Source organism: Vibrio minamisatsumaniensis (assembly GCF_050337445.1).
GTDB classification, from domain to species: Bacteria; Pseudomonadota; Gammaproteobacteria; order Enterobacterales; family Vibrionaceae; genus Vibrio; species Vibrio artabrorum.
In genome coordinates this window covers 1-42222 of the sequence record NZ_JAKJSY010000037.1, presented here as the reverse complement: position 1 = coordinate 42222, position 42222 = coordinate 1, and the positions used below count along the sequence as shown (strand labels likewise).

General features: G+C 44.6%; 36 protein-coding genes and 1 pseudogene. 27 read left to right on the top strand and 10 right to left on the bottom strand.

Translation table 11 applies throughout. From position 1 onward, the window contains the following. Window positions 1-245: 245 nt before the first annotated feature. From L4B77_RS10040 to L4B77_RS10000, 9 genes are read left to right on the top strand one after another with little or no spacing between them, the layout of a single operon-like run. Window positions 246-647: an ATP synthase subunit I gene (locus tag L4B77_RS10040; RefSeq protein WP_261839872.1), complete on the top strand. Its 402-nt coding sequence runs from the start codon at window positions 246-248 to the stop codon at window positions 645-647. Between the two features lies 1 nt (window position 648). Next, window positions 649-1419 (top strand): F0F1 ATP synthase subunit A, encoded by a 771-nt coding sequence (gene atpB, locus L4B77_RS10035; protein WP_261839871.1) that lies wholly within the window; start codon window positions 649-651, stop codon window positions 1417-1419. Window positions 1420-1469: 50 nt separating this feature from the next. Then, complete coding sequence (gene atpE, locus L4B77_RS10030; protein WP_004730405.1) at window positions 1470-1706, top strand: F0F1 ATP synthase subunit C; 237 nt, start codon at window positions 1470-1472, stop codon at window positions 1704-1706. A gap of 55 nt (window positions 1707-1761) precedes the next feature. Continuing rightward, a complete protein-coding gene (locus tag L4B77_RS10025) occupies window positions 1762-2232 on the top strand; it encodes a F0F1 ATP synthase subunit B (protein ID WP_261839870.1) in 471 nt (156 codons plus the stop codon). A gap of 11 nt (window positions 2233-2243) precedes the next feature. Beyond that, window positions 2244-2795 carry a F0F1 ATP synthase subunit delta gene (locus L4B77_RS10020; RefSeq protein WP_261839869.1) on the top strand — a complete coding sequence of 184 codons (552 nt, stop codon included), beginning with the start codon at window positions 2244-2246 and terminating at the stop codon, window positions 2793-2795. A 9-nt stretch (window positions 2796-2804) separates the two neighbouring features. Then, window positions 2805-4346, top strand: a complete 1542-nt coding sequence (atpA, locus tag L4B77_RS10015; RefSeq protein ID WP_261839868.1) for a F0F1 ATP synthase subunit alpha — start codon at window positions 2805-2807, stop codon at window positions 4344-4346. 46 nt (window positions 4347-4392) lie between these two features. Then, window positions 4393-5262, top strand: coding sequence for a F0F1 ATP synthase subunit gamma (atpG, locus tag L4B77_RS10010; protein ID WP_372039565.1), 870 nt, complete (start codon window positions 4393-4395; stop codon window positions 5260-5262). 29 nt (window positions 5263-5291) lie between these two features. Next, window positions 5292-6677 (top strand): F0F1 ATP synthase subunit beta, encoded by a 1386-nt coding sequence (atpD, locus tag L4B77_RS10005; protein ID WP_261839866.1) that lies wholly within the window; start codon window positions 5292-5294, stop codon window positions 6675-6677. A gap of 15 nt (window positions 6678-6692) precedes the next feature. Continuing rightward, window positions 6693-7136 (top strand): F0F1 ATP synthase subunit epsilon, encoded by a 444-nt coding sequence (locus tag L4B77_RS10000; RefSeq protein ID WP_261839865.1) that lies wholly within the window; start codon window positions 6693-6695, stop codon window positions 7134-7136. Window positions 7137-7560: 424 nt separating this feature from the next. Here L4B77_RS10000 and L4B77_RS09995 read toward each other — a convergent pair whose 3' ends face one another. The 5 genes from L4B77_RS09995 to L4B77_RS09975 all read right to left on the bottom strand — a co-directional run bounded on the left by L4B77_RS09995 (window position 7561) and on the right by L4B77_RS09975 (window position 13927). Beyond that, window positions 7561-8097 (bottom strand): RNA-binding S4 domain-containing protein, encoded by a 537-nt coding sequence (locus tag L4B77_RS09995; RefSeq protein ID WP_429750185.1) that lies wholly within the window; start codon window positions 8095-8097, stop codon window positions 7561-7563. 117 nt (window positions 8098-8214) lie between these two features. Beyond that, on the bottom strand, window positions 8215-9867 hold the full coding sequence (gene yejF, locus L4B77_RS09990) for a microcin C ABC transporter ATP-binding protein YejF (RefSeq protein WP_429750183.1): 1653 nt from the start codon (window positions 9865-9867) through the stop codon (window positions 8215-8217). 9 nt (window positions 9868-9876) lie between these two features. Next, window positions 9877-10899 carry an ABC transporter permease gene (locus L4B77_RS09985; RefSeq protein ID WP_429750181.1) on the bottom strand — a complete coding sequence of 341 codons (1023 nt, stop codon included), beginning with the start codon at window positions 10897-10899 and terminating at the stop codon, window positions 9877-9879. A gap of 31 nt (window positions 10900-10930) precedes the next feature. Continuing rightward, window positions 10931-12019, bottom strand: coding sequence for a microcin C ABC transporter permease YejB (locus tag L4B77_RS09980; RefSeq protein WP_429750179.1), 1089 nt, complete (start codon window positions 12017-12019; stop codon window positions 10931-10933). A 12-nt stretch (window positions 12020-12031) separates the two neighbouring features. Continuing rightward, complete coding sequence (locus tag L4B77_RS09975) at window positions 12032-13927, bottom strand: extracellular solute-binding protein (protein ID WP_429750177.1); 1896 nt, start codon at window positions 13925-13927, stop codon at window positions 12032-12034. 333 nt (window positions 13928-14260) lie between these two features. On the opposite strand from L4B77_RS09975, the gene L4B77_RS09970 reads away from it, so the two are divergent. The 7 genes from L4B77_RS09970 to L4B77_RS09940 all read left to right on the top strand — a co-directional run bounded on the left by L4B77_RS09970 (window position 14261) and on the right by L4B77_RS09940 (window position 21894). Next, window positions 14261-15304: an endonuclease/exonuclease/phosphatase family protein gene (locus L4B77_RS09970; RefSeq protein WP_429750175.1), complete on the top strand. Its 1044-nt coding sequence runs from the start codon at window positions 14261-14263 to the stop codon at window positions 15302-15304. A gap of 231 nt (window positions 15305-15535) precedes the next feature. Next, complete coding sequence (rbsD, locus tag L4B77_RS09965; RefSeq protein ID WP_017060853.1) at window positions 15536-15955, top strand: D-ribose pyranase; 420 nt, start codon at window positions 15536-15538, stop codon at window positions 15953-15955. Window positions 15956-16057: 102 nt separating this feature from the next. Further along, on the top strand, window positions 16058-17563 hold the full coding sequence (gene rbsA / locus L4B77_RS09960) for a ribose ABC transporter ATP-binding protein RbsA (RefSeq protein ID WP_261839857.1): 1506 nt from the start codon (window positions 16058-16060) through the stop codon (window positions 17561-17563). Continuing rightward, the gene (gene rbsC, locus L4B77_RS09955; RefSeq protein WP_429750172.1) at window positions 17560-18546 is read left to right on the top strand and encodes a ribose ABC transporter permease; all 987 of its coding nucleotides are present in this window, start codon (window positions 17560-17562) and stop codon (window positions 18544-18546) included. Before rbsA ends, rbsC begins: the two co-directional genes overlap by 4 nt. Window positions 18547-18695: 149 nt before the next feature. Next, window positions 18696-19574, top strand: coding sequence for a ribose ABC transporter substrate-binding protein RbsB (gene rbsB, locus L4B77_RS09950; RefSeq protein ID WP_261839856.1), 879 nt, complete (start codon window positions 18696-18698; stop codon window positions 19572-19574). A 222-nt stretch (window positions 19575-19796) separates the two neighbouring features. Further along, complete coding sequence (gene rbsK, locus L4B77_RS09945; RefSeq protein ID WP_429750170.1) at window positions 19797-20741, top strand: ribokinase; 945 nt, start codon at window positions 19797-19799, stop codon at window positions 20739-20741. A 151-nt stretch (window positions 20742-20892) separates the two neighbouring features. Beyond that, window positions 20893-21894, top strand: a complete 1002-nt coding sequence (locus L4B77_RS09940) for a substrate-binding domain-containing protein (RefSeq protein WP_429750168.1) — start codon at window positions 20893-20895, stop codon at window positions 21892-21894. A gap of 134 nt (window positions 21895-22028) precedes the next feature. On the opposite strand, the gene cra is transcribed toward L4B77_RS09940, so the two are convergent. Beyond that, window positions 22029-23033, bottom strand: coding sequence for a catabolite repressor/activator (cra, locus tag L4B77_RS09935; protein ID WP_429750166.1), 1005 nt, complete (start codon window positions 23031-23033; stop codon window positions 22029-22031). Between the two features lie 373 nt (window positions 23034-23406). Here cra and fruB point away from each other — a divergent pair, with 373 nt between their 5' ends. From fruB to fruA, 3 genes are read left to right on the top strand one after another with little or no spacing between them, the layout of a single operon-like run. Next, a complete protein-coding gene (gene fruB / locus L4B77_RS09930) occupies window positions 23407-24540 on the top strand; it encodes a fused PTS fructose transporter subunit IIA/HPr protein (RefSeq protein WP_429750164.1) in 1134 nt (377 codons plus the stop codon). Between the two features lie 9 nt (window positions 24541-24549). Continuing rightward, on the top strand, window positions 24550-25527 hold the full coding sequence (pfkB, locus tag L4B77_RS09925; RefSeq protein WP_429750162.1) for a 1-phosphofructokinase: 978 nt from the start codon (window positions 24550-24552) through the stop codon (window positions 25525-25527). Window positions 25528-25542: 15 nt separating this feature from the next. Beyond that, a complete protein-coding gene (gene fruA / locus L4B77_RS09920) occupies window positions 25543-27303 on the top strand; it encodes a PTS fructose transporter subunit IIBC (RefSeq protein ID WP_429750160.1) in 1761 nt (586 codons plus the stop codon). Window positions 27304-27416: 113 nt separating this feature from the next. Here the strand turns inward: fruA and L4B77_RS09915 are convergent, their stop codons facing one another. Both L4B77_RS09915 and yghU read right to left on the bottom strand, forming a co-directional pair. After that, window positions 27417-27740, bottom strand: a complete 324-nt coding sequence (locus tag L4B77_RS09915; RefSeq protein ID WP_372039554.1) for a DOPA 4,5-dioxygenase family protein — start codon at window positions 27738-27740, stop codon at window positions 27417-27419. A gap of 188 nt (window positions 27741-27928) precedes the next feature. Then, the gene (yghU, locus tag L4B77_RS09910) at window positions 27929-28786 is read right to left on the bottom strand and encodes a glutathione-dependent disulfide-bond oxidoreductase (protein ID WP_261839848.1); all 858 of its coding nucleotides are present in this window, start codon (window positions 28784-28786) and stop codon (window positions 27929-27931) included. A gap of 263 nt (window positions 28787-29049) precedes the next feature. Here yghU and L4B77_RS09905 point away from each other — a divergent pair, with 263 nt between their 5' ends. Beyond that, complete coding sequence (locus tag L4B77_RS09905) at window positions 29050-29394, top strand: YajD family HNH nuclease (protein WP_429750158.1); 345 nt, start codon at window positions 29050-29052, stop codon at window positions 29392-29394. A gap of 149 nt (window positions 29395-29543) precedes the next feature. Here L4B77_RS09905 and L4B77_RS09900 read toward each other — a convergent pair whose 3' ends face one another. Next, window positions 29544-29924: an NADH:ubiquinone oxidoreductase gene (locus tag L4B77_RS09900; RefSeq protein ID WP_261839847.1), complete on the bottom strand. Its 381-nt coding sequence runs from the start codon at window positions 29922-29924 to the stop codon at window positions 29544-29546. Between the two features lie 585 nt (window positions 29925-30509). On the opposite strand from L4B77_RS09900, the gene L4B77_RS09895 reads away from it, so the two are divergent. Together L4B77_RS09895 and L4B77_RS09890 are read left to right on the top strand one after the other, a co-directional pair. Beyond that, window positions 30510-31748, top strand: coding sequence for an L-lactate MFS transporter (locus tag L4B77_RS09895; RefSeq protein WP_429750156.1), 1239 nt, complete (start codon window positions 30510-30512; stop codon window positions 31746-31748). A gap of 189 nt (window positions 31749-31937) precedes the next feature. Then, entirely contained in the window at window positions 31938-34292 is a 2355-nt protein-coding gene (locus L4B77_RS09890; RefSeq protein WP_429750154.1) for a fatty acid cis/trans isomerase, read from the top strand. 163 nt (window positions 34293-34455) lie between these two features. Here the strand turns inward: L4B77_RS09890 and torS are convergent, their stop codons facing one another. Next, window positions 34456-37461: a TMAO reductase system sensor histidine kinase/response regulator TorS gene (gene torS, locus L4B77_RS09885; RefSeq protein ID WP_429750152.1), complete on the bottom strand. Its 3006-nt coding sequence runs from the start codon at window positions 37459-37461 to the stop codon at window positions 34456-34458. 92 nt (window positions 37462-37553) lie between these two features. Between torS and torT the strand changes: the two genes are divergently transcribed. From torT to L4B77_RS09860, 5 genes and pseudogenes are all read left to right on the top strand, one after another. Next, the gene (gene torT, locus L4B77_RS09880; protein WP_261839843.1) at window positions 37554-38582 is read left to right on the top strand and encodes a TMAO reductase system periplasmic protein TorT; all 1029 of its coding nucleotides are present in this window, start codon (window positions 37554-37556) and stop codon (window positions 38580-38582) included. A gap of 62 nt (window positions 38583-38644) precedes the next feature. After that, on the top strand, window positions 38645-39100 hold the full coding sequence (locus tag L4B77_RS09875) for a methylglyoxal synthase (RefSeq protein ID WP_261839842.1): 456 nt from the start codon (window positions 38645-38647) through the stop codon (window positions 39098-39100). Window positions 39101-39780: 680 nt separating this feature from the next. Then, window positions 39781-41007 (top strand): DUF819 family protein, encoded by a 1227-nt coding sequence (locus L4B77_RS09870; RefSeq protein ID WP_429750149.1) that lies wholly within the window; start codon window positions 39781-39783, stop codon window positions 41005-41007. A gap of 159 nt (window positions 41008-41166) precedes the next feature. Further along, window positions 41167-41927: pseudogene (locus tag L4B77_RS09865) on the top strand (helix-turn-helix domain-containing protein); the annotation flags it as partial. A 60-nt stretch (window positions 41928-41987) separates the two neighbouring features. After that, window positions 41988-42222 (top strand): transposase (locus L4B77_RS09860; protein ID WP_429750147.1); only part of this gene is annotated, 235 nt, incomplete at its 3' end.

Here is a 42222-nt window from a genome sequence, read left to right as displayed (position 1 = left end):
GTTATAGACACATAATTGTCATAAATGAAAATCGACTTTTCCAAAAATGGAATTATTGATATCGATATTTGTCGTTTAGATCACAGAAGTTTAAGCGTAATTTATACCATGTCGAAACGGTTGTGATTTATGTCACTTCGCTTCGTCAGGGGGTATGAAAAATAGCCAATATTTAGCTTTTAAAAACAAGTTAAATGGAGTCTGTTTTTTGTATTAAGTTACACTGCTTAATTGAAGGTTTTTTTATGAGGCTTGATGGGATCACTAGCGACATTCTTGTTGCTGCTAAAACAGTCGTTCTTTGCCAAGTAATATTAGCCATCGGTGTAGTTTTATTTGAAGTGTTTTTTGGTAATAAATTAGATATGGAATCTTCAGTTTTGGGTATCGTCATGGCGATAATTCCACCACTGCTTGGTTTTATATATGCAAGCCTAAAGGTACGGAAAAATCCTAATTATAGCTTGCGCGACTTAATGCAAATGAGTCGTGTAGTTAAAATAATATATACGTTTTTAATGTTTATTTTGGTATTTAAGTTTTTAAAACTTGATAACCCAGTAATATTATATGCGTATATCTTCACTATGGTTGGATACTTCTTGACACCATTTATTACCACTTCTAATAGATCGGAGTACGCGTAGTATGGATCAAATCACTACCGCTCACGAATATATAGAGCATCACTTAACATTTTTAACTTCAGGTGATGGTTTCTGGGCGTTTAACATTGACTCAATGTTGGTATCTTGGATTACAGGCTTACTGTTCATTGGTGCTTTTCGATATGTAGTCACCAAGGGCACAAGCGGTGTTCCAGGTCGCTTCCAATGTTTTATCGAGGTTATCTTTGAGTTTGTTAATAATCTAGTTAAAGAAATTTTTCAAGCGGAGGACAAATTAATTGGACCACTGGCATTAACCACTTTTGTTTGGGTGTTGTTAATGAATGCAGTTGACCTATTACCTATCGATTTAATACCAGTATTGACTCGTTTAATGGGGCTTGGCCACTTTAGAGACCTGCCAACGGCAGACGTAAATATACCAATGTCGATGGCATTGGGTGTGTTTATTCTACTGTTAACCTATACATTTAAAAATAAAGGCTTAAAAGGCTTTATCAAAGAGCTAACGACTCAACCGTTTGACAACCCTCTTTTATACCCTGTTAACTTTATTCTTGAATTAATCACTCTAATTTCAAAACCAATATCACTAGGTTTACGTTTATTCGGCAACATGTATGCGGGTGAAATGATATTCATTCTTATCGCATTAATGCCTTGGTGGATGCAATGGGCACTAAGTGTTCCATGGGCTTTATTCCACATACTAATCGTATTCCTACAAGCATTTATATTTATGGTACTCACCGTTGTTTATCTTGCGATGGCAACAGAAGAACACCACTAATCAATAAAAAAATTTAAAATTTAACCAACAATTATTTATCGGAGATACAAATGGATATCGTAAGCGCAGTTTTATATGTAGCAGGTGCATTACTGATCGGTTTAGGTGCAGCGGGTGCAGCATCTGGTATTGGTAACTTAGCAGGTAAGTACCTTGAAGGCGTTGCGCGTCAACCGGATCTTACTCCAATGCTTCGTACTCAATTCTTCATCATGATGGGTCTTGTTGATGCTGTACCGATGATTGGTGTTGGTATCGGTCTATACATCATCTTCGCCGTAGCTTAATTAAAAAGCTTTTAAAAGATCGATTTGTAAATAATCAAGATTTAGCGAGGAAGGTATGAACTTAAATGCAAGCATGTTCGGTCAAGCAATCTCATTCGTGATTTTTGTTTGGCTATGCATGAAATATGTATGGCCCCCTCTCACCGCGATGTTAGACGAGCGCCAAAAAGAAATCGCTGATGGTTTACGCCACTCAGAGAATGCTGCGAAAGAGCTAGAAATGGCGAAAGCAAATGGCGCACAGCTCATCGATGATGCGAAAAGAAACGTCACTGAACTGATTGAGCAAGGCAAAAAACGCCGCAGCGAAATCATTAGCTTAGCTCAACAAGAAGCTGAGCAAGAAAAGGCACGTATCTTAGAACAAGGTAGAGCTGAGCTAGAAGGCGAACGTCAAAAGATACGCCGTGAACTTCAGGCGAGTATGGCAGACGCTGTAATTGAAAGCGCACAGAAATTGATCAACAAAAACCTCGACTCTGAAACGAACCGAGCGTTAGTTGACCAATTAATAAGCGAACTCTAAACGGAGGCAATATGTCAGATTACACCAGTATTGCTCATCCCTACGCTAAAGCTTCGTTTGACTTTGCTTTAGGTGAAAACAAGTTGCAAGAGTGGCACTCAATGCTGTCAATTCTCGTCGCTGTCACTGAAGAAGAGACTATCGCGAATGAGATTTCCTCAGCAGACGGAGCTCGCACCCAACAAACGGAAGAGCTGGCTGACCTCATCATTAGCATTTGCCAAGGACTTGTTGACGACCACGTCGTAAACCTCATCAAAGTCTTGGCTGAGAATGGCCGTCTTTCCGTTGTAAAAGAGCTGTTTAACTTGTTCAGCGAGCTAAAGGATGAACACGAACGTGTAATTCCTGTCACTGTCACAAGTTCGGAATTGCTTACACAAGATCAAGTTGCATCGCTAACAGTTGCGCTTGAGAAAAAATTAGAGCGTCAGGTTGAACTGGAGCAGGTTATCGATGACACACTGGTTGGTGGGGTCATAATCAAAGCGGGTGAGACCGTCATCGATGGCTCCTTAAATACATCAATTAGCCGATTAGCTAATCAACTTCACGCGAGATAGGTAACAAATATGCAATTAAATTCAAACGAAATTAGCGATTTAATTAAAGAGCGAATCGCGAAATTTAATGTGAGCACCGAGGCTCGCAACGAAGGTACGATAGTATCGGTTCGTGATGGTATCATCACAATTAATGGACTTGCTGACGTAATGCAAGGCGAAATGATCGAGTTACCTGGTGGCAAGTACGCTCTAGCACTTAACCTTGATCAATATTCAGTTGGCGCTGTTGTTATGGGCCCCTACACTGACCTTTCTGAAGGTATGAAAGTAAAAGGTACTGGTCGTATCTTGGAAGTACCAGTAGGTAATGGACTTTTAGGCCGTGTGGTAAACACTCTTGGTGAACCAATTGATGGTAAAGGCAGCATTAGTTTTGACCAACTTGATCCAGTAGAAGTTATTGCACCAGGTGTAATCGAACGTAAGTCAGTGGATCAACCAATTCAAACTGGTTACAAAGCCGTAGATACCATGGTGCCAATCGGTCGTGGTCAGCGTGAGCTTATCATCGGTGACCGTCAGACGGGTAAAACTGCTTTAGCAATCGACGCAATCATCAACCAAAAAGATTCAGGCATCAAATGTGTGTATGTGGCAATTGGCCAAAAAGCATCCACTATTGCGAACGTTGTTCGTAAGCTTGAAGATCACGATGCACTTAAAAACACTATCGTCGTTGTCGCTTCTGCATCAGAATCAGCAGCACTTCAATACCTTGCTCCATATGCAGGTTGTACGATGGGTGAATACTTCCGTGACCGTGGTGAAGACGCGCTGATCATCTACGATGACCTATCAAAACAAGCTGTCGCTTACCGTCAAATCTCATTGCTACTAAAACGTCCACCGGGTCGTGAAGCCTTCCCTGGTGACGTATTCTACCTCCACTCTCGCCTTCTAGAACGTGCGGCAAGAGTAAATGCAGAATATGTTGAGAAGTTCACTAAAGGTGAAGTTAAAGGTCAAACCGGTTCATTAACAGCGCTTCCAATCATTGAAACTCAAGCTGGGGATGTATCAGCGTTTGTACCAACGAACGTAATCTCTATCACCGATGGTCAGGTTTTCCTTCAAACCCAACTATTTAACTCAGGCTTGCGTCCAGCTGTCGACCCAGGTATTTCGGTATCTCGTGTTGGTGGTGCTGCACAATGTAAAATTATTAAGAAATTATCTGGTGGCATCCGTACGTCATTGGCTCAATACCGTGAGTTAGCAGCATTTGCTCAATTTTCTTCTGACTTAGATGAAACAACTCGCAAACAGCTTGACCATGGTGAGCGTGTAACAGAGTTAATGAAACAAAAGCAATACTCCCCTATGTCTGTCGCTGAACAAGCAACGGTTATCTACGCAGTAGAGAAAGGCTATTTAGCAGATGTAGAGTTGAGCAAAATCGCACGTTTTGAGGAAGAGCTTATTGCTTATGCAAAATCTCAAAGCCCAGAATTGTTCGATAAAATCAACGCTAAAGGTGACTACAACGACGAAATTGATGCTGCTCTTGGCGAGCTGTTGACTAACTTTGTCGCGTTGAAAGCTTGGTAAAAGCTCCGGTTTGTTGGCTGGAAATCTAAACAAATAGGAGCAGATAATGGCAAATACTAAAGAAATTCGCACCAAGATAAGTAGTGTTAGTAACACTCAGAAAATCACCAGTGCAATGGAAATGGTTGCGGCAAGTAAGATGCGTAAAGTTCAGGACAATATGGCGTTAACACGTCCATATGCTGAGAACATGCGTAAAGTTATCTCTCATGTCGCATCGGGTTCTCTGGAGTACCAGCACCCTTATCTTCAACAGCGTGAACCAAAGCGTGTTGCATACATCATTATTTCATCCGATCGGGGGTTATGTGGTGGCTTGAACTCAAACTTGTTCAAGAAAGTGTTAGAAGATATGGATCAGTGGCGCGCCAAAGGCGTAGAGGTAGAAACAACCTTAATTGGTTCGAAAGCTATCTCCTTTTTCCAACGCAGCGGTAATGTTATCGCACAAGTGGCTGGCCTTGGTGACACACCTAAACTCGAAGATATCTTAGGCACCGTCAATGCGATGCTAGGTCATTATGATGAAGGTAAGATTGACAGTTTGTATCTCGTTTACAACCAGTTCGTCAACACCATGGTTCAAGAACCAACGACCTTACAATTGCTCCCCCACCCTTCTGATACAGAAGCCGATGGAGAGGCAAGAAAGGCACGTCGTTGGGACTACATCTATGAACAAGCACCACGAGACCTACTCTCAGAACTGTTGCACCGATACGTTGAATCACAAGTGTATCAAGGCATCGTTGAGAGCATCGCCTGTGAACAAGCAGCCCGCATGGTAGCCATGAAAGCCGCTACCGATAACGCAGGTCAACTCATTGATGATTTGCAGTTGGTATACAACAAAGCGCGACAGGCTGCCATTACCCAAGAACTGAGTGAAATAGTCTCAGGAGCCCAGGCGGTGTAGGGTTAAAAATAGAATTTGAGGATTTAAAAATGAGTGTTGGAAAAATAGTTAAAGTTATCGGTGCGGTGGTTGACGTCGAGTTTAGTGGCGATAATAGCCCTCGCGTTTACGATGCATTGAGAGTAACTGGCGACGAAGCAGGTTCGCTGGTATTAGAAGTTCAGCAACAGCTGGGTGGCAGTATCGTTCGTTGTATCGCTATGGGTACGTCAGATGGCTTGCGTCGTGGTCTAACCGTTGAAAATACAGGTTCTCCGATCACCGTTCCTGTGGGCGAAGAGACCCTTGGACGCATCATGAACGTTCTTGGTCAGCCGATTGATGAATGTGGTGAAATCGGCGAAAAAGAAAACTATCAAATTCACCGTGAAGCACCTTCTTATGAAGAGCAAGCAAACAGCACTGAGCTTCTTGAGACAGGCGTTAAGGTTATCGACCTTATTTGTCCGTTCGCAAAAGGTGGTAAAATCGGTCTGTTCGGTGGTGCTGGTGTAGGTAAAACCGTCAACATGATGGAACTTATCAACAACATCGCTAAAGCGCACTCAGGTCTGTCTGTATTTACCGGTGTAGGTGAACGAACTCGTGAAGGTAACGACTTCTACTACGAGATGAAAGAAGCGGGTGTATTAGACAAAGTTGCGATGGTTTACGGTCAAATGAACGAGCCACCAGGAAACCGTCTACGTGTAGCACTTACTGGCCTGACTATGGCAGAGCGTTTCCGTGATGAAGGTCGTGATGTACTATTGTTCATTGATAACATCTACCGTTATACACTTGCGGGAACAGAAGTATCAGCACTGTTAGGTCGTATGCCTTCAGCGGTAGGTTACCAACCAACGCTGGCGGAAGAGATGGGTGTTCTTCAAGAACGTATCACCTCGACTAAACAAGGCTCTATCACTTCTATCCAAGCGGTATACGTACCTGCGGATGACTTGACTGACCCATCACCAGCAACAACGTTTGCCCACTTGGATGCGACCGTTGTACTATCGCGTAACATCGCTGCATTGGGTCTATACCCAGCAATTGACCCATTGGATTCAACATCTCGCCAATTGGACCCTCTTGTTGTTGGTCAAGAGCACTACGACATTGCACAAAAAGTACAAACAACGCTGCAACGCTACAAAGAACTAAAAGACATCATTGCGATTCTTGGTATGGACGAGCTGTCTACTGAAGATAAACAGACTGTATCTCGTGCTCGTAAGATTGAACGTTTCTTAACACAGCCTTATCACGTTGCTGAAGTATTTACTGGTCAGAAAGGTGTATTTGTACCGTTAAGCGAAACTCTATCAGGCTTTAAAGGTCTGTTAAGCGGTCAATATGACGATATCCCAGAGCAAGCATTCTTGTATTGTGGGTCTATCGACGAAGTGCTTAAAAAAGCAAAATCAATCTAAGAGGTAGGGTGCATCATGGCTATCGGAGTTACAGATAATACATTTCAACTTAATATCGTAAGTGCGGAAGGTACACTGTTTTCAGGCCCGGCACATGCCCTAGCCGTTTCTGGAGCTGACGGTGAGCTGGGTATTCGCCCTGGTCACTCTCCACTTCTAAGTAAAATTAAGCCAGGGGTAACCGTGTTTGTTACAGACCCTAAATCAGAGGGAGAAGTGCTGTATATCTCTGGTGGTTTGCTTGAAGTACAACCGGATGTTGTGACGGTTTTAGCGGATACTGCATTGCATGGTAAAGACATTAACCGCGCTCGAGCAGAAGAAGCAAAACGTGCTGCTCTAGAAAATATTAATAAAGGCAATGTTGACGTTAACTTTGCGCAAGCTCAACTTGAACTTGCAAAAGCCATTGCTCAGTTACGTGCTGTAGAACTTACTTCTTCTCGCACTCGTCACTGATAATAAAACGTCAATAGTTATTGATATGTAAATAGTCGACCAACTTAAAACTTATTTAAGTTGGTCGACTACATTTTCTCTGCTTTCGGTGATTCTAAGTCACATCAACACGCCCCGTGTGATCCACTCAAATAAGCGCGCCTCAGCTTCGCCTAACCTAATATCTAAACATATCCCTTATCAGAACATTCTTTTACCCACGCCATAAATGTCCATCAGGACTAGACCTTTATCCAACACTATTTGAACTCTATCCATACACCTCTAACCACAAATACAGTCCCCTCCCCCTTAACGGCTCCACTCACTATCCCACCTAATGTAATGACAAAAAAATTTAGTGACAAAAAAGGCTCACTAAATAGTGAGCCTTTTAAGAGTGGTTGAACACCAAACCGAAGTGAGGTGAAATGTTGCTTAAATCTTAGAAGAATTCAATTGAGTTACGGCCGCTTTTGTCGTCACGAGTGGGCTTTGGCGTATCCGCTTTCTTTTTCGGTTTGTTCTCTTTTTTCTCTTTCTTAGGTTCAGCCTTAGCACTCAACATTTCTGCTGTGCTTTTCTTAGATTCTTTCTTCTTAGAATCCTTTTTAGACTGACCTTTTTTCGCCTTATTATCTTTTTTAGACGCTTCTTTCTTCTTTGGCTTTTCTGATTCTTCTTGTACTGGCTGATCACATACCACTACATAGTACTCTTGGTTGAATTCAAAGAAATCACCATCGTACATTTTACGGCGCTTACGCGTTTCCAGTTCACCATTTACCGCTACGTAGCCTTCAGAGATGATGTGTTTAGCTTCACCGCCACCACTCACTAGGTTAGCAATTTTAAACACTTTGTAGAGCTCAATTGGCTGACTAGAAACATCAATACCAATGGCTTCAATTTCAATCTCTTCGCCTTCTTCACCGATCTCTTGGCCTTCGTAATCAGCGTCTTCGTAATGTTCTTGGTCCATGGTGACCTCTACCTAAATATGTACTTCTGAAATAGTGGCCGCAGTGTAATCGTAAAACGTCAAAATAACCATGTTGAATTCAACAGAACCTCATCAGTTTTAACCACAACCCCTGCATTATAGCGCCCCACCGATATTCGAAAGACTGACGAGTTGCTTGGTGTATTCATGTTGCGGATTACCAAACAAAGTCTCAGTGTCCCCCTTCTCTATAACTTCGCCAGCTTTCATCACTATGGTGTAATGACATAGAGATTTTACGACATTCAAATCATGACTGATAAACAAATAGGTCAGGCCATACTTTTCTTGAAGTGACTTCAGCAAATCCAACACTTGAGCTTGAACGGTTCTGTCGAGTGAAGATGTTGGCTCATCGAGCAAGATAAACTCGGGCTTAAGGATCAAAGCGCGTGCAATCGCGATACGTTGCCTCTGGCCGCCAGAAAACTCATTTGGATAACGGTGACGAGTTTCTGGGGCTAAGTCGACCTCTTTCATTACCTCACAGATGCGTTGATCGAGTTCATTGTCATCCAATTGTTGGTGCACTAACAAACCTTCACCAATCACCTGAGCGACCGACATTCTTGGATTCAATGCTGAGAACGGGTCTTGAAAGACCACTTGCATGCGGCTTCTAAACGGAAGCATCTGTTTGCGGTCTAAACCTTGTAACTGTTCACTCGAGTAGATAATTGACCCTTCACTATCCACCAGCTTAAGTATCGCCATACCGGTCGTCGATTTACCAGAACCACTTTCGCCAACTAAACCGATTGAGTGCCCTTTCTTCAAGGTGAACGCCATATCGGTGACAGCTTTAACATGAGAAATGGTTCGCTTGAATAAACCGCCCGTGATCGGGAACCAAACACGCAGTTGATTTACATCGAGTAGCGGTTTGCTGTCGGGTGATACAGGAACAGGCAGGCCTTTCGGGTCTGAGTTGATAAGCTTTTGCGTGTAAGGATGAGCTGGCGCATTAAACAGGGTATGACAGTCGTTGCTTTCGACTAAGCGACCGTCTTTCATTACTGCAACTCTGTCGGCAATCTTACGAACGATACTTAAATCATGAGTGATGAAAAGCATCGCCATACCCAGCTCTTGCTGCAGGTCTTTAAGAAGGTCGAGGATCTGCGCTTGTACTGACACATCCAGTGCGGTCGTCGGCTCGTCAGCAATAAGCAGCTCTGGTTCGTTGATCAATGCCATTGCGATCATCACACGTTGCCGCTCTCCACCGGATAACTCATGTGGGTAAGCGGAGATCTTTTGCTCTGGGTAGCGAATACCTACCTTTGAAAGCCATTCTATCGCCAAGGCTTGCGCTTTGTTGGTTCGCATTCCTCGGTGAATCGCAAGAGTTTCAACCAGTTGCTTACCAATTCGATGAAGCGGGTTCAGCGACACCATGGGTTCTTGGAAGATCATGCCGATGCGGCCACCACGAATCCCGCGCAATTGCCTTTCAGAACAACTCAGAATATCGGTGCCAGAGAAATTAATCTTACCGTTCAAGTAATGGGCTGAGCCTTTAGGCAGCAGTTTCAATACTGAATTAGCGGTAACCGATTTGCCTGAACCACTCTCTCCGACCAACGCGAGTGTCTCGCCTTTGTATATTTCCAAGGAGACATCGTGTGTCACCGGCTCTATTGAATCTTTTCGTCCAAACCCTACCGACAATTTATCGATGGTTAGAACTGGAGACTTGTCAGAACAATCTGTTGCTGATCTTGAAGTAGGAACTGTATTTGAAGTCATCCCCTATCCTTACTTCTGTTGATGTGGATCGAAGGCATCACGCACCGCTTCACCAACGAAAACCAGTAACGTCAACATCAGTGAAAGCACGACGAAAGCAGAAATGCCAAGCCAAGGCGCTTGCAAGTTCGCTTTACCTTGCGCCAACAGCTCACCTAATGAAGGCGAACCTGCAGGAAGACCAAAGCCTAAGAAATCTAATGAGGTTAATGTGGTGACCGAGCCTGAAAGGATAAACGGCATCATGGTTAATGAAGCCACCATCGCGTTGGGTAGCATGTGACGAAGCATAATGCGTTTGTCGTCAACACCCATCGCTTGCGCGGCACGTACATAATCAAAGTTTCGGCAGCGTAAGAACTCGGCGCGAACAATGCCAACCAGACTCATCCAACTGAACAGCACCATAATTCCGAGCAGCCACCAGAAGCTCGGCTCAATAAAACTCGATAGAATGATCAGCAAGAACAGGGTCGGCATCCCTGACCAAACTTCAATGAAGCGCTGACCAAACAGATCCACCCAACCACCGTAGTAACCTTGGGTCGCCCCAACAACCACACCAATCACGCTCGATACAATCGTCAGAATGAAACCAAACAGAACAGAGATACGAAAGCCATAAATGATGCGAGCTAACACATCGCGCCCTTTATCATCGGTTCCTAACCAGTTTACTGAATCTGGCTCCGATGGTACCGCGCCTGAAATATCGAAGTTTATCGTGTCGTAGCTGAACGGAATAATTGGCCACACCATGTATCCTTTGTCTTCAATGAGTTCGATAACATACGGGTCTTTGTAATCGGCTTCGGTTTCAAACTCGCCACCAAACTCGGTCTCGGCATACTGATTGATAATGGGTACAAACCACTGATTATCATAAGAAACCAAAAGTGGCTTATCGTTGGCAATGATCTCGGCGAACAGGCTCAATCCAAACAGAATAGTAAATATCCAAAGGGAGATAAAACCACGCTTGTTTGCTTTAAAACGTAACCAACGAGCTTCAGCTAAAGGGTTGTTAAACATTGATTATCAATACCTTTTTATTCATTCGCCATTAACGCGCTTCAAAATCAATTCGAGGATCAACCCAGGTATACGTCAGGTCGGAGATAATGCTCAGTACCAAGCCTAGTAAGGTCATGATATAGAGAGAGCTGAACACCACCGGGTAATCTCGCTGAATGGTCGACTCAAAGCCCAGCAGACCGATACCTTCGAGTGAAAACATCACTTCAATCAACATAGAACCTGTGAAGAAAATACTAATAAATGCGCTAGGGAAACCAGCAATAATGATCAACATCGCGTTACGGAAAACGTGCTTGTAGAGAATGCTGCTCTCATCCAAACCTTTCGCGCGCGCGGTCACCACATATTGCTTATTGATTTCATCAAGGAAGGAGTTTTTGGTCAGCATGCTGAGCGTGGCAAAGCCGCCGATGACCATCGCAAAAATAGGCAATGCTAAGTGCCAGAAATAGTCGCCAATTTGCTGATACCAATTGAGCTGGTCGAAGTTACTCGACACGAGTCCACGCAATGGGAACCAACTGAAGTAGTTACCGCTGGCGAACAAAATAATCAGGATAATCGCAAACAAGAACCCCGGAACGGCATAACCAACAATCACCACCGCACTCGACCAAATATCAAAGCGAGATCCGTGATGTATCGCCTTCATGATGCCTAGAGGTATCGAAATCACATAGATGATTAAGGTACTCCATAACCCTAATGAAATGGAAACAGGCAGTCGCTCGATGATCAAATCAATCACGTTACCGCCCTTAAACAGGCTTTCACCGAAGTTAAAGGTCGCGTAATTTTTCAACATATCAAAGTAGCGAACGTGAACCGGCTTATCAAAACCAAACTGCTTTTTGATCTCTGCAACCACTTCAGGATCAAGCCCGCGAGAGCCTTTATAGCCACTGGCAGACGCTTGGTCACTTTCGCTTAAATCAACTTCTTGTCCACCACCAGAAAAGCGCTCCATAATACCGGAATTGTGTCCTTCTAATTGAGCAATGGCCTGCTCTACCGGACCTCCTGGAGCAATCTGGATAATAAAAAAGTTAATGGTGATGATCGCCCACAGTGTAGGGATCACCAACAATAAGCGTCGAAATATGTACGCAGACATGTTAACTCACTCCTAGCGCCGTTTTTCAGGAAGCAAAGCTGCCTTCTCTTCTGAAATCCACCATGTATCGATGCCTAGGTCGTATTTAGGCAATACAGCCGGACGCTCAAACTTGTCCCACATCGCTACGCGGTATTCGCCCACGTGCCACTGCGGGATAGTGTAGAAATTCCACTGCAATACGCGGTCAAGTGAACGGCCGAGTGTTAGAAGCTTATCAGGATGCTGTTGGTTACGCGCAATTTCTTCTGTTAATGCATCCACCACGGGATCCATCACACCCGCTGTATTGTAAGTAGAATCAATGTAGTTTGAGTTCCAAACGATCATTAAGTTCGGGCTAGGATAAGGATTGGCAGCAAACGATGAAGAGACCATATCAAAGTCACGGTCACGAAGACGTTTGATGTACTGAGTGGTATCGACGGTACGGATTTTCATCTCAATCCCCATACGTTTCAAATTCTTTTGCAGCGGTGTTGCAATACGTTCTGTGGTTGGGCTGTAAATCAACAACTCAAATGACATCGGCTTACCGGTCTTTTCGTTGGTCATGACTTTGTTCTTCAGCACCCACCCTGCCTCTTTCAGCAATTTGAATGCTGTGCGCATCTGGCTGCGAATTCGGCCACTGCCATCGGTGACTGAGGGCTGGAATTCTTCGGTGAAAACACGCGCTGGAATTTGGTCTTTGTACTGAGACAACAACGCCACTTCAGCTTCACTCGGTAAGCCTTTCGCTTCATAGTCGGTGTTTTGGAAGTAGCTACGCGTCCGTTTATACTGACTATAGAACATGTTCTTGTTCATCCACTCAAAGTCCATCGCGTAGGTTAGCGCTTCACGCACTTTAGGATCAGAGAACACAGGAGATTGAATGTTGAAGACGAAACCTTGCGTCGTTTCTGGCTTTTCATGGTTGATCTCTTCTTTAACGATATAGCCTTTATCAAAGTTCGCGCCTGTATAAGAGTTAGCCCAGAACTTAGCCGAGTTCTCGATTCGAAGATCAAACTCTCCGGCTTTAAAAGCTTCTAGCATTACCGTATCGTCACGGTAGTAGTCATATTGCACTTGTTTAAAGTTATTGCGACCAACATTAACAGGAAGATCCGCAGCCCAATAGTTTTCATCTAAATCGTAGGTCACACTTTGACCCAATTTATAACTGATGACCTTATAAGGACCACTACCAACGGGGGGTTCACTGAGTGGATCTGAAAGCTTTCTGTCTTTCCAGAAATGTTTCGGTAATACACGTGTGCTTTGCGCAAAGCTGAACATTTTCTCGCGATTTGGACTATTCATTTCAATACGAACCAACAAATCAGAGACTGCTTTTACTGACTTGATATCTTTGTAATACACACGATACTGAGGCACCCCCTCTTTTGAAAATTTATCAAAGGTGAAAGCGACATCGTGCGCGGTGATAGGTTCGCCATCTTGGAATCTAGCGTTCGGGTTGATCTCAATTTCCATCCAAGAGAAGTCACTGGCGTAGCGTATTTTTGAAGCGATCAATGGATAATACGCATCAATCTCGTCACTCGGAGAAAACATCAAGGGATCGTAAAGTTCACCGGAATAGCTGGCTGCAACGCCGCGGGAACCGAATCGATTAAAGCTATCGTAGGTACCTATACTGCCATAGGTCACCTTGCCTTGCTTTGGCGCATCGGGATTAACGTAATCAAAGTGAGTGAAATCGGCTGGGTATTTTGCTTCACCAAAACCCACCAGTTGTGTGGTTTCAATAACGGTGGCAGCAGGCGTGGATTGGGTATCAGAGGCGTAAGTAATCAAAGGCTGCAAAGCAATAAGCGGCAACATGAAGGCACATAACTTCAAATTAAACCTGAAAAACTGAGTGCGTGGCGAGGCTTTGCGTCGGAAAACGGTTCCCATTTGACTCTCCCTTCAAATGTTATGAATTCGATATTCAATTTGATTAATCGGCTCTGAATGCATGCCGTTATATCAAGTATAGGTTCAAATCTAACATCATGTAATAACTAATAAAACCATCGACACGCTAACGCTTCCCACTTATTTACAATTAACTCGACACAGCTCGAAGTCATTAGGTGTTGTTAGCCTTGATGGCTTTAGCGTTGAAAGGATGGGGAATAGCTGAAACTCACTTTGATTTGCTTCAAAGTGAAATTTAGCCTCTAAATAATCAACAAACTATACTTTACTGGAGTATCCTTGCAGCCTAGGTCTAAATGGAATAACACATTGAACAAACCAAACCACATAACTTTCACAACGTTCAACCTTTTGAACTACCTCGAACCACCGAATGCTTATTACGATTTTGAGAACATTTACAGCTTCGAGGAGTGGCAGAAGAAGCAACACTGGATAGCTCAAGCGATTCGTTCATTAGATTGTGATGTGATTGGCTTTCAAGAGATCTTTAGCCCTGAATCTTTACAGCAACTCATGAAAGCGTTGGGCTATCCACACTTTGCGGTCGTCGATAAGGCGCACGTTGAAGATGATTATATGTATACCTCACCGGTTGTGGGTATTGCTTCCCGTTACCCGATTGAAAAGGTGCAACCTGTTACGCCAGATTCGATGTTACTGACAGCCTTCAACCTTGGCGACAATTTCTCATTCAACCGAACACCTGTTCACGCGACGATTACGTTACCCCATTTAGGTACAACCGACTGCTATGTTGTACATTTTAAGTCACAACGTCCGACAGAGCCAAAAGTGGAACTTGTCGATAAGGGTAACGCTCAGCAAGGCGAAAAACCACAAAGTGACACGCTCACCCGCTTCCACCAAGAACAACTTGGCGCTTGGCTATCAAGTGTCCAGCGCGGTCTAGAAGCTCAGATGCTGCATCAATACATCACTCATCAACGTCACCAGACTGATCAACCGGTTGTGTTGATGGGTGACTTTAACAAGCCTCTATTCCACGATGAGTTTAAAGGGCTATTAAGTTACTCAATCAACCGAGACGAAAACAGCAAGCATTGGCTTTCCCACTTCCGCTTAAAAGACAGCTGGGATCTGTACCATCAACTGCATCAAGAAGACTTGCTTCAACAACGTAAACCAACCCATTACTACGGCGCTAATGGATCGGTACTGGACTACATTTTGATGTCGAATGAGTTTGATTGTCGGAACTCATCCAGCTTAATGGAGATCTCTCGCTACACAGTACTCGACCATCACCTCATTAATCCAAGTTTTGAACACGACCAATTCAGTACGGACCATGCTGTTGTTTCTGTCACCGCACATATCCGAGAGACGTAAGATAAAATTAAAGGGCTCAATCACAAGCAACTCATTCAACCTATCAATAATCAGTGACATTGATCAACAAAATGAGCCCAATCGAAACGTTTCGATGATCATTATCACACTCTAAAGCAATCAAACGTGCAAATGATAAATCACACATTATTATCAATATCGAAACGTTTCGATGGCTTTTTCTTGAGCTGTTCTCAACCCATCAAACGTTATTTTTTGATAGGTCGTGATATGAAAAAAAGTACCCTAATAAACTCTGAACTCTCTTACCTAGTGGCGACTCTTGGTCACACAGATGAAATCACGATTTGTGACGCGGGCCTGCCTATTCCAGACCACGTAACTCGTATTGATCTTGCGTTAACTCACGGTGTCCCAAGCTTTCAGCAAACGGTAAAAACCATGCTGGATGAATCTCAAATTGAAGGTGTTGTGATTGCTGAAGAGTTTGCGAAAGTAAGCCCAGAGCACCACGCTGCGCTGATTGATTTAATCAAGACAGAAGAAGCACGTTGTGGCAAATCACTTTCGATTACTTACATCACTCATGAAGAATTCAAACAGCGAACGCATGAAAGCCGCGCAGTGATTCGCACTGGTGAATGCACACCCTACGCAAATGTTATTTTCCAAGCTGGCGTCACGTTTTAAACCTAGTTTAGCGTTTTAACTCAAGCGTAACGGCAGTCCAGCGTCATTGCTGAACAAACACAGAACAACCCAATGTAACTGGCCCCGAGTAAAGGAACCGACATGACTCAAGCCATTTTAGAACTTAGCTCAATTGAGAAAGCCTTCCCTGGTGTGAAAGCACTGGATAAGGCAAGCCTCAACGTTTATCCAGGACGCGTAATGGCGTTAATGGGTGAAAACGGTGCAGGTAAATCAACGCTCATGAAAGTGCTTACGGGTATCTATCACTTGGACGGCGGCACGATCGCCTACCAAGGAAAGCCTGCTGCATTTAAAGGGCCGCGTGATTCTCAACAAGCAGGCATTAGTATTATTCACCAAGAACTGAATCTAATTCCTGAGTTGACCATCGCCGAGAACATCTTCTTAGGTCGTGAAATCACGAGCACTATGGGTCGCATCTTGTGGAACGAGATGTACCAAGAAGCCGACAAGCTACTTAAACGCCTTAACGTGAAACACAGCTCAAAAACACCTTTAGGTCAGTTGAGCCTTGGTGAGCAGCAAATGGTAGAGATCGCGAAAGCCCTATCGTTTGAATCTAAAGTCATCATCATGGATGAACCAACCGATGCGCTCACCGATACCGAAACTGAATCTCTGTTTAAGGTGATTAACGAACTGCGCGATGAAGGCTGTGGCATTGTTTACATTTCTCACCGTTTGAAAGAGATCTTCGAGATTTGTGATGACATTACCGTGCTGCGTGACGGTAAGTTCATTGGTCAGTGTGAAGTAAAGGACACCGACGAAGATGGCCTAATCGAAATGATGGTTGGCCGTAAGCTAGACGAACAATATCCACGTATCGGCCAGAGCCACGGTGAAACTTGTCTTGAAGTGATTGGCCTGACGGGTTCTGGTGTTCACGATGTGAGCTTTACGCTAAAACGCGGTGAAATTTTGGGTGTTTCGGGCTTAATGGGTGCAGGTCGTACTGAACTGATGAAAGTGATTTACGGTGCCCTTCCAAGTGAACGCGGTGTCATCAACCTAGAAAACAAAACCATCAACCCTGTCAGCCCGAGAGACGGCTTGGCCAATGGCATTGCTTACATCTCTGAAGACCGTAAAGGTGATGGCTTAGTTCTAGGGCTTTCTGTTAAAGAAAACATGTCGTTATGTTCGCTTGACCTACTGACAAAAAGCGGTCAAATCCAACATAAAGACGAAGTGATTGCGGTTGATGACTTCATCAAACTGTTCAACATCAAAACCCCGACTCGCGAACAAATTATTGGCAACCTTTCTGGTGGTAACCAACAGAAAGTGGCTATCGCTAAGGGCTTAATGACCAAACCAAAAGTACTGATTCTCGACGAGCCAACGCGCGGTGTCGATGTCGGTGCGAAGAAAGAGATTTACCAACTCATAAATAAATTTAAAGCCGACGGCATGAGCATCATCTTAGTCTCATCTGAAATGCCAGAAGTATTAGGAATGAGTGACCGCATCATGGTGATGCATGAAGGCCGTGTAAGCGGTGAATTTGATGCTAAAGAAGCAAACCAAGAATTATTACTGGCGTGTGCGGTCGGTAAAAAGATCAACGAGGACGCAGCATGAGTACTAAAACCATGAGCAAAACAACTGAAGATCCAAAGAAAAAACCGTTAATCAGCAAAGAGTGGCTGATTGATCAAAAGTCATTAATTGCTTTGATCTTCTTGATTGTTGTCGTTTCTTTCTTAAACCCGAATTTCTTTACCGTCGACAACATCCTAAACATTCTGCGCCAAACCTCGGTTAACGCCATTATCGCTGTAGGTATGACGCTGGTTATCTTAACCGCGGGTATCGACTTGAGTGTTGGCTCTGTACTGGCACTGTGTGGGGCATTCGCAGCCAGCATGATTGGTATGGAAATCCCTGTCATGATAGCGGTGCCAACCGCTCTTGTAGCCGGTGCAGCATTAGGTGCTATCAGTGGTGTGATTATCGCCAAGGGTAAGGTTCAAGCCTTCATCGCAACGCTTGTAACTATGACTCTATTGCGCGGCGTGACCATGGTTTACACCGACGGTCGTCCTATCTCTACTGGCTTCACAGACACAGCAGACGCATTCGCTTGGTTCGGTACAGGCTACGCAATGGGCGTTCCAGTTCCAGTATGGATCATGGTCGTGGTATTCGCAGCGGTATGGTACCTGCTTAACCACACACGCTTTGGCCGTTACGTTTACGCTCTGGGTGGCAACGAATCAGCCACTCGCCTATCAGGCATCGACGTAGACAAAGTAAAAATCGGCGTTTATGCAATCTGTGGTCTGTTAGCCGCGGTTGCCGGCATCATCGTCGCATCTCGCTTGTCATCAGCTCAACCAACTGCAGGTATGGGTTATGAGCTAGACGCTATCGCCGCAGTAGTACTGGGTGGCACAAGCTTAGCCGGCGGTCGTGGTCGCATTATGGGCACATTGATTGGTGCATTGATTATCGGCTTCCTAAACAACGCCCTAAACCTATTAGACGTATCTTCTTACTACCAGATGATTGCAAAAGCAGTGGTTATTCTTCTGGCGGTATTGGTCGATAACAAAAACAAATAAAACCTATTCACACTCTAGGTTAATACAAGTAACACCCTAGTTTAATAAAAGTAACAGTTTGTTTTACCTTAAAATATTAGAATCTATAAATAATGTAACTACGATCTAGGACTCACCTTCTAGCTCACCCTACACAAAGGACTTACACCATGAAAAAATTAGCGACTCTTATTTCTGCTGCTCTTCTTTCTACAACGGTATCTGTGTCTGCACAGGCGCAAGATACAATGGCCATCGTTCTGTCTACATTGAACAACCCATTCTTCGTAACCATGAAAGATGGCGCAGAAGCGAAAGCAGAAGAGCTAGGCTACAAACTTATCGTTCTTGATTCTCAAAACGACCCAAGCAAAGAGCTGTCGAACATTGAAGATCTAACCATTCGCGGTGTTAAAGCAATCCTAATTAACCCAACGGATTCAGACGCCGTATCTAACGCAATTCGCATGGCTAACCGCTCAAACATTCCAGTCCTCACGCTAGACCGTGGTGCAAGCCGTGGTGACGTAGTGAGCCACATCGCGTCTGATAACGTAATCGGTGGTGAAATGGCTGGCCACTTCATCATGGAAAAAGTGGGCGAAAAAGCGAAAGTAATCCAGCTTGAAGGTATCGCTGGGACTTCTGCCGCTCGTGAACGTGGTGAAGGCTTCATGAACGCAGTAAACGGCAGCGATCTTGAACTCCTAGCAAGCCAACCCGCTGATTTCGACCGAACTAAAGGTCTAAACGTAATGGAAAACTTGCTTGCCGCTAACCCAGATGTACAAGCAGTATTCGCGCAAAACGATGAAATGGCACTCGGTGCACTTCGCGCCGTTCAAGCCTCAGGCAAGAAGGTAATGATCGTTGGCTTTGATGGCACTGAAGACGGCATCGCGGCGGTTAACCGAGGCCTACTGGGCGCAACGGTTGCACAACAGCCTGACCTAATCGGTTCTCTAGGTATCGAAATAGCAGACAAAGTACTAAAAGGCGAAACCGTAGACAAGTACGTACCCGTACCTCTAAAAATCATTGCTAAATAAGCTTGTTTATTACTGAGTAATCCTGTTTAGCGCTGAAATCTAATTAAGCAGGGAGTCCCCTATCTCCCTGCTCATTGGCCCATTAGCTCACTGACTCAAGACAAAAATCAAAAACCGACAGTGTATCGCTGTTTCTCATTCCGCCCTCAAGCGAGACGTGCAATTTGTACAATGAGAAAGACCCATGCATTTTCAAATACGATATATCATAAGGCTCGTATCATGACTCAACTGATCGTTTTAGGTAGTGTTAACGCTGACCACGTACTGCAAGTTCCTTCGTTCCCTCGTCCAGGTGAAACCTTGATTGGCGGTAACTATCAAGTCATCCCTGGCGGTAAAGGTGCAAACCAAGCCGTAGCGGCAGCAAGATTAAACGCAGACATTGGCTTCATCGCCTGTGTTGGTGACGACCCATTTGGCATCAACATTCGTCAAGATTTTGCTAAAGATGGCATCAATATCGACGGTGTTATCGTTGCAGACAACACGCCAACGGGCATCGCGATGATCCAAGTATCAGCAACGGGTGAAAACAGCATTTGTCTTTCTGCGGAAGCCAATAACAAGCTGACTTGTGAACAAATCGAACCACACTTAGAAAAGATTCGCACGGCTAAATACCTGCTGACTCAACTTGAAACGCCCATTGAAGGCATCGAATACGCAGCAAAAGTAGCCAAAGAGAGTGGCACACAAGTGATTCTAAACCCCGCACCTGCTCGTCCATTATCGGATTCACTGCTTGCTTGTGTTGATGTGATTACACCAAACGAAACCGAAGCAGAAGTGCTGACAGGCATTACCGTGAGGGACAACGCATCAGCTCATCAGGCGGCGTTGGCTCTGCATGCTAAAGGCATCGAGACAGTAATGATCACCCTTGGCGCTAAAGGCGTTTGGGTGAGTCATCGCGGTCAAGGTAATGAAGCCAGCGAAGGTGAATTAATCGCAGGCTTTCGTGTTGAAGCGACCGACACAACCGCTGCTGGTGACACCTTTAACGGCGCACTGGTGACAGGCTTGCTTGAAGATATGCCACTAGAGCGTACGATTAAATTTGCCCACGCTGCTGCTGCTATCTCTGTGACACGCTTTGGTGCTCAAACGTCGATTCCAAGCCGTGCTGAAACCGATGCGTTTTTGGCAGAGCAACTGTCTGCTTAGTTTGATACCTATTTGAGGCCTAACTCCTGAGCTAAACCGTGGTTAACGGATGTTAGCCTTCAAATTCAGTAATAACAAATAACAAGCATAAGCCCCTGTTTTCAGGCAGAATATCGCCCAACGTGGAAGGTTATTCCCACAAGGATTTTTTATGGCAACAATGAAAGACATCGCACGGCTCGCAAAGGTTTCGACTTCTACCGTGAGCCACGTGATCAACAAATCACGCTTTGTCAGTGAAGAAATTGCTGAGCGTGTTAACAGTGCGGCTAAAGAACTTAACTACGCGCCTTCTGCATTGGCTCGCAGCTTGAAGATGAAGCAAACCAAAACCTTGGGCATGTTAGTGACCACATCCACTAACCCTTTCTTTGGCGAAGTAGTCAAAGGTGTGGAGCGTCGTTGCTATGAAAAAGGCTACAACCTCATCCTGTGCAATACAGAAGGCGACAGTGAGCGCATGAAGTCCTCTATCGATACCTTGCTGCAAAAGCGTGTCGATGGCTTGATGCTGATGTGTTCTACCCTTGAAGGTGAACACATCGATGTGTTCGAGCGCTACCCAGAACTGCCTGTTGTAGTCATGGACTGGGGCCCGATGCTGTTTGCGAGCGATAAGATCCAAGACAACTCGCATCAAGGTGGCTATATGGCAACCAAACACCTGATCGATAATGGCCACTCTCAAATTGGTTGTATCACCGGCCCACTTCACCGAAATCAAGCGTCGTTGCGTTATCATGGTTTTAAGCAAGCAATGAAAGAAGCCGATTTAGAGATCAACCCTAAATGGATTGTTGAATCCAACTTTGAATGTGACGGTGGTTTTGACTCTTATCAAAGACTGAAAGCTCGTGGTGAAATGCCGTCAGCCTTGTTCGTCTGCAACGATATGATGGCGATGGGTGTGATTCACGCGGCGGCGCAAGATGGCACATCAATTCCGAATGATCTGTCTATTATTGGCTACGATGACATCCTCTTATCGAAATACATGACACCCGCGTTAAGCACTGTCCACCAGCCAAAACACCGTTTAGGTAAAGCCGCAGTCGATACCTTACTAAACCGATTAAAAACACCAGACGCCTACCCGCAAGTCGTTGAGCTTGAACCCACTCTTGTCGAACGAAGCAGTGTAAAAGCGCTTTAGTACTCATCACACCATTAAAAGCTATCAATGCTGCTTAAGTCGAATCCTAAGCAGCATTCAAAGTTAAAACTACCGGGGCATTACAGACGCTAATGATGAAGTCAAGCTAACCGCTAAATTCAAGTTACCCGCGTTTAGCCTCGTCTAACTAAACTTCTTGGCACTAACTCAATACCCGCCTGATAACGTTTCGCTGACGCGTTCAAAGCAAGTGCAAAAGCACTATCGGCAATCACTTCGAATTGCTGTGGCAGTGAATGGACTTTAAAAGGCAAGAAGTCGAGCAGTCGGTTATCACCAAAGGTCGCCAGTTTTACTTGATTGATCAGCTCTGGCTTTTCAACCATCACATCCAACACGCCCTCTAACAAGGTGTAAGACATCGTAACAATTGCATCGGGCACCGTGCCTTTTGCAATCCAGCCCTCAAAAATTTCACGCCCCGATTCTCGGTCAAAGTGCTCACCATAACCCACAACCATCGGCTTGTTGTCTATTCGTCCTGTTTGTTGAGTATGCGCTTTGTTCGCCGCTTCAAAACCCAACTGACGTTCACGTGAAATGTTCAGATCAGGTAATGCCCCAATCAAGCCAAGGCTATGGATGCTGTCATCAAGAATCGAATGCGTCAGTTCAAATGCAGCCTCGAAATCTTCACTGATCACACAAGCAAAATGCTCATCATCTAACGGACGGTCAATTGCGATTACCGGTGTGCCTGAATTTTGCAGCTTCAAGTAGAACTCATTGGCGTCTGGCATTGAGCTCGCCACCAGCAAAGCATCGATACGGCGACTCACCAAAGCTTCCGCTACTTTCCGTTCAGTTTCAGCATCATCATCGGAACAACCAATCAAAATCTGGTAGCCCACCTTACGGGAATTCTGCTCAATCAATTTTGCTAAACGCGCATAACTGCTGTTTTCCAGATCAGGAATAATCAAACCAAATGAACGGCTATTCCCAGCGCGCAACGACGAAGCCGCATGGTCTGGTCGGTAGTTATACTCTTCCACCACTGCCATTACTTTATGCTGCGTCTTTTCACTGATTCGGTATTTCTGCGCCTTGCCGTTGATGACATAACTGGCGGTGGTTTTCGATACACCAGCTAGTTTGGCAATTTCATCAAGTGTCATATGGGTGACCTGTATTTTGTGCGTAGGATCATATAACCAATGTTCGGATCCTAGGATTAGTTGAATTATAAGCTGAATCGATTCAGTATAAAAGCTGAAAGGATTCAGCAAAATCTGAAAAGTGACTTCAATCATTCTTTTGAATGGATTGAGCGTCATTTGTTGTGATTCAACTTCTCGTTATTAACGAAACTGAAATTACGACACGCAGCAAAACTATTTTGAAAACCAAAATCAGCTTTGCTGAATTTTTTTACCCTGAATGCTGAACCGATTCAGCAAGCACAAAGCAAAGAGTAAAGTTCACTAATTCTTGCTCTAGACTGAATCGTAGCGATACACAAATTCTCAAGCAATACGCTAAAGAGGCACCATGCTTAAATTATCAAAATCTGACATCACTCTCGGCCAAACTGCCGAAGACAAATTCAAAGCTATCCAGAACATTGCTGGCGACCTGACCGCGAAAGGCTTAGTTGACTCTGGCTACGTTGAAGGAATGCTGAACCGTGAAAACCAGAATTCTACGTTCTTAGGTAACGGCATCGCGATTCCTCACGGAACCACTGATACTCGTGGCCTAGTAAAAGAGACCGGCGTTGCGGTACACCACTTCCCTAAAGGTATTGATTGGGCAGACGGCAACCGTGTTTACGTGGCGATTGGTATTGCTGCGAAATCTGACGAGCACTTAGGCATCCTTAAGCAGCTAACAAAGGTTCTAGCGGCGGATGGTGTTGAAGAGAAATTAAAACAAGCGAAATCCGAAGACGAAATCATCGCCCTACTTAACGGCGAAGTTCAGCTTGAGGCCGACCTAGACGCTTCTTTAGTTCAGCTACTGTTCCCTGCGAGCGACATGATTCAAATGTCTGCAGTTGCGGGCGGCCTACTAAAGAACACAGGTTGCACAGACAACGCATTCGTTGCTGACCTAGTAACGAAAACACCGACTCACCTAGGCCAAGGTCTGTGGTTGTTGGGCAGCGACAAAGGCGTCACTCGCACTGGTGTATCGTTCGTTTCAACTGCAAACCATTGTGAATTTGAAGGCACACCTGTTAAAGCACTGGTGGCATTTGCTGCTTGCAACAGCGCACACCAATCTATTCTGGCAAACCTAAGCAAGATGGTTTTCGAAGGTAAACAGCAACAACTGTTAACCGCTGATGCCGCACAAGTGATTGGCCTTCTAAAAGGTGAAGCGGTATCTACAGCGTCTCAAGACGATGACAACTGTGCTGTATTCAAAATCAAAAACGCACACGGCCTCCACGCTCGTCCGGGTGCAATGCTAGTCGCTGAAGCGAAGAAGTTTGAATCCACTATCCGTGTTTTAAACCTTGATGGCGACGGAAAAGAAGTGAACGCGAAGAGCTTGATGAAAGTGATCGCTCTTGGCGTTAAACACGGCCACCAACTTCAGTTTGTTGCTGAAGGTGACGACGCAGCACAAGCACTTGAATCGATTGGCAAAGCTATCGCTTCAGGCCTTGGCGAAGGTTAAGGAGTCGATATGTCTGATAAACAAATCAAAGCCGTTACCGTAACGCTTAACCCTGCTCTAGACCTGACAGGCGCTATCGACGCACTGAACGTGGGTTCAGTGAGCCTAGTAAACAAAGGCTCTCTGCATGCAGCGGGCAAAGGCGTAAACGTAGCAAAAGTACTTTCAGAGCTTGGCGCTAAAGTGACCGTAACGGGTTTCCTTGGTCGCAATAACGAAGAAGCGTTCTGCCAATTGTTCGAACAGATGGGCGCAACTGACCGCTTCATTCGTGTCGACGGCGCGACTCGCATCAACGTAAAACTGGTAGAGAACTCAGGCCAAGTAAGCGACATCAACTTCCCAGGTGTTCCTGTTAATGCTGACGCGATTAAAGCGTTTGAAGAAACCTTATTAGAGCTTGCTGAAACGCACGATTACTTCGTCATTGCAGGCAGCTTGCCACAAGGCATCTCTCCTGAGCTTTGCGCTTCTTGGGTTCAACGCTTACACGATTTAGGTAAAAAGGTGCTATTTGATAGCAGCCGTGACGCACTTAAAGCCGGTATCAATGCACAGCCTTGGTTGATTAAGCCAAACGATGAAGAGCTGTCTCAGCTGTTCAACGCTGAACTGACCACGCGCGACCAATGCCAACACGCAGGCCAAGCCCTAAGTGAAAAAGGTATTGAGAACATCGTGGTGTCACTTGGCGCAGAAGGCGTGATGTGGCTAAACCAAGGTAAATGGTTACATGCTCAACCACCGCGTATGCAAGTGGTTAGCACGGTAGGCGCAGGCGACACCTTAGTTGCTGGCCTTTGTTGGGGTCACATGCAACAGATGCCAAAACCAGAACTTATTCAATTCGCCACCGCCCTATCTGCTCTAGCCGTTTCACAGGTAGGCGTGGGCATCACCAGCCAACAAGAGCTGGATTCAGTACTACAAAATATCCAATTACAGTCGCTTAGTGATCCAACTAGCCAGTTAGACACAAGCAAATAGGACAAAAGGTTTATTATGAATATTACCATTATCACAGCTTGCCCGAGTGGCGTAGCAAACAGCATCATCGCAGCAGGCTTGTTAGAGCAAGCGACAAAAGCACTGGGTTGGAACGCCGCTATTGAATGTCAATCAAGCGTGTTACCTGACTCAACCGTATCGCAAGACGCTATCGACAGCAGCGACGTTGTGGTTATCGCAGCTAACACAAACGTTGATAAAGCGCGCTTTGTCGGCAAGAAAGTGTACCAAGCGGCTATCTCTGAATGCACAGCGGATGCAAAAGCATTCCTAGAGAAAGCAGTCGCAGAAGCAACAGTATTAGACGCTTCACAAGTTGAAAGCGCTGTTGAAGTGACTGGTACGTCACCAAACTCTTCTACAACAGCAAGCACAGGCAGCAAAAAGATCGTTGCGATTACCGCTTGCCCTACGGGTGTTGCACATACCTTTATGGCCGCTGAAGCGCTTGAAGCAGAAGGCAAACGCCTAGGTCACCAAATCAAAGTGGAAACTCGCGGCTCTGTCGGTGCGAAAAACCAACTGACAGACCAAGAAATCGCAGACGCTGATCTGGTTATCATCGCAGCAGATATCGACGTGCCTCTGGATCGTTTTAACGGCAAAGCGCTATACAAAACGACCACGGGTCCTGCGCTTAAGAAAACAAAACAAGAGATGGAAAAAGCCTTCGCAGAAGCGAAACCATACCAACACACAGCGTCTTCAAATTCAGCACCGACTGACGAGAAGAAAGGCGTGTACAAGCACCTAATGACCGGTGTTTCTCACATGCTTCCAGTGGTCGTTTCGGGTGGTTTGATCATCGCACTCTCTTTCGTATTCGGTATCGAAGCGTTTAAAGAAGAAGGCACACTGGCAGCGGCACTGATGACAATCGGTGGTGGTTCGGCGTTCGCACTGATGATCCCTGTTCTTGCTGGTTTCATTGCATTCTCAATTGCTGACCGTCCGGGTCTGGCTCCGGGTCTGATCGGCGGTATGCTAGCGAGCTCTACGGGCGCAGGTTTCCTAGGGGGTATCGCAGCAGGTTTCATTGCCGGTTACGCAGCGAAATTCATTGCCGACAAGGTTCAACTTCCACAATCGATGGAAGCTCTCAAGCCGATTCTGATCATTCCGTTTATCGCGAGTTTGTTCACTGGTTTGGTGATGGTTTACATCGTCGGTGGCCCTGTAGCCGGTGTGATGAGCGCTATGACAGACTTCCTAAACAACATGGGAACGTCTAACGCGATTCTTCTGGGTGTGATTCTAGGCGCAATGATGTGTTTCGACCTTGGTGGCCCAGTAAACAAAGCGGCTTACACATTTGGTGTTGGTCTACTGGCTTCACAAACTTACGCACCAATGGCAGCCATCATGGCCGCAGGTATGGTGCCAGCTCTAGGTATGGGCCTTGCTACTTTCCTAGTGAAAGACAAGTTTGAAGCTGGCGAGCGTGAAGCAGGTAAAGCATCATTCGTTCTTGGTCTGTGTTTCATCTCTGAAGGCGCGATTCCATTCGCAGCGAAAGACCCAATGCGTGTTATCCCAGCTTGTATGGCGGGTGGCGCACTAACGGGGGCTCTATCAATGATGTTTGGTGCTCAACTGATGGCGCCACACGGTGGTCTATTCGTACTACTGATTCCTGGTGCTATCTCTCCAGTTCTAATGTACCTAGTGGCGATTGCAGCCGGTACAGCAGTAACAGGCTTTGGTTATGCCGCTCTTAAAAAGGCGAGCGACACTAAAGTCACAGCAGAGGCTTAATCCCCCGGAGTCGGTTAGGCTCCCATAAAGCAAAGGCTCCTCAATTGAGGAGCCTTTTTAATTCATGAACGGTTCCGTTTTGAAAGAAATCACAACAACATAAGTATATTAGCTTAGCTACTTAGCGTTTCTTCAAATACACCCAGCTCACGGCCAAGCCAAATCGCCCGAACAGTGTGGTCTAGTGTTTCTTCACCACCCGTAACAGGGTGAATCAACACCGACATATCACCGCGCTCTTGCTCAAGCCATTCAATAATACCCGACTCTTTGTCAGCAAAATGAATCTCAAACATTGGCATCTTATGTGGACCCACCAAACGCTGGACTAATGGGAAAGTCTCTAATACATCTTTACGGTCGGTTAAAATTTTCTGACGCAGCGTTTCCGCCTGCTCTGCAAACCGCAGAGGGAAATAGATATGAGCGTGGTACATAGCACCATCCTTTAGAATTCTGATGAGGCAAGTTTATACCTAAACCGCCTTTAATAGCTAAAGCTAAATAGCTGGATTTTAGACTTGCTTTCGGAAGGCTCAATGAGAAATAGAAGAGCGAGAGTCTGTTGTTCAAAGCGTTCGAAAACAGACTCAAGTAATGTATCTATAGAGAAAGCGTTATATGACTACGGACGTAACTTCAACACCGAATCAATATCTTCAGCTGAGTGACGCTCTGGTACTTGCTCCCACTCTTCACCAAATGCACGATTAACCACTCGACCACGTTGGAAACCTTCGCGTGCTGCTAACATTTTCGCCCAGCGAACTACGTTGGTATAAGCGTCTACTTGAAGGAACTCTGCCGCGTCATACAGCTTGCCCAAAACAAGGTTGCCGTACCATGGCCAAATCGCGATATCAGCAATACTCAACTCTTCACCCGCAACGAAGGTGTGGTTTGCAAGTTGCTTATCTAACACGTCGAGTTGACGCTTCGCTTCCATTGCGAAACGGTTGATTGGATACTCTTGCTTTTCATTCGCGTAAGCGTAGAAGTGACCGAAACCACCACCTAAGAAGGGAGCGGAACCTTGCGCCCAAAACAACCAGTTGATCACTTGCGTTCGTGCAGCCCCTTCTTTAGGTAAGAAATGACCAAATTTTTCCGCAAGATGCATCAAGATGGATGCAGATTCGAAAACATTAACTTCTTCGCGGCCTGATTTATCAAGCAGAGCTGGGATCTTCGAATTTGGATTTACACCAACAAAACCAGAAGAAAATTGGTCTGACTCACCAATATTGATCAAGTACGCATCATATTCAGCTTCTTTAACCCCTGCCGCTAACAGCTCTTCGAGCATGATGGTGACTTTCTGGCCATTCGGTGTGCCAAGAGAATACAGTTGCAAAGCATGGTCACCAACAGGAAGCTCTTTATCAAATCGAGCACCAGATTCAGGACTATTAATATTTGCCCACTTGTTATCACCTGCAGCATCGTTAACCCAAACTTTTGGCGGTGTGTATTGTTGTGACATGATATTTCCTTATTAATATAGGGTCTCACCCACTGATATTAGGTCACATACTCTTGGTTAAAACCCCTGAATACGATTTATTTTCAAACTGTTAAGCATGGCTTATTCCAGAAAGACATAACCGCATTACCAAATCATTCTTAGAAAAGCTATGCACTCATTCTATATCGTTAAAGTGAACGCATCATTTCGCGACAACAGACCTGCTGGTTGCGAAAAGCTGTGATAAAATCGAGAGATTACAAATTAATAAGGATTTGGCAATGTCTTCTGATTACACAGGCTCGAGTGCAGCGTATGCTCGCCAAGAGAAAGGCTACCGTGAAAAGGCACTAAAACTGTACCCATGGGTTTGTGGTAAATGTGCGCGTGAATTCGTTTATTCGAATTTAAGAGAGCTGACCGTTCACCACGTAGATCACGACCATACAAACAACCCTGAGGATGGCAGTAACTGGGATCTATTGTGTCTCTATTGCCACGATCATGAACACTCCAAATACACTGACCATGAGCGCTATGGTGTCGATGCAAAAGCGCGCCTCGATGATCATCAAACGGCAACTCATAACCCTTTTGCCGATCTTGCTAAAATGATGAAGAAGTAACACGTTTCCTGATCTAAATTTATTAGAGACTAGAGAACAATAAACCCCAGTATGGTGACATGCTGGGGTTTATTTTATCAGCCTTTACATCGCGATTAAGGTGAGATCAAAAAAGCCTTCCGAAGAAGGCTTTCTAAAATCAAATAAGGTTAGGCTGCCGCTTGTTTGCGAGATTCTTCGACCCGCTTAGCGCGTTTTTTTAAAGTCAACTTATCGCGGTATGCAAACCAAACGTAACTCACCACAATCAAGAAGAACAGATATGACAACGAGAAAATGAATGGCGATTGAATAACATCATTCGAGATACCCCAAGAAACACCAATAACCGTAACAGCGATTTTCGCAAAAAAGCCACACATTAATAGCATTAAAGCTAAAGCAGGGAAACGCGTGCTACGGAATGCAAACCAGTAACAACAACCCACAGCCAATGTCGCGATATAAAAGCCAAACAGGAAAGAGTGAATATGATCAGCGGCAGCAAAACCACCGGAAATGGACATCAATAGAATTAAAAACAGTTTCATATACTCACCTCGCCTTCAGTTGGAAATACAACCTTTTTCAAATATGCAAACTCAGTTTGCAGTTCTATTTTCCCACTTTTTTTCAACAACGCAACCCTTTAGAGCGATCAAAATGTAAGCAGAAACACTCACAAAAACCCCATTAACAACTGCTTAACATACTGTTTTTTATAACCGTACGCTACTCCTTGCCTCAAACCGTAAATGCGCTGCCTTGACCCATTTTGTTACATAAAATAAACATTAGAAAATACATGAAATTATTCGTCACTTTGTGATATCAGCACAAAACGTACACCAATTAAAGAGGTGGTCATACGAAAACACTTAAAGACAGGCCGTTAAAAGTAACAAAACAGAAAGGTAGCAAGAGCAATTCAAACACCAAACCCAAACAACTCATTAACAACAAGGATTTAATTGGCCGAAAATAGAAAAAGAGATTCCAATCACATTTTTATTGGTTATAATCCGCGATCTTTTGCGTCAACCACCGAAAACGCAAACTAATTTTTAATAAACATCACAATAACCCGTCTTCAGTTAAGTGGATTCACCTAACCGATGACAAAACTGAGAATAAAAATGAGCAAGATTGATAAAGCAACACGTATCCTGCTAGCAGGCTTCTGTATCAACCTTTGTCTTGGCATCCTGTATGCTTGGAGTGTATTTAATAAAGCGCTAGTCACTGAAGCTGGTTGGAGTGCTGCTGAAGCATCTTCACCTTACGCTATTGCTACGATCACATTCTCGGTTTGTCTTCTTGTTGCGGGCATCCTACAAGACCGTATGGGTCCACGTAAGATCCTTATCCTAGGTACAGCGCTTACCGGCTTTGGTATGATTGCTTCTGGTTTCGCTACAACACCTATGATGCTGAACATCACGTTCGGTGTGATGACAGGTGCTGGTATCGGCTTCGGTTACGCATGTCTTTCTCCATCAGCAATGAAGTGGTTCCACTCTTCTAAGAAAGGGATGGTTAACGGTCTTATCGCAGCAGGCTTCGGTCTTGCGGCTATCTACCTAGCACCCGTAACTTCTGCGCTAATCGACAGCATGGGTATCCAAACGAGCTTTATGATCCTTGGGGTTGGTGTACTTGCAATCGCAGTACCTCTAGCCGCAACAATCAACAACCCACCAGCGGATTACACGCCAGCTGAGCCTAAAGTAAAAGCAGGCCAAGCGCCTAAGGCCGTTAAGAAGACTGAAGACCTAACTTGGAAAGTCATGCTGAAGACTCCTCAGTTCTACTCTCTATGGATCATGTACGCATTCGCTGCCTCTGTTGGCCTAATGGTCATCGGTAACATCACGACAATTGCTAGCGTTCAAGCGAACCTGCCAAACGCCGTTTACCTAGCGTCTATTCTTGCAGTATTCAACTCAGGCGGTCGTGTTGCTGCGGGTATGCTTGCAGATAAAATCGGTGGTGTACGTACGCTACTTCTAGCGTTCATCCTTCAAGGCGCGAACATGGCTCTATTCGCTACGTTCAACTCTGAATTCACGCTAATCATTGGTACGGCTATCGCAGCTGTTGGTTACGGTACGCTTCTAGCTGTATTCCCAACACTGACTGCTGAATTCTACGGCCTGAAAAACTACGGTACTAACTACGGCGTGCTTTACACGGCATGGGGTATCGGCGGCGCTATCGGTGCAACAGTTGTTGGCTTCTCGATGTCAAACGGCGAAGGTTACGGCCTAGCTTACACAATCTCTGCCGTTATGATGGCAGTGTGTATTGTTCTCGCCATCATCACTAAACCAATCTCTGAAGCTAAAGTTGCTGAACTAAAAGCATCACAAGCTTAATCAATAGAAAACATTGAATGTGTTACTGAAGAGCTTAACCTTAGGGTTAGGCTCTTTTTGTATCCAGTCACTGGCTCATATTCGTCCACACATTTTGTTCTCTCGTATTTCGTGTTTAAACCGTTAGTACATGAGCATTTTCAATCATTTTCGATATAATTAGAGAAAATGCTTAATATTTAAATACGTATGAATTTGAAAAAACTCTTCATTTTAGCTTTGGTTAGTGTCTTCTCAGGTTGTGCCGTCTACGCGGGTTTAAACTTCAATGAACTGTTTGGTGAACAACAAGTCCGCGAGCGCCAAGCGCCTATTCTTTCCGCTAAAGCACAGTTCTTCATTGACGAAGTAAAACCCATCATCGATAAGCGATGCGTAGTTTGTCACGCTTGTTATGACGCTCCTTGCCAACTCAAGATGTCTTCAGTGGAAGGCATAGACCGTGGTGCGACCAAGGCTCTCGTTTATCAAGGCACCCGTTTAACGGCATCAGCCCCGACTCGGTTGTTTGAAGATGCATTCACCACACAAGGGTGGCGCGATGCGGACTTCCATCCTGTACTGAACGAGCGGGATCAGACGTCAACTGCGAACCTCGAAGCGGGTTTGATTTCTCGTCTGTTGACGCAGAAACAGAATCACCCTCTTCCAGAGCAACCCCAACTGACAGGTTTCGACTTTTCAACGGATCGCGATCAACAATGTCCAACGATTGAAGAATATGCTCAATACGAAAGAGATTACCCGACGTGGGGAATGCCTTATGGGATGCCGAATTTAGATAAAACAGAATACGCGACTCTAATGAGTTGGTTGGAAAATGGCGCGTTGATGAATGCCCACATTCCGCTAAATGAAGCAGAACAAGAGCTCGTTAATGTCTACGAAAGCTTTTTAAATAAGAGTGACAATAAAAGCCAACTTTCAGCTCGCTACATCTATGAACACCTATTTCTATCTCACGTTTATTTTTCTGATTTAGCGCAGCCACCCCGTTTCTTTACTATTGTGCGCTCTGCAACACCTCCCGGAGAAGCGGTACAACGCATCACAACGCGCCGTCCTTACGACGATCCAAATGTAGATCGTGTTTATTATCGAATCATTCCAGAGCAAGGCACTATCGTCGACAAAACGCATATGCCTTTTGCGTTAAATAAAGAACGTCTACAAAAGTGGAACACCTGGTTTGTTGATGCCAACTACGTTGTAAAACAACTTCCTAGTTACAACATTGATGTTTCGGCAAACCCAATGACATCATTTGAAGCGCTACCGGTAAACTCACGCTTTCACTTCATGTTAGACAACGCGCAAAACACCATCATGGCTTTTATCAAAGGGCCGGTGTGTCGTGGGCAATTAGCCTTGAATGTGATTAACGATCGTTTTTGGGTTTTCTTCATCGATCCCGAGAAAGCCGATGTACCGGAGATTAACGCTTTCTACGCGAGCCAAAAGAAAAACTTAAAGCTACCGAGTGAACTCAAAAGCAACACCTTACCTGTGACGAACTGGGTACGATACGCAAAACAACAAGCGCAATACCTAAATGCGAAATCAGACTTCACCAACCAGTGGTTTAAAAGTGGCGTACACCTAGACACGAGCATGATCTGGGATGGCAACGGCACAAACCCTAACGCGGCTCTCACCATATTCAGACACTTTGACAGTGCTTCCGTTGTCCAAGGACTAGTGGGCCCTCAGCCTAAAACAGCGTGGATCTTAGACTACGCATTATTAGAGCGTATTCATTATCTACTGGTCGCCGGGTTTGACGTGTACGGTAACTTCGGCCACCAGTTAATGACTCGCATGTTTATGGATTTTTTACGCTTAGAAGGTGAAAGTAATTTTTTAACATTATTGCCGAAAGATATCCGACACATAGAGCATTCGAGCTGGTATAAAAATCAGAGTGTCCAATTAAGTGACTTCCTACAACGCAACGTTGCGCCTTTCGATCAGCCAACTAACGTGGTGTATAAAACTGCTGATCCAAAGCGTGAACTGCTCGATATGATTAAAGATAAACTCGCGCCTGTGCTCGATCATCGCTTTGATATTATCGAAACCGGTTTTAGTCGAAAGAATGAAGCACTGCTGAACCAAGTGAATTTGATCAAGGGAGAAGGCCTCCGTCATGTCCCTCAATTAGTGATGATCATGATAGAGGGCGAAAACGGCGAAGAACAGCTTTTCACCATGATTCACAATAATGCGCACAGCAACATTTCTAGCTTGTTTAATGAAGAAAGTAACCGTGATTACGCCAATGATGACCTGACGCTTGTGCGAGGTGTTGTCGGTAGCTACCCTGCGGCTTACCTATCTTTAACCGAGAGCGAGATACCCACTCTGGTGAAAACGCTGCAAAACTTAAAGACAGAAGCAGACTATGTAGCGTTACTGGATCAGTTTGCAGTACGACGCAGCTCAAGCGAATTCTGGCCGTTCAGTGACCGAGTTCATCGTTGGTATCAACAAAATCAACCTATTGAATACGGCCTGTTAGATTACAACCGCTTTGAGAACCGCTAATACACTTGACATCAATACACGTATTCATCAAAAGTAGGGATTAAACCAAGCACTTTTACACAAAAACCGCCAATGTCTTCATTTAAGAACGACGACTTTGGCGGTTTTTCTATTCTAATTTAGCTCGCTCACTGGAAGGTTCTGACGCCACTTTAATCCGTGTTTAGATCTGCGCTTGCAACGCCTCGATAGACGCTTGAACCAACGCCGACAACTCGCTATCTTTCTTTTGATATTCAATGAGTGAATCGCTGCTTGCCTCTATAACTTGGCATGCATTGTAAAGTTGCAACAGACCTAAACTGCCGGCGGAACCTTTCAATTTATGAGCGAGCGATTTCACTTCACGACCATTGCCCAAATTACTCGCTTCGGCCATTTCACGTAACGTAACACGACTACTCTCTTCGAATAGTCCTACAATCTGCTTCATTTTTTCTAAACCAAGGATGGACAAGTCGCCCTTGATGACATTGGTATCAATCAATTTCACGGTCGTTTCTCCTGGATCTTCCGTTGGCGAAGCCTTAATCGCAAGATCAGAGATAACACTCGTAGTTTGCGATAAAGACAACGCGTTGCTTTTGTCCTGCTGAAGCGTACCATCTGAGCGACATATAGAGTTGTGAGGCTCGGGCTGCGGCAGGAGTAAAGTTTTGCCATCAAGTTGGGTCACGATAAGCTGAGCAAGGGCCTCTTTTTCTAACGGCTTAGGTAAAAAACCATCGAATCCAGAGGCTAAATAGCTTTCCACTTCTTCATTAAAAACATGAGCCGATACCGCAATCATCGGTGGAGCATACGGCTGTGGAATATCTAACGACATCACAACTCCCCCTTTGAGTTGCTGAATTAATTCCACACCATCACAGTCCGGTAGGTTAATATCGACCAATGCAATGTCGAAGGTTTGTTCGCTATAAATAGCTCGAGCTTCTTGGCCCGTTGTCGCGATGACCACCTCATGCCCTAGGTTATGTAAGAACCCTTCAGCAACAATGCAGTTAACCGGATTATCTTCGATTAACAGTACCTTCGCGCGAATACAGGTTTCAACAGCCACCACTTTAGTTTCCACTTTTTCACCTAATTCAAGTGGAACAGAGAACCAAAACTGACTCCCCTCGCCCTCTTCAGAATGGACACCAATGTCGCCATTCATCGCGAATACAATACTTTGGCTAATGGCTAAACCTAAGCCTGTGCCGCCCGTCTTATTGCGTCCGCTGTCTGTTTGGCTAAATGCATCAAATAAGCACTGGTGGTCACTGGCTCGGATACCAACACCTGAGTCTGACACCTCAAACATAACGCGATACTGGTCCTCGACATCTAAACTAACAAAGATATCCACTTCCCCGCTATCGGTAAACTTGATCGCATTGCCAACCAAATTATTCAATATCTGGCTAATACGTGTCACGTCACCACGCCAGTAACGATGCACATCACTCTCAATGTGGAAGTTAAACTCGAGTTGCTTTTCTGCTGCACGTCCTTCCATCAACTGATAAGTATCATGAACCATCTGATGAAGATCAAAAGAAGCAACTCGGATCTCTAGATGACCCGCTTCTATCTTCGAATAATCAAGCACGTCGTTCAAAATCGAAAGTAGGTTCTTACCACTGCGATTAATGATATCGGCGTAGCCAGACTGCAATGGATTTAACCCCGTATCTTTCAGTAATCTTGCCGTACCCAGCACCCCATTCATAGGCGTTCTGATTTCATGGCTCATCGTCGCTAAGAAAGCCGATTTTGCCCGGCTTGCTTGCTCAGCAGCACGACGGGCTTTAGCGTGATTCGTTACCTCAACGTTGAGCTTTTGGTTGGTCTGTTGCAGTTGATAAGTACGCTCAGTGATCAACTCTTCAAGATGCTCTTTGTGCTCTTCAAGCTCCCTTTTCGCTTTCGCTTCACCGACGGCAACCACTTGCAACGCTTGAGCCGTATTTCTCGCGGTAATGATGGCTTCCCCCATATGAGCCAATTCATCATTACCCTTAACCGAAATATCAATGTTCAGCCGCCCTTGCGCAATAGACATTAAGGCTGAAGAGTATTCGGTAAGACGTTTAACCACCGAAATATACACGACTCGCCACACAATAAAGGCAACAATAACAAGACCAACAATGGAGATAACCGAGAGTGACCATTGCGCCAAACTCAGCGTTGATGTCAGCTCATCGACCGCTTTCTTTGTACTCAAATTCGAGTCATCGATAAGTTGGTTGACGGTAGTGTTCAACTGAGAGAACAACTGCAACGTATTTTGCATCAAAAACTCGGACTTTTTGTTGTTCTCATATTGTTCTAAAGAAATATCGAAAACGACTTGGCGCTTTCTTAGCTCTTCAAGAAGCTGAGTCATCTGCGCTGAACGAGTAGGATCTTCGACCGCTTTCACGCGGCGCGCCATGATTCTTAGGTTCGATTCAAATTCAGATTGGATTTGATGAATACGTTCAACGTTGGTAACGGTTTGCGTTTCTTCAATTTGATTAAGCATTTTGAACGCCAGCAAATGCAATTCATGCAAACGCTCAGATAAATCAAGGTCAACCTCAACAAGCGCATCTAGAGCTTGGTATGCTTTATCGGTTTGTTGGGTTTCTAGCAGGTCGTAGATGTGCGTCACGTTAGCAACCGCAATGGTTGCTGTGTTCAAAACTTGGGTTCGTGTTAGCTGTTCGAGCTCTTCAGCAAGTAAGCGCATCTCTTCGACACGAGACGAAAGCTCTTTGTTTAACCATAGCTTACGCTCAACCGACACACCCAGCTCAGCCAGTGTGTTAATGACACTTTGGACATTGTTTTCAAGTTTATCGAGGAGTTGAGAATCAAAACTGTCGACGCCAAGTTCTTTGATATGCTGAAGCAGCGAGTCAAGTTGCTCGAACAGCACAGTACCAGCCTCTTTTCTTTCGGCTTCATTTCTCGCATTGGAAAGCGTTTGTATTGACGAAATAATACGGTTACTCAACTCAGAAACCTGACGAGCTTCGATCATCGCTGGCAATGCCGAATCAACAACATTTCTTTCCGTTTTTGCAACAAAACTGAACCCAGAAACACCGATTAATGCAGATAAAAGAACGAGCATCGCCATCACTAAAAATGAGGCCAGCAGCTTGCGTCCAATACTTGCTGAAGCTAACAACATAAAACCTAAACCTTAAAACGTTCTTCTTTACCCATGCAGAATACGCTATATTTTGCAGTGTTTCTTACCTAAAACCAATAAAACGGCAATTCATGCTTTCTAAACCCTTGGCTTCTAAATATCTTCTTTCATTGCTGGCTATCCTGGCTTCTTCGGCATATGCCAATGAGCAGACAATCCAAAACAAACCTTCAAATTCTAAATACCAAAAAGAAAAGATCTGTGCTATTTACCCGCATTTAAAAGACTCCTATTGGCTATCGGTCAATTATGGCATGGTTTCTGAAGCAGAAAATCAACAGGTTGAACTAAGAGTATTAGAAGCCGGTGGATATCCAAATGTAAATAAGCAAACCTCGCAACTGGTGCTTTGCACTAAATGGGGCGCTGACGCCATTATTTTAGGCACAGTTTCACCAGATGCGTACCGTGACAATCTCAGCGACTGGGTTGGTTCGACACCTGTGTTTGCGACCGTGAATGAATTGGTCCTCAATACAGAACAACAAAAAATATTAAAAGGTACGGTGGGGGTGGACTGGTACCAAATGGGTTTCCAAGTGGGTGAATATCTGGCGAAATTACACCCTAAAGGATCAGGAAACACCCCTATCGCTCTGTTGTTGGGGCCTCAAGCAAGCGGCGGCACTAAACCAGTCGCATTAGGTTTCTACGATGCAATCCAATCAAGTGATGTGACGATCGCGGTCAACTATTGGGCTGATAATGACAAAGAACTGCAGAGAAATTTGGTCCAACAAGTGATAGAGCAACCTAACATAAAATACATTGTTGGCAGTGCCGTCGCTATTGAAGCGGCGATCAGTGAGCTTAGAGCTGCAGGAAAAACCAATGACATCGGTCTGATTTCGAGTTATTTGAGCCACGGAGTTTACAGGGGGCTACTGCGAAATAAAGTCCTCTTTGCTCCAACAGATAAGATGGTCGCGCAAGGTCGTTTATCCGTAAAACAAGCCGTCAGCTACTTGCGAGATCAACCTTATAAAAAACACAGCGTGCCAACGATAGAAGCTTTGACTCCTACAACACTCAAAGATCAAGTTATTGCGGACTCTCTGTCACCTTCTGAGTTTCGCCCTGTGTTCAGCGTAAATCCATAATGCTATATTGAGTAAAGTATTCAATAACAATAAAAAACACGAACAATAATTAGGGAACATTCATGCAAAAAACAACGCGTACTATGCCAACGCATAAGAATATTGCTTTAGTCGCTCATGATCACTTTAAACCTGAGCTACTAAGATGGGTTACAGAAAATAAAGAAAAACTACAAAGTCACTTCCTTTATGCAACGGGCACTACGGGTTCTCTACTAAGCAAAGAAACAGGTTTAGCCATCAAGAGCATGATCAGTGGCCCAATGGGCGGCGACCAACAACTTGGCGCACTTATCTCGGAAGGTAAAATCGACATGTTGATTTTCTTCTGGGATCCACTAAACGCAGTTCCACACGACCCAGACGTGAAAGCCTTGCTGCGCATAGCAAGTGTGTGGAATATTCCAGTGGCAACAAACCGTGCAACTGCAAATTTCCTGTTTAACTCTTCGTTGCTTGAACAAGAAGTGAGTATTGAAATTCCTGACTACGAAGCGTATCTCGCAGATCGCACTTAATTATTCGGCACAAAAAGTTGAAGTGAACGCTAACGACCTTAAGTCTATTTAGAGCGTCATTTACAGATAAGAACGGCCCTTCATTTGGGCCGTTTTTTTTGGACAATACGTCATCTTATTCATCCTTTTTGATTCACCTTAAATCTGTTTGAGATAAAACCTGATTTAGTGATTGTGGGCCATTGCACTTGCTATAGACACCTCCAAGTGCCAACACAATCCGCTTAAAAAAGCGCCAGCCTAGCGATATAAAGCCTGTTTAGATAATTAATTTCTAAAATTTATGTGACTTAACCATTATTTTTATTGGTGAATACATCGGTAAAGATGAATTGAATTTTACATTATTGAAACATAACACTGAATTATAAGTTCTTTTGTTAGCGGGTTTAATATGCGCTTTTTTTAGCCACCCAATGTCTCCCCCCAATTCATGGCGTCCGTTTTTTCACGGTTGAATCACCTTGCATATACCCAGCTTCACCTTGTAATTCACCATGCTACATTCACAAAACCAATGGCAGAATCATCTTCTTCACAAGTTTAACCCTCATAAAATTAACATAAATATTTCCAATATATGTCTATCGTTACAGTTTGTAACCAATAGCGGTTATCGGTATAGTCTTGCACTTCAAAAAAGTGAGGCGTTTACGCCCACCTAAAAGGAGATAATAATAATGATTACTAATGATGCTGTAATAATGGGCATGTTAGCTGTAATTCTTGGCGGCGTTTTTATCACGGAAAGTAGCCAAAATAGCGCACTAAAAAAATTCTACTCGTTCGTTCCGGGTTTGTTACTTTGCTACTTTGTTCCCTCTTTACTGAACAGCTTAGGCATCATCGACGCTTCAAATTCTAAACTGTACTTTGTTGCAAGCCGTTACTTGCTTCCAAGTGCACTCGTTCTGCTCATCATATCGGCAGACTTACGCAAAATCTTTGGGTTAGGCTCTAAAGCCGTCATCATGTTTTTAACGGGTACTGTTGGTATCATCATTGGTGGACCATTAGCGATTCTGATTATCGACCAAATTAACCCTGATCTTGTTTCTGGTGATGTATGGCGCGGTCTAACCACGGTGGCTGGCTCTTGGATCGGTGGCGGTGCAAACCAAGCGGCAATGAAAGAAGTATTTGAAGTTGATGACAAACTGTTTTCTGCCATGATTACGGTTGATGTTATCTGTGCCAATATTTGGATGGCTGTCTTGCTTATCATGGCCGGTCGCCATAAAAAGATTGATGCATGGTTAAAAGCGGATACTTCATCAATCGAAGAGCTAAAAGAGACAGTATCTAAATATCAAGATGAAAACGCTCGCCCAACCACAACAACCGATCTAATGAAGATCACTGCCATTGCGTTCGGTCTTACTGGTTTAGCACACTTCTTTAGCGACATCATTGCACCATGGATTTCAACCAATGCTCCAGAACTGGCACAGTACAGTCTTACGTCTGGATTCTTCTGGTTAATCGTAATGGTAACGACATTCGCACTCATCGCTTCATGCTTCAAATCAACACGTAGCCTTGAACACAGTGGCGCATCTAAAGTGGGCTCGGCATTCATCTACATCTTAGTTGCAACCATTGGTATGCAAATGGATGTGACGGCTATCTTCGATAACCCAGGTTACTTCTTTATTGGGATTACGTGGTTAACAATTCACGCGGTTATCATGATTGTGATGGCGAAGCTAATTCGTGCACCTTTATTCTTCATGGCGGTCGGTAGCCAAGCTAACGTAGGCGGCGCTGCATCTGCTCCTATCGTTGCTGCTGCATTCCACCCGGCTTTGGCTCCAGTCGGTATCCTAATGGCTGTACTTGGTTACGCGTTGGGTACATACGGCGCTTATATCTGTGGCTTAATCATGCAGGCCGCAGCATTAGGTTGATAATCCTTTAACGTAAAATCTATGTGGGCAATATCAGCCTCAGTCATATTCCCCATTTTAGTTTTAGGACGAGCAATCAAAAAGGCGACAGTTTTCACTGTCGCCTTTTTTATAAAGAATGTCCCGTCCTGAAATGTGTTTACACATTGAGGACTAATTATGAACACGTCAAATAAACCCTACGTTAAGCGCACTCAGCGTGATTACACACTAGGCTTTAAATTACAGGTTGTTGATGCCGTAGAAAAAGGCGATATGACTTATAAGCAAGCCCAATCAATTTATGGTATCCAAGGCCGCTCAACAGTACTTACGTGGCTAAGAAAGTATGGAAAAATGGATTGGACGGTTAATCCAAGGACGAACACTATGCCTAAATCACCTAGAGCGAAGGAATCACCATCTCAAAAAATAAAGCGCTTGGAAAAAGAGCTCGAAGATGAGCGTTTACGTACTCTGCTTCTTCACGAAGTAGTCGATATCCTTGATGCTGAGCATGGGATGTCCCTCAGAAAAAAGTATATTGCGAAGGAGCAAGAAGCCTTCAAAAAAAGACCAAAATCAGTTTAAGTAAAGCGTGTTCGCTTCTTGGTATATCGCGACAAAGCGTATACCAAAGAGAGATTCATTGCCAAAAGCGTAAAGATGAACTCGCACCAATCAAGGATATGGTTCTTGAGGTACGACGATTTATGCCTCGAATAGGAACTCGTAAGCTCTACTTCTTGTTAAAGCCTAAAATTGTTGCCCAAGGAATTAAATTGGGGCGAGATGCCTTGTTTGATTATCTGCGAGAGGAGCGTTTACTGATAAGGCCGAAACGCAGTTATACCAAAACAACGAACAGTAAGCATTGGATGAAAAAGCATCCTAACTTACTGAAAGAAGTCGCACCTTCCATGCCTGAGGAAGTACTTGTGATCCGCACCAGAAGTTTTGGACACCGAGTTAAGTGAGTACAATCACTAACGAGGTGAACAATGACAACTAAGAAAACACGAATCAAACATGCTCCTGAATTTAAAGCCGAAGCGCTTAAGTTAGCAGAGAAAGTCGGTGTCTCTGCTGCCGCACGACAGCTTTCGCTATATGAATCTCAAATTTATGGGTGGCGTAAAGCCGTCAAAAAAGATGCGAAAATCAGCGATAGAGAAAGGGAGCTCGCCACTGAAAATGCCAAACTCAAACGATTATTGGCAGAGCAAGCTGAAGAGC

Coding starts and splice junctions, on each gene's coding strand:
- torT (WP_261839843.1), top strand. CDS start 37,554: ATGCTTTCTAAACCCTTGGCTTCTAAATATCTTCTTTCATTGCTGGCT.
- rbsB (WP_261839856.1), top strand. CDS start 18,696: ATGAAAAAATTAGCGACTCTTATTTCTGCTGCTCTTCTTTCTACAACG.
- L4B77_RS10025 (WP_261839870.1), top strand. CDS start 1,762: ATGAACTTAAATGCAAGCATGTTCGGTCAAGCAATCTCATTCGTGATT.
- L4B77_RS09875 (WP_261839842.1), top strand. CDS start 38,645: ATGCAAAAAACAACGCGTACTATGCCAACGCATAAGAATATTGCTTTA.
- L4B77_RS09975 (WP_429750177.1), bottom strand. CDS start 13,927: ATGGGAACCGTTTTCCGACGCAAAGCCTCGCCACGCACTCAGTTTTTC.
- atpD (WP_261839866.1), top strand. CDS start 5,292: ATGAGTGTTGGAAAAATAGTTAAAGTTATCGGTGCGGTGGTTGACGTC.
- L4B77_RS09905 (WP_429750158.1), top strand. CDS start 29,050: ATGTCTTCTGATTACACAGGCTCGAGTGCAGCGTATGCTCGCCAAGAG.
- fruA (WP_429750160.1), top strand. CDS start 25,543: ATGAATATTACCATTATCACAGCTTGCCCGAGTGGCGTAGCAAACAGC.
- rbsK (WP_429750170.1), top strand. CDS start 19,797: ATGACTCAACTGATCGTTTTAGGTAGTGTTAACGCTGACCACGTACTG.
- rbsA (WP_261839857.1), top strand. CDS start 16,058: ATGACTCAAGCCATTTTAGAACTTAGCTCAATTGAGAAAGCCTTCCCT.
- L4B77_RS09900 (WP_261839847.1), bottom strand. CDS start 29,924: ATGAAACTGTTTTTAATTCTATTGATGTCCATTTCCGGTGGTTTTGCT.
- L4B77_RS09985 (WP_429750181.1), bottom strand. CDS start 10,899: ATGTTTAACAACCCTTTAGCTGAAGCTCGTTGGTTACGTTTTAAAGCA.
- L4B77_RS09980 (WP_429750179.1), bottom strand. CDS start 12,019: ATGTCTGCGTACATATTTCGACGCTTATTGTTGGTGATCCCTACACTG.
- torS (WP_429750152.1), bottom strand. CDS start 37,461: ATGTTGTTAGCTTCAGCAAGTATTGGACGCAAGCTGCTGGCCTCATTT.
- atpB (WP_261839871.1), top strand. CDS start 649: ATGGATCAAATCACTACCGCTCACGAATATATAGAGCATCACTTAACA.
- L4B77_RS09890 (WP_429750154.1), top strand. CDS start 31,938: ATGAATTTGAAAAAACTCTTCATTTTAGCTTTGGTTAGTGTCTTCTCA.
- L4B77_RS09995 (WP_429750185.1), bottom strand. CDS start 8,097: ATGGACCAAGAACATTACGAAGACGCTGATTACGAAGGCCAAGAGATC.
- yghU (WP_261839848.1), bottom strand. CDS start 28,786: ATGTCACAACAATACACACCGCCAAAAGTTTGGGTTAACGATGCTGCA.
- fruB (WP_429750164.1), top strand. CDS start 23,407: ATGCTTAAATTATCAAAATCTGACATCACTCTCGGCCAAACTGCCGAA.
- yejF (WP_429750183.1), bottom strand. CDS start 9,867: ATGACTTCAAATACAGTTCCTACTTCAAGATCAGCAACAGATTGTTCT.
- L4B77_RS09915 (WP_372039554.1), bottom strand. CDS start 27,740: ATGTACCACGCTCATATCTATTTCCCTCTGCGGTTTGCAGAGCAGGCG.
- L4B77_RS09895 (WP_429750156.1), top strand. CDS start 30,510: ATGAGCAAGATTGATAAAGCAACACGTATCCTGCTAGCAGGCTTCTGT.
- atpA (WP_261839868.1), top strand. CDS start 2,805: ATGCAATTAAATTCAAACGAAATTAGCGATTTAATTAAAGAGCGAATC.
- atpG (WP_372039565.1), top strand. CDS start 4,393: ATGGCAAATACTAAAGAAATTCGCACCAAGATAAGTAGTGTTAGTAAC.
- cra (WP_429750166.1), bottom strand. CDS start 23,033: ATGACACTTGATGAAATTGCCAAACTAGCTGGTGTATCGAAAACCACC.
- L4B77_RS10040 (WP_261839872.1), top strand. CDS start 246: ATGAGGCTTGATGGGATCACTAGCGACATTCTTGTTGCTGCTAAAACA.
- L4B77_RS09870 (WP_429750149.1), top strand. CDS start 39,781: ATGATTACTAATGATGCTGTAATAATGGGCATGTTAGCTGTAATTCTT.
- atpE (WP_004730405.1), top strand. CDS start 1,470: ATGGATATCGTAAGCGCAGTTTTATATGTAGCAGGTGCATTACTGATC.
- L4B77_RS10020 (WP_261839869.1), top strand. CDS start 2,244: ATGTCAGATTACACCAGTATTGCTCATCCCTACGCTAAAGCTTCGTTT.
- L4B77_RS10000 (WP_261839865.1), top strand. CDS start 6,693: ATGGCTATCGGAGTTACAGATAATACATTTCAACTTAATATCGTAAGT.
- pfkB (WP_429750162.1), top strand. CDS start 24,550: ATGTCTGATAAACAAATCAAAGCCGTTACCGTAACGCTTAACCCTGCT.
- L4B77_RS09940 (WP_429750168.1), top strand. CDS start 20,893: ATGGCAACAATGAAAGACATCGCACGGCTCGCAAAGGTTTCGACTTCT.
- rbsC (WP_429750172.1), top strand. CDS start 17,560: ATGAGTACTAAAACCATGAGCAAAACAACTGAAGATCCAAAGAAAAAA.
- rbsD (WP_017060853.1), top strand. CDS start 15,536: ATGAAAAAAAGTACCCTAATAAACTCTGAACTCTCTTACCTAGTGGCG.